This window comes from Streptomyces sp. NPDC088246 (assembly GCF_044741025.1).
GTDB lineage: Bacteria > Actinomycetota > Actinomycetes > Streptomycetales > Streptomycetaceae > Streptomyces.
Map to the genome: position 1 here is coordinate 470,063 of NZ_JBIURV010000001.1, position 46,696 is coordinate 516,758.

The 46,696-nt window shown below is 69.6% G+C and carries 37 protein-coding genes, 2 tRNA genes and 3 pseudogenes (1 of these 42 only partly in view); 29 read left to right on the forward strand and 13 right to left on the reverse strand.

Going from position 1 to position 46,696, the window contains the following annotated elements; all coding sequences use genetic code 11:
• The 4 genes in view from ACIPEK_RS02120 to ACIPEK_RS02135 are tightly spaced (at most 3 nt apart) and all read right to left on the reverse strand, a layout consistent with a single transcriptional unit that may run on beyond the window.
• Positions 1-224: the 5' end (the start) of an ABC transporter ATP-binding protein gene (locus tag ACIPEK_RS02120; protein ID WP_401989684.1), read on the reverse strand. Its footprint begins 919 nt before the window's first position; 224 of the gene's 1,143 nt are visible here — the first part of the coding sequence; it begins with the start codon at positions 222-224; its stop codon lies off the left edge, out of view.
• The gene (locus tag ACIPEK_RS02125) at positions 221-1,051 is read right to left on the reverse strand and encodes a carbohydrate ABC transporter permease (RefSeq protein WP_401989685.1); all 831 of its coding nucleotides are present in this window, start codon (positions 1,049-1,051) and stop codon (positions 221-223) included. The genes ACIPEK_RS02120 and ACIPEK_RS02125 overlap by 4 nt, the downstream gene beginning before the upstream one ends.
• Positions 1,048-2,019, reverse strand: coding sequence for a carbohydrate ABC transporter permease (locus ACIPEK_RS02130; RefSeq protein ID WP_401989686.1), 972 nt, complete (start codon positions 2,017-2,019; stop codon positions 1,048-1,050). Before ACIPEK_RS02130 ends, ACIPEK_RS02125 begins: the two co-directional genes overlap by 4 nt.
• Before the next feature lie 3 nt (positions 2,020-2,022).
• Positions 2,023-3,450 carry an ABC transporter substrate-binding protein gene (locus ACIPEK_RS02135; protein WP_401989687.1) on the reverse strand — a complete coding sequence of 476 codons (1,428 nt, stop codon included), beginning with the start codon at positions 3,448-3,450 and terminating at the stop codon, positions 2,023-2,025.
• Positions 3,451-3,610: 160 nt separating this feature from the next.
• Here ACIPEK_RS02135 and ACIPEK_RS02140 point away from each other — a divergent pair, with 160 nt between their 5' ends.
• Together ACIPEK_RS02140 and ACIPEK_RS02145 are read left to right on the forward strand one after the other, a co-directional pair.
• A complete protein-coding gene (locus ACIPEK_RS02140) occupies positions 3,611-5,038 on the forward strand; it encodes an FGGY-family carbohydrate kinase (protein WP_401989801.1) in 1,428 nt (475 codons plus the stop codon).
• Positions 5,035-5,670, forward strand: a complete 636-nt coding sequence (locus tag ACIPEK_RS02145) for a histidine phosphatase family protein (protein ID WP_383072746.1) — start codon at positions 5,035-5,037, stop codon at positions 5,668-5,670. The genes ACIPEK_RS02140 and ACIPEK_RS02145 overlap by 4 nt, the downstream gene beginning before the upstream one ends.
• On the opposite strand, the gene ACIPEK_RS02150 is transcribed toward ACIPEK_RS02145, so the two are convergent.
• Positions 5,660-7,078, reverse strand: coding sequence for an amino acid permease (locus tag ACIPEK_RS02150; protein WP_401989688.1), 1,419 nt, complete (start codon positions 7,076-7,078; stop codon positions 5,660-5,662). The genes ACIPEK_RS02145 and ACIPEK_RS02150 overlap by 11 nt on opposite strands.
• A 416-nt stretch (positions 7,079-7,494) precedes the next feature.
• Between ACIPEK_RS02150 and ACIPEK_RS02155 the strand changes: the two genes are divergently transcribed.
• Positions 7,495-8,091 (forward strand): biotin transporter BioY, encoded by a 597-nt coding sequence (locus ACIPEK_RS02155; RefSeq protein ID WP_401989689.1) that lies wholly within the window; start codon positions 7,495-7,497, stop codon positions 8,089-8,091.
• Here the strand turns inward: ACIPEK_RS02155 and ACIPEK_RS02160 are convergent.
• The 3 genes and pseudogenes from ACIPEK_RS02160 to ACIPEK_RS02170 all read right to left on the reverse strand — a co-directional run.
• Positions 8,072-8,442 (reverse strand): annotated as a pseudogene (locus ACIPEK_RS02160) (FAD-binding protein); the annotation flags it as partial. The gene ACIPEK_RS02155 and the pseudogene ACIPEK_RS02160 sit on opposite strands and share 20 nt — an antisense overlap.
• Before the next feature lie 54 nt (positions 8,443-8,496).
• Positions 8,497-8,775 (reverse strand): annotated as a pseudogene (locus tag ACIPEK_RS02165) (FAD-binding protein); the annotation flags it as partial.
• A gap of 6 nt (positions 8,776-8,781) precedes the next feature.
• Positions 8,782-10,254 (reverse strand): amino acid permease, encoded by a 1,473-nt coding sequence (locus ACIPEK_RS02170; protein ID WP_401989690.1) that lies wholly within the window; start codon positions 10,252-10,254, stop codon positions 8,782-8,784.
• A gap of 291 nt (positions 10,255-10,545) precedes the next feature.
• Between ACIPEK_RS02170 and ACIPEK_RS02175 the strand changes: the two genes are divergently transcribed.
• Both ACIPEK_RS02175 and ACIPEK_RS02180 read left to right on the forward strand, forming a co-directional pair.
• Positions 10,546-11,034, forward strand: coding sequence for a ribose-5-phosphate isomerase (locus ACIPEK_RS02175; RefSeq protein WP_114244495.1), 489 nt, complete (start codon positions 10,546-10,548; stop codon positions 11,032-11,034).
• A gap of 121 nt (positions 11,035-11,155) precedes the next feature.
• Entirely contained in the window at positions 11,156-11,965 is an 810-nt protein-coding gene (locus tag ACIPEK_RS02180; RefSeq protein ID WP_401989691.1) for an Fpg/Nei family DNA glycosylase, read from the forward strand.
• A gap of 81 nt (positions 11,966-12,046) precedes the next feature.
• Here the strand turns inward: ACIPEK_RS02180 and ACIPEK_RS02185 are convergent, their stop codons facing one another.
• On the reverse strand, positions 12,047-13,279 hold the full coding sequence (locus ACIPEK_RS02185; protein ID WP_401989692.1) for a GNAT family N-acetyltransferase: 1,233 nt from the start codon (positions 13,277-13,279) through the stop codon (positions 12,047-12,049).
• 104 nt (positions 13,280-13,383) lie between these two features.
• Between ACIPEK_RS02185 and ACIPEK_RS02190 the strand changes: the two genes are divergently transcribed.
• A complete protein-coding gene (locus ACIPEK_RS02190) occupies positions 13,384-14,529 on the forward strand; it encodes a PP2C family protein-serine/threonine phosphatase (protein ID WP_401989693.1) in 1,146 nt (381 codons plus the stop codon).
• Between the two features lie 316 nt (positions 14,530-14,845).
• Here the strand turns inward: ACIPEK_RS02190 and ACIPEK_RS02195 are convergent, their stop codons facing one another.
• On the reverse strand, positions 14,846-16,042 hold the full coding sequence (locus ACIPEK_RS02195; protein WP_383966501.1) for a cation:proton antiporter: 1,197 nt from the start codon (positions 16,040-16,042) through the stop codon (positions 14,846-14,848).
• A gap of 296 nt (positions 16,043-16,338) precedes the next feature.
• On the opposite strand from ACIPEK_RS02195, the gene ACIPEK_RS02200 reads away from it, so the two are divergent.
• From ACIPEK_RS02200 to ACIPEK_RS02210, 3 genes are read left to right on the forward strand one after another with little or no spacing between them, the layout of a single operon-like run.
• Positions 16,339-17,184 (forward strand): ABC transporter ATP-binding protein, encoded by an 846-nt coding sequence (locus ACIPEK_RS02200; RefSeq protein WP_401989803.1) that lies wholly within the window; start codon positions 16,339-16,341, stop codon positions 17,182-17,184.
• Positions 17,184-19,664: an FtsX-like permease family protein gene (locus tag ACIPEK_RS02205; protein ID WP_401989694.1), complete on the forward strand. Its 2,481-nt coding sequence runs from the start codon at positions 17,184-17,186 to the stop codon at positions 19,662-19,664. The genes ACIPEK_RS02200 and ACIPEK_RS02205 overlap by 1 nt, the downstream gene beginning before the upstream one ends.
• A gap of 9 nt (positions 19,665-19,673) precedes the next feature.
• Positions 19,674-20,180 carry an HD domain-containing protein gene (locus ACIPEK_RS02210; protein WP_401989695.1) on the forward strand — a complete coding sequence of 169 codons (507 nt, stop codon included), beginning with the start codon at positions 19,674-19,676 and terminating at the stop codon, positions 20,178-20,180.
• Between the two features lie 10 nt (positions 20,181-20,190).
• On the opposite strand, the gene ACIPEK_RS02215 is transcribed toward ACIPEK_RS02210, so the two are convergent.
• Positions 20,191-21,345, reverse strand: a complete 1,155-nt coding sequence (locus ACIPEK_RS02215; protein ID WP_401989696.1) for an acyltransferase family protein — start codon at positions 21,343-21,345, stop codon at positions 20,191-20,193.
• Between the two features lie 500 nt (positions 21,346-21,845).
• Here ACIPEK_RS02215 and ACIPEK_RS02220 point away from each other — a divergent pair, with 500 nt between their 5' ends.
• Positions 21,846-22,040 carry a hypothetical protein gene (locus tag ACIPEK_RS02220; protein ID WP_005317603.1) on the forward strand — a complete coding sequence of 65 codons (195 nt, stop codon included), beginning with the start codon at positions 21,846-21,848 and terminating at the stop codon, positions 22,038-22,040.
• 117 nt (positions 22,041-22,157) lie between these two features.
• On the opposite strand, the gene ACIPEK_RS02225 is transcribed toward ACIPEK_RS02220, so the two are convergent.
• Positions 22,158-22,231 (reverse strand) — tRNA-Gly (locus ACIPEK_RS02225).
• A 167-nt stretch (positions 22,232-22,398) separates the two neighbouring features.
• Between ACIPEK_RS02225 and ACIPEK_RS02230 the strand changes: the two genes are divergently transcribed.
• From ACIPEK_RS02230 to clpX, 5 genes are all read left to right on the forward strand, one after another.
• Positions 22,399-22,475 (forward strand) — tRNA-Pro (locus tag ACIPEK_RS02230).
• A gap of 168 nt (positions 22,476-22,643) precedes the next feature.
• On the forward strand, positions 22,644-24,041 hold the full coding sequence (gene tig, locus ACIPEK_RS02235; protein ID WP_327275257.1) for a trigger factor: 1,398 nt from the start codon (positions 22,644-22,646) through the stop codon (positions 24,039-24,041).
• 264 nt (positions 24,042-24,305) lie between these two features.
• Positions 24,306-24,911, forward strand: coding sequence for an ATP-dependent Clp protease proteolytic subunit (locus ACIPEK_RS02240; RefSeq protein WP_176729207.1), 606 nt, complete (start codon positions 24,306-24,308; stop codon positions 24,909-24,911).
• An 80-nt stretch (positions 24,912-24,991) separates the two neighbouring features.
• A complete protein-coding gene (locus ACIPEK_RS02245) occupies positions 24,992-25,672 on the forward strand; it encodes an ATP-dependent Clp protease proteolytic subunit (protein ID WP_093898221.1) in 681 nt (226 codons plus the stop codon).
• Between the two features lie 157 nt (positions 25,673-25,829).
• Complete coding sequence (gene clpX / locus ACIPEK_RS02250; protein WP_401989697.1) at positions 25,830-27,128, forward strand: ATP-dependent Clp protease ATP-binding subunit ClpX; 1,299 nt, start codon at positions 25,830-25,832, stop codon at positions 27,126-27,128.
• A 73-nt stretch (positions 27,129-27,201) separates the two neighbouring features.
• Here clpX and ACIPEK_RS02255 read toward each other — a convergent pair whose 3' ends face one another.
• The gene (locus tag ACIPEK_RS02255; RefSeq protein ID WP_401989805.1) at positions 27,202-28,200 is read right to left on the reverse strand and encodes a hypothetical protein; all 999 of its coding nucleotides are present in this window, start codon (positions 28,198-28,200) and stop codon (positions 27,202-27,204) included.
• A 153-nt stretch (positions 28,201-28,353) separates the two neighbouring features.
• On the opposite strand from ACIPEK_RS02255, the gene ACIPEK_RS02260 reads away from it, so the two are divergent.
• From ACIPEK_RS02260 to ACIPEK_RS02325, 14 genes and pseudogenes are all read left to right on the forward strand, one after another.
• Positions 28,354-30,975, forward strand: a complete 2,622-nt coding sequence (locus ACIPEK_RS02260; RefSeq protein WP_401989698.1) for a valine--tRNA ligase — start codon at positions 28,354-28,356, stop codon at positions 30,973-30,975.
• A 137-nt stretch (positions 30,976-31,112) separates the two neighbouring features.
• Positions 31,113-32,636, forward strand: coding sequence for a bifunctional folylpolyglutamate synthase/dihydrofolate synthase (locus ACIPEK_RS02265; RefSeq protein WP_401989699.1), 1,524 nt, complete (start codon positions 31,113-31,115; stop codon positions 32,634-32,636).
• Between the two features lie 3 nt (positions 32,637-32,639).
• A complete protein-coding gene (locus ACIPEK_RS02270; protein ID WP_393702004.1) occupies positions 32,640-32,999 on the forward strand; it encodes a DUF4233 domain-containing protein in 360 nt (119 codons plus the stop codon).
• Between the two features lie 96 nt (positions 33,000-33,095).
• A complete protein-coding gene (gene ndk, locus ACIPEK_RS02275) occupies positions 33,096-33,509 on the forward strand; it encodes a nucleoside-diphosphate kinase (protein ID WP_093898216.1) in 414 nt (137 codons plus the stop codon).
• A gap of 290 nt (positions 33,510-33,799) precedes the next feature.
• Positions 33,800-34,819 carry a rod shape-determining protein gene (locus ACIPEK_RS02280; RefSeq protein WP_114244480.1) on the forward strand — a complete coding sequence of 340 codons (1,020 nt, stop codon included), beginning with the start codon at positions 33,800-33,802 and terminating at the stop codon, positions 34,817-34,819.
• Between the two features lie 125 nt (positions 34,820-34,944).
• The gene (mreC, locus tag ACIPEK_RS02285; protein WP_401989700.1) at positions 34,945-35,979 is read left to right on the forward strand and encodes a rod shape-determining protein MreC; all 1,035 of its coding nucleotides are present in this window, start codon (positions 34,945-34,947) and stop codon (positions 35,977-35,979) included.
• A gap of 11 nt (positions 35,980-35,990) precedes the next feature.
• Positions 35,991-36,653, forward strand: coding sequence for a rod shape-determining protein MreD (mreD, locus tag ACIPEK_RS02290; RefSeq protein WP_401989701.1), 663 nt, complete (start codon positions 35,991-35,993; stop codon positions 36,651-36,653).
• A gap of 61 nt (positions 36,654-36,714) precedes the next feature.
• Positions 36,715-38,880, forward strand: coding sequence for a penicillin-binding protein 2 (gene mrdA, locus ACIPEK_RS02295; RefSeq protein WP_401989702.1), 2,166 nt, complete (start codon positions 36,715-36,717; stop codon positions 38,878-38,880).
• On the forward strand, positions 38,880-40,070 hold the full coding sequence (gene rodA / locus ACIPEK_RS02300; RefSeq protein WP_401989704.1) for a rod shape-determining protein RodA: 1,191 nt from the start codon (positions 38,880-38,882) through the stop codon (positions 40,068-40,070). The genes mrdA and rodA overlap by 1 nt, the downstream gene beginning before the upstream one ends.
• A 51-nt stretch (positions 40,071-40,121) precedes the next feature.
• Positions 40,122-41,654, forward strand: coding sequence for a CHAD domain-containing protein (locus ACIPEK_RS02305; protein WP_401989706.1), 1,533 nt, complete (start codon positions 40,122-40,124; stop codon positions 41,652-41,654).
• A gap of 50 nt (positions 41,655-41,704) precedes the next feature.
• On the forward strand, positions 41,705-43,630 hold the full coding sequence (locus ACIPEK_RS02310; protein ID WP_401989707.1) for a TIGR03960 family B12-binding radical SAM protein: 1,926 nt from the start codon (positions 41,705-41,707) through the stop codon (positions 43,628-43,630).
• 82 nt (positions 43,631-43,712) lie between these two features.
• A complete protein-coding gene (locus tag ACIPEK_RS02315) occupies positions 43,713-45,053 on the forward strand; it encodes a hypothetical protein (protein ID WP_401989709.1) in 1,341 nt (446 codons plus the stop codon).
• Between the two features lie 122 nt (positions 45,054-45,175).
• Complete coding sequence (locus ACIPEK_RS02320) at positions 45,176-45,958, forward strand: TIGR03936 family radical SAM-associated protein (protein WP_383072724.1); 783 nt, start codon at positions 45,176-45,178, stop codon at positions 45,956-45,958.
• Between the two features lie 232 nt (positions 45,959-46,190).
• Positions 46,191-46,696: pseudogene (locus ACIPEK_RS02325) on the forward strand (ribonuclease E/G); the annotation flags it as partial.

The following is a 46,696-nucleotide window of genomic DNA, read 5'->3' on the forward strand; positions in this document are numbered from 1 at the left end:
GGCTCCACGCCCGCCATGTCCGCCCCGCCCAGCTCGACCGCACCGGAGTCCGGCGCCTCCAGGCCCGCGATCGTCTTGAGCGTGGTCGTCTTCCCGGCACCGGACGGGCCGAGCAGACAGAAGAACTCACCCTCGGCCACCTCCAGGTCCAGGCCGTCGAGCGCGGTGTTCTTCCCGTACCTCTTGTGCAGGGAACGCAGCGCGATGGCTGCGGGGCCGGTCACGACTTCACCGCCCCGAACGACAGGCCGCGCACCAGGTAGCGCTGGATGGTGAGCGCCAGCAGCAGCGGCGGGATCACCGAGACCAGGGCCGCCGCGGCCGTCAGGTTGTACTTGGGCCGGTCGCCGCCGAGGAAGGACAGCGCGCCGACCGTCACCGTCTGCGCGTTCGACGAGGTGAGGATCAGCGGGAAGACGAAGTTGTTCCACGCGAAGATGAACGCCAGCAGCGAGACGGCCGCGATCCCCGGCTTCACCAGCGGCAGCGCGACCTTGAAGAACGCCTGCTTGCGGGTGTAGCCGTCCAGCAGCGCCGCCTGCTCCAGCTCGGGGGAGAGGTCCAAGAAGTACGACCGCATGATCCAGACGATCAGCGGGAGGGTCACCAGCTGCAGCACCCACACCATGCCGACATACGTATCGAAGATTCCGAGCTTCTGGTAAAGCACGAACAGCGGGATGATGACGGTGAGTTCGGGAGCGAAGCGGAACGAGAGCAGGGTGAACATCAGGTTCTCCGAGCCGCGGAACCGCCACCGCGCAGCGGCGTACGCGGCGGGCAGCCCGATCACCAGCGACAGCGCGACCGCGCCCACCGACACGACCAGGCTGTTCACGAAGAACCGCACGAACGGCACGCCCTGGTCGTCCCCGGCGCCGAGGACCGTGCGGTAGGAGTCGAAGGTCGGGGTGAACGAGAAGTACGTACTGAACAGCTCGTTCGTCGGCTTCAGCGACAGGATCACCATCCAGGCGACCGGGAACAGTGCGAAGACGAAGTAGAGGATCAGCGCCAGGTCGGCGGCGACGGCGAGCACCCTGCGCTTCATCCCGGCACCTCCGCCGCCCGGTTCTGGATCCGGCCGAGATAGCGCACCAGCACCATCGTGACCAGGTAGACCACGGCCCAGAGCACCACCATGTAGCTGATCCCGAACGAGTAGCGCTGGAAGCGGATCGCCTCCAGATAGGCCCGGATCTGGAGCACCATCGTCGAGTCACCGGGGCCGCCCTCGGTCAGCGCGTAGATGATGTCGAAGACCTTCAGCGAGTCCATGAACCGGAAGATCACGGCGACCAGGACGTACGGCCACAGCATCGGCAGGGTGAGGCGCCGGAAAGTGAACCACCAGCCCGCCCCGTCAACGGCCGCCGCCTCGAAGGGCGAGGCGGGCAGCGAGCGCAGACCGGCCAGCGCGAGGATCGCGACGAACGGTGTGTAGACCCACACATCCACGGCGATCGACGACAGCAGGGCGCCCGTCGGGGTGTCCGTCCACTGCACACCGCCGAGGCCGAACGGTTCCAGGAGGTGGTTGATGACGCCGACCGACGGCTGGAGCATCAGCTTCCATATGATCGCGGCGATCACCGGCGCGATCATCAGGGGCAGGATCAGGACCTTCTCCAGCACCCGTCCCACGAAGCTCGCCCGGTGCAGCAGCAGGGCCACGGCCACCCCGAGCGCCGTCTCGACGGCCGCCGCGCCGACCGCGTACGCCACCGTCACCCGTGCCGAGTCCCAGAACGAGGACTGGGTGAAGATCCGCCGGTAGTTCTCGATGCCCACCAGGTCCGGCTGCGGTTTGCTCGCCGCGAAGTCGAACACCGTGTAATAGAGGCCGAGTCCGAACGGATAGAGGATGCCGCCGGTCAGCAGCAGCGCGGGCACGATCAGAAGGTACGGCCGCAGCGAGCGGCGCCATGCCGGTACCGCCCGCACCGCACGCTTCCCGGCCCCCGTGCCTAAGGCCGCCCCGTGGTCGGCCTCCAGCACGGGCGACGCGCGTCCTGACATCGGTCAGCCGACCTTCGACGCCAGATCGCCGGCCAGAGAGTTCAGCACGGACGAGGCGTTCTTCCCGCCGTAGATCTCCTGGAGCGCGGCGGCCCAGCTGGTCGTCGCGTCGAAGAACTGCTCCTGCGGGGTGAACTGGATCTTCGTCTGGTCGACGACCGTCTCGAACGTCTCGATGAAGCCGGGGATGGCCCGCATCCTGGCCTTGTACGCGGGGTCCTGACTGACCGACTTCCGTACCGGATCGATGTGGTTGTACTCGATCGCGCCCTTGCGCAGATGCTCCTTGCCGGTCGCCCACTGGAGGAAGAGCCAGGCCGCGGACTTGTTGCGGCTCTTGGCGTTCATGCCGAGCGACCAGATCCACATGTTCGTGGCGAGCGAGCCGTCGGGGCCCTTGGGGCCGGGGTGGAAGGCGATCTTCCCGGAGGCGGGGGACGCCCCCTTCACCGCCTGGAAATAGGCAGCGGTGTCCGCGTCGAAGAGCATCCCCGCCTTCTTCGCGCCGAGGTCGCTGGAGCACTGGTACCAGGTGTACGAGGTCCAGGACGGCGGCCCGCCCTTCTTGACCATCTCCGCCCAGTCCCGGGTGAACGCGATCGCCTCCCGGGAATTCATCGCGGGCTTCACCCTGCCGTCCTCGACGGTGAAGTCCTTCAGCCCGTTACGCGCGAACATCGTCATGAAGCCCGGATGGATCGTCGCCCAGCTGCGCGAGCCGCGCACCGCGACCCCGTACATCCCGTCGAAGCCCGCACCCGGCGCCCGGCGGGTGATGGCCCCGGCCACCTCGCGCAGCTCGTCGAAGGTCTCGGCGGGCTTCAGGCCGAGCTTCTCGAACACCTCGGTGTTGTACGCGACGACATTGGTCTCCCAGCCCCACGGCAGCGCGTACTGCCCGCCCTGCCCGAGCGGGGCGCCCGCCTTCAGCGACCACTGGTCGGATGCGAGAAGGCTGGGGAAGAAGTCCGCCTGGTCCCATTCGGCCCCGGTCGCGGAGGAGTTGCGCATCCACGGGCCGAGATCCTCCAGCCAGCCCGGCGGGCCGTACTGCCACACCATGTATGCGCCGAGCATGAACACGTCGTAGGAGGCGCGTCCGCTGGAGAGGTCGACGGTGAGCTTGTCGAAGTAGTTGTCCTCGGGGAAGACGTCGTACTCGACCTTGATGCCCGTCTTCTCGGTGAACGCCTTCAGGTCGGCGATCAGGGCATCGGTGTACGGATGTTTGTTGAGCAGCGCCTTGACCGTCCTGCCCTTCGCCCGCTTCCAGTCGAAGGAGCCGGTGACATCGTCGGCCGCGGAGCCGTCGCCCTTGCCGCTGTCGCCGCCGAAGCCCGCGCCGCAGGCGGTGAGCAGCGGGGCGGCGGACGCGGCCGCCGCCGCGCCGAGGGCGAGGAACCGTCGCCGGTCGTGCGCGTGCATGTCCATCCGTGACCTCCACGGTCCGGCCGGAGACGAGTTGGGGCGGTGCCCATTCACACGTTGAGTCGACTGGTTAACAGAGCTTGGAACAACGGAAGTTGGCCGTCAATCCCTCGCGCAACGGAAATTCTCGGTGCAGAGTGAGAAGTTCACAGAGAGGGCCGATATGTGGATGGGTATCGATCTCGGCACGCAGAGCGTCCGTGCGGTGGTGGCAGGAGACCGCGGCGAGATACTCGGCAGCGGCTCCGCCCCGCTCGCGGGCAGACGCGACGGTGTACGGCATGAGCAGCGGCCCCTCGACTGGTGGACGGCCGTGTGCGCGGCCAGCCGCCAGGCGCTGCGCGACTGCCCCGCACCGCGTGCGCTGGCCGTCTGCGCCACCTCCGGCACCGTTCTGCTCGGCGACCGGGCCGGCCGGCCGCTGACCCCGGGGCTGATGTACGACGACGGGCGCGCCGTGGCCGAGGCGGCGAGGGCCCGGACCCCGCCGAGCTGGGCGCTGCCCAAGGTGATGTGGCTGCTGCGGGAGTACGGGGGACGAGCGGGCGACTCCGTACGGGTGATGCATCAGGCCGATCTGGTCCTGGCGCTGCTCGCCGGAACCCCTCTGCCCACCGACTCCAGCCACGCCCTGAAGACCGGCTACGACCTGGAGCGGGACGCCTGGCCGCACCGGAGGTTCGGAAAGCTGGGCCTGCCGGACGGGCTGTTTCCGGATGTGGTGCGGCCCGGCCGCCGGATCGGCGAGGTGGGGCGGGCGGCGGCGGCGGAGACCGGGATTCCGGCGGGCACGCTCCTGGTGGCCGGGATGACGGACGGGTGCGCGGCGCAGATCGCCTCCGGTGCGCTCACCGTGGGCTCCTGGAATTCGGTGCTCGGCACGACGCTGGTCCTCAAGGGGGTCACCTCGTCGCCGGTCGTGGACCGGGCCGGGGTGGTCTACAGCCACCGTGCTCCGGACGGGAGCTGGCTGCCGGGCGGGGCCTCGGGGGCCGGCGGCGGGGCGCTGGCCGCCGCCTTCCCGGACGCGGACCCGGCTCGCATGGACGCGCTGGCCCGCGAGCACGAGCCGGCGCGTGTGGTGGCGTATCCGCTGGTGGCCACGGGCGAACGCTTCCCCTTCGTCGCGCCGGAGGCCACCGGGTTCCTGCTCGGCCAGCCCGCCACCGACGCCGAGCACTGGGCGGCCCTGCTGACCGGCGTGGGCCTGGTCGAACGGCTCTGCCTCGACTACCTCGACCTGCTCGGCGCCCCGCTGTACGGCCCGCTCACCTTCACCGGCGGCGCGGTCCGCAGCGGCTACTGGAGCCGGCTGCGCGCCGACATCCTGGGCCGGTCCGTGTACATCCCGCGGTACAGCGAACCGGCGCTCGGCATGGCCGTCCTCGCCGCGTACGGGGCGCGGGCCACGACCACGCTGCAGGAGGCGGCGGGCCGGATGGTGCGACTGCGGCACGTACTGCGCCCCGACCCGGCGCGTACCGCGCGATACACCGGGCCGTACCTCACGCTGGTGGACGAACTGGAGCGACGCGGCTGGCTCCCCGGCCCGGTCGCCGCCCACGCCCGTACCCGAACGGAGAAACCATGACCGCCCGACCGAGCGCCACCCTGCTGCTCGCCCGCCACGGTCAGACCGTCTGGCACGCGGAGAACCGCTACGCCGGGGTCAGCGACATCGCCCTCACCGACGAAGGACGCCGCCAGGCCGGGCAGCTGGGCGAGTGGGCGGCCCGGCACCCGGTCGACGCGATCTGGACGTCGACGCTCACACGCGCGATCGAGACCGCACAGCCCGCGTGCTGGGCGCTCGGTCTCGTCCCCCGGCGCGAACACGACCTGCGCGAATGCGATTTCGGTGAGGTGGAGGGGCGCACCCTGGCGGAGTTCGCGGCCGAGCACCCGGAGCGGGCCCGGGAGTACCGCGCCGACCCGGTGACCCACCCCTTCCCCGGCGCCGAGGACCCCCGGTCTGCGGCGGCCCGGGGGGCGATGGCGCTGCGCCGGATCGCGGACGGGCACCCGGGGCAGCGGGTGCTCGTCGTCGCGCACAACACACTGCTGCGGCTCGTGCTGTGCGAACTGCTGTCGATTCCGCTGGGCGCCTACCGCCGGGTCTTCCCCCGGTTGCGGAACACGGCCCTGAGCGAGGTGCGGATCGGGGAGGAGGGCGGTGCGCTGCTCTCCCTCAATGTGCCGTGCGCACCGGACGTCAGCCCTTGACGGCCACGGACCGCCGCTGCCGTACGACACCGATGGCCGCCAGTACGACGGTCAGGGCGCCGGACGCCATCAGCTGGTCACGGGTGTCCGGCTCGCGCAGCATCAGGACGAAGATGCCGAGCATGGCCAGGAGCGCCACCACCGTCAGGACCGGGAAGAGCCACATCCGTACGACGAGCTTCTCCGGGGCCTCGCGCTCCAGCCGGTCGCGAAGGATCACCTGGGAGAGGGCGATGAAGATCCAGACGACGAGGATCACCGCGCCGATCATGTTGAGCAGCCACGGGAAGACGTCGTCGGGGCGCCAGTAGCTGAGCAGCACGCACAGGAAGCCGAACACGGACGAGACCAGGACGGCCGGGCGCGGGACGCCCGAGGAGATCCTGCCGAGCCGCTTCGGGCCCTGGCCACGGGAGACCAGCGAACAGGCCATGCGCGAGGCGCCGTAGATGTTGGCGTTCATCGCGGAGAGCAGGGCGACCAGGATGACCACGTTCATGATCTCCGCGGCGCCGCTGATGCCGAGGTGGTCCAGGGCCGCGTAGAACGGGCCGACCTCCACGACCTTCGGGTCGTCCCACGGGACCAGTGTGACGACGACCGCCATCGAGCCGACGTAGAAGAGCGCGATCCGCCACATCGCCGTCCGCACGGCCTTGGCGACACCTTGCACCGGGTTCTCGGACTCGGCCGCTGCGATGGTGACGGTCTCCAGACCGCCGTACGCGAAGACGGAGGCGAGCAGTCCGATCACCAGGCCCTCGGAGCCGTTCGGCATGAAGCCGCCCTCGCCCTTGAGGTTGGTGGTGCCGGGGGCGTCCGTACCGGGCAGTACACCGAGGATCGCCAGCACACCCAGGACCAGGAAGAGCGTGATCGCCACGACCTTGAGGGCGGCGAACCAGAACTCGAATTCGCCGAACTTCTTCACCGAGGCCAGGTTCGTGCCCAGGAAGACCACCATGAACAGCGCGACCCAGGCCCACTCCGGCGTACCGGGCAGCCAGCCGGTGACGATCTTCGCCGCGCCGATGCCTTCGAGGCCGACGGCCACGCAGAGCAGCACCCAGAACGCCCAGCCCACGGTGAACCCCGCCCACGGCCCTATCGCCCGCTCCGCATGGACGGAGAAGGAACCGGAGGCCGGGTTCGCGGCCGACATCTCGCCGAGCATCCGCATCACGAGCATGACCAGCAGCCCGGAGACGGCGTACGCGATGATGATCGACGGGCCCGCCGCGGCGATACCCGCGCCCGAGCCGACGAAGAGTCCGGCGCCGATGACACCGCCGAGGGCGATCATCGAAAGATGGCGCTGCTTGAGCCCGTGGGTGAGCGCCGAATCGGTCTTGGCGTCGGAGACGGCGACCGGGGAGCCGGTGGGGGGAGACGCGGAATTCCGAGACATGGACAAGCTCTGTTCGGTAGTGAGACGTGGGGGGACGTGCGCGCACAGTCTGAGCACGCACCCCGTTCACAGGGAACCGCTGTCCGCTATACGGGCGCGATGCTCACACAAGGTGCACACCCGGGCACGGGACGACGGCCGGTGCGGTCGCCCGGCGGACCCTGGGCGGTTCCTGGACGGTTTTGGCAGGAACCTACAGTCTCTCCCGACGGCCTCTCCCGGCAAAATACGAGCCGATCCGCACCCACCTCAGTGACGAGCATCACGCCATCACGTGATTGTGTAAGCCCCTTTGTGTGAACCCCACCAATGCCTCAACCACCGCTTTGTGGGCCACTGATGGTGATCGAGCGTTAACCCTTGGGCTAACGTCAGCCTCAGTCTGTCCCCACCTGCCCTCACCCCGCGGAGTCCCGATGAGCACTGCTGCCGCCGCCCCTGCCCGTACCGGAGCGGTCCTCGCCGACCTGCTGCCCGCCGCCAGGCACCGTTACGCCGTCGACACGGCCCTGGTCCTCGGTGGCGCCGCGCTCACCGGCATCGCCGCCCAGATCGCCGTCCCGGTCCCCGGCTCCCCGGTCCCGGTCACCGGCCAGACGTTCGCCGCGCTCCTCGTCGGCACCGCGCTGGGCGCCCGTCGCGGCTTCCTCTCCCTCGCCGTCTACGCGCTCGTCGGCATGGCGGGCGTGCCGTGGTTCGCGGGCGGCAGCTCCGGCGCGGGCGGCGCCTCGTTCGGCTATGTCCTGGGCATGCTGCTGGCCGCCACCGTGGTCGGCGGCCTCGCCCGCCGCGGCGGCGACCGCTCCGTGCTGCGCACGGCGGGCACGATGGTGCTGGGCTCCGCGATCATCTACGCGGTCGGCGTCCCGTACCTGGCACTGGCCACCGGCATGTCGGCGAGCGCCGCGATCGCGGCCGGCCTGGTGCCGTTCCTGCTCGGTGACGCGCTGAAGGCGGCGCTGGCGATGGGCGCGCTGCCCGCGGCCTGGAAGCTCATCGGCCGTCGCGGCTGATGCCGTAGCTCCCTCCGAAGAGGCTCGCCGGGTCGTGACGCGACACCAGACCGGCGAGCCTCTTCTGTGTCCGCGCGTCGTGGAAGCCGTCGGTGCGGTCCCCGCCGCCGAAGGAGAAGTTCAGCGAACGGCCCAGGGCGAGCGGGGCGAGCAGGGCGGCCAACGCCGCGTAAAGGGCCCGTACCGATTCACATCCGTGCCGTCGAGCGGCGACAGTAGCCGCAGCAGGAATCCGGCCTCACGGTAGGGCACCGCGTTGTCGACGGCGGGCCGTACGGCCAGCGCGCCGCCCAGGTGGTTGAGCTGGACCACGGTCATCATCGGCGCCTTCGGCCCGGTCGGCTCCCGGGCGGTGCGGTGCACCGGGTGGACCTCGACGGAGTCCATCCGGCGGGTGCTGATCACAACCCCGCCCTCGACGGCCCCGGGCAGCCCGTGGCCGGTGGCGTGGACGTGGACCGGGAGGCCGCGCCCGACGGCGTCGGCCACGGTGGTCCGCACGTCATAGGCGTGGGCGGCCTCGACGACGAGGCCGGGACGGATGGGGAAACCGGTCTGAAAGCCGGTCTCGAAGTCGGCCGGGACATCGGCCGGGACCTGGGCAGGGGCGGAAGACATGAGAAGGCTCCCCGTTCGCCCGCTCGGTGGCGTTGCGACGGAGAGCCTTCCCGGTAAACCTGACATCGGCCGTCAGGTATTGCTGGGGGTTTCCACGGCGGTGCGGTTCTTGCGGTTCTGGACCTCACGGACCAGCGAGATCGCCACCACAATGGCCGCGACGAGCAGCGAGAGCAGCACCTGCTGGCGTCCGCTGTCGTCGGTCAGCATGTAGACGAGGACGAACGAGATCATCGCGATGGTCGCCCAGGTGAGGTACGGGAAGAGCCACATCCGTACGACCAGCTTCTCCGGCTGCTCGCGCAGGATGATGCCCCGCATCCGCAGTTGGGTGAAGCAGATGACCAGCCAGACGAAGAGGGCGACCGCACCGGAGGAGTTCAGCAGGAACTGGAAGACGGTGTCGGGCCACTGGTAGTTGAAGAACACGGCGACGAAGCCGAAGACGACGGAGGACAGGATGGCCGCCTGCGGCACGCCCCGCTTGTTCGTCCGGGCGAACGCCTTCGGCGCGTCTCCGCGGCCGCCGAGCGAGAAGGCCATCCGCGAGGCGGTGTAGAGGCCGGAGTTGAGGCAGGACAGCACGGCCGTCAGCACGATGACGTCCATCACCTGACCGGCGTGCGGAATGCCGATGGAGTTGAGGGCGGCCACATAGCTGCCCTCCTTCAGGATCGAGGCGTCGTTCCACGGCAGCAGGGTGAGCACGATGAAGATCGAGCCCAGGTAGAAGACGGCGATCCGCCAGATCACGCTGTTGGTGGCCTTCTGGACGGCGCGCTGCGGGTTCTCGGACTCGCCGGCGGCGAGGGTGACGATCTCGCTGCCCATGAAGGAGAAGACGACCATCAGTACACCGGTGAGGACGGCGCCGGGTCCCTTGGGGAAGAACCCGCCGGTGTCGGTGAGATGCGCGAGCCCCGAGCCGGGGTTGTCCGAGCCGGGCAGCAGCCCGAAGACGGCGAGCAGCCCGACGACCACGAACGCACCGATCGCCACGACCTTGATCCCGGCGAACCAGAACTCGAACTCGCCGTACGACCCGACCGAGACCAGGTTCGTCGCGGTCAGTACGACCATCACGATCAGCGCCCACGCCCACTGAGGGACGCCCGGCACCCAGCCCTCCAGGATCTTGGCACCCGCCGTGGCTTCGACGGCGAGCACCACGACCCAGAAGAACCAGTACAGCCAGCCGATCGAGAAGCCGGCCCAGCGGCCCAGCGCCTGGTCGGCGTAGGCGGAGAAGGAGCCCGAGCTGGGGCGGGCGGCCGCCATCTCGCCGAGCATCCGCATCACGAAGACGACCATCAGGCCGACCAGCGCGTACGACAGCAGGATGGCCGGTCCCGCGGCGGCGATGCCTGCGCCGGAGCCGACGAAGAGGCCCGCGCCGATGACGCCGCCGATGGCGATCATCGAGAGGTGGCGGTTCTTGAGGCCTGCCTGGAGACCGTCGGAGGAGCCCAGTGCGTCCGGTCCGTTCGACCGGTCCGGCTTGCCGGGCTGGTGGCCCGGCCCGGCCAGAGTCGTCTGCGACGTCATGGATCGAATCCTTACGTTTTCGGATCACGCGGTGCGTGCCCAGCTGCCGAAGTGGGGTGCGGCAGCGAGTGATGCATTGAAGCCCGCCGAGCCGTGGAAGCGGAACCCCTTATTCCGAATCGTTGACCAGATCGTTGCCCGAGTGGCGTTGCACACACGAGGCCCGCACACGGAGCCCACACGCAGCTTCCGCCGCCGGGTCCGCCCGGTCGGGCCGGTCCGGGCGGACCCGGCCGGAGGGTCCCGACCCCGATGGCGCTTACCCGGCGACGCTCATGCCACACTCGGAACATGCGCGTGTACCTCGGCTCGGACCATGCCGGCTATGAACTCAAGAACCACCTCGTCGAGTGGCTCACGGCCCAGGGCCACGAGGCCGTCGACTGTGGCCCCCACATCTACGACGCCCAGGACGACTACCCGCCGTTCTGCCTGCGTGCCGCCGAGAAGACGGCCGCGGACCCGGACAGCCTCGGCATCGTGATCGGCGGCTCCGGCAACGGCGAGCAGATCGCCGCCAACAAGGTCAAGGGCGTGCGCGCCGCACTCGCCTGGAGCGAGCAGACCGCCGCGCTCGGCCGTGAGCACAACAACGCCAACGTGGTCGCCATCGGTGGCCGGATGCACTCGGTGGAGGAGTCCACCAAGTTCGTCGAGATCTTCCTCGCCACTCCGTACTCGGGTGAGGAGCGTCACACCCGCCGCATCGAGATGCTGACGGCGTACGAGACGACCGGCGAGCTCCCCCCGATCCCGGCCCACCACCCGCAGCAGGGCTGACCGGCCCCCACCCCTGTGCCGCCGGTGTCCCCGGCGGCACAGTCATTTCCCCGCGTCACCCGTCACCCGTCACCCGTCGCCGCGTCCCCACGTCCCTACGTCACCGAGGAGAGTCGCCGTCGTGCCCGAGGGACACACGATCCACCGCCTCGCGGCGGACCACCGGGACAGGTTCGCCGGGCGGCCGGTGCGGGTGAGCAGCCCGCAGGGCAAGTTCTCCGACAGCGCCGCGCTGCTGGACGGTCGCACGTTCACCGGCGTCGACGCCCACGGCAAGCACCTCTTCCTCGGTTTCGAGGACGCCGGCTGGGTCCACATCCACCTGGGCCTCTTCGGCAAGCTCGACTTCGGTACGACCCCGGCCCCGCCGCCCACCGACACCGTCCGGCTGCGCCTGGTGACCGACGGCCACCACGCGGATCTGCGCGGCCCCACCACGTGCGCGCTGATCACCGACCCCGAGAAGCGCGCGATACACGACCGCCTCGGCCCGGACCCGCTGCGGACCGACGAGGACGGCGAGCGGGCCTGGCGGCGGATCTCCCGCAGCCGTATCACCGTCGCGGCCCTGCTGATGGACCAGAAGGTCATTGCGGGGGTCGGCAACGTGTACCGCGCGGAGGTGCTGTTCCGGCACGGGATCGACCCGTACCGCCTGGGCAGGGACCTCACGCGGGCGGAGTGGGACGCGGTCTGGGCCGACCTGGTGGTGCTGATGCGCGAGGGTGTGCGGAACAACCGGATCGACACGGTCCGCCCCGAGCACATGCCGGAGGCGATGGGGCGTCCGCCGCGCGTCGACGACCACGGCGGCGAGGTGTACGTGTACCGAAGGGCCCGGCAGGCCTGCCACATCTGCGGCGACGAGATCCGCACCGCCGACCTCGCCGCCCGCAACCTCTTCTGGTGCCCGGGCTGCCAGCGCGCTTAGCGCGGCAGATCCCAGCCTGTCCGGCGTTTGAGGACGAAGCGGCCGGGCGGGGGTCGGGGTGCCAGAAGGCCTGGAGAGCCCCTAGAACCCCCGGGGCAGCCACGGGGCCGTGTCCGACAAGAACGCCGACGACGCCTCCGCCAGCGCGCCCGCCCGCAGCTCCCGTACCCGCCCGGCCAGAGCCAGCGAGCTCAGCGACTCGCCGCCCAGATACGCGGAGCCCAACTCCCTTACCGAGAGCGCGAGATCGGCCGGGTCGTCGGTGCGCCGGCACGACGCGGCGCCCTTCGCGTCGGCCGTGAGCCGCCAACGCCCCGCGTTCCAGGGGCAGAACGCGTCCTCCACCTCGAACACCACGTCCAGCGGGCCCCGGTACGTCCGGGCCTCCAGCGCCGCCCCCAGCTCCACCAGACGCACATGGAGTGAATCGCGGACCCGGATGTTGCACCGCCGCACGTCCGACACCAGGTGCAGCACCGCGTCGTCGACCGGCCGGTTCCGGGCCACGATCGTCGTGATCAGGTCGATCTCGAAGACGAACCGCCACAGCGCCGCGTACGCCGCCGGGTCCAGTGCGGCCAGGTCGTTGACCACGACGGTGCCCTTGGGGCCGGCCGGCTCCCACTCCGGCTTGATGTGATACGTCACATTGCCGACGATCTGCCCGTCCCGCTCCGCCAGTACGCACTGCTGCGCCGAGGAGCCCTGCCGGTGGGCGACCGGGTCGACCATGGGCTTGCGCTCCCAGCCGGGCGCGTGCGCCGGGACGCCGGGACGGCCGGAGACCAGCTGCTCGTACACGCTCTCGCACGCGGCCATCGCCTCGTCCGGCTTCGCGTGGCGCAGCCGCACCTCGTCCGTGCCCGGCGGCACGTCCAGCCGGATCCGGTCCTTCTCGATCGTCAGGGACATCTGTCGCGAGGCGGCGCCGTAGCCGAACCGGCCGTAGATCACCGGTTCCGAGGCCGTCAGTACGGCGAACGGCTCGCCCAGCGCGCGGATGTCGTCCAGCTGGCGGCGCATCATCGAGGTCAGCAGCCCGCGCCTGCGGTGCGTGGAGGCGACACTCACCATCGTGATCCCGGCGGCGGGCACCAGCGCCCCGCCCGGCACCGCGACCCGGAAGCTGAACGCCCCCGCCGTGCCGACCACGTCGTCACCGTCCCAGATGCCGAGCGACCGCTCGGGCTCGGTCAGCTGCTCGAACAGCTCGCGTTCCTCGGGAGGCTCCGGAGCCCCGCCGAACGCCAGCTCCAGACACTCGAACCATTCGTTCCATTCGGACGGTTGCAACACGCGAAGCTCAGTAGTCATGGGCCATCCCTATCAGGGGTGCGGCGGCCGGTCGACCCGATTTCGAACGCATTGTCACGGGGTCCCCCTGCACCGGAGGCGGTCGGGTAGATAAGGTCCCCGCAATGGCCCGTCGCGCAGGAGCAGACTCGTACCCGGCCCGATTTCGGAAATCGGCGCACCGGGCACGCATCGCGCTGCGCAAATCCGGTGTCGACTACTTCCGCGGCGACGGGTCGGACTGGATCGCACTGGCCGGTCTGCTGCTCACCATTCCGGCCATCACCTGCGCCACCCTGATGAATCCGGTGTGGTGCTCACCGGCCGCGCTCGTTCTGCCGATCGTCGCGGGCGGTCTGCTGCTGCGGCCCGCGAGCCTGCTGGGTCTGTACGCGACCGCCGCCACCGCCCTGATCGTGGAGTCGCTCGCACTGGGCCCGTACGAGGACGGCCCGGCCCGGGTGACACCCGGCATCGTCCTGGTGGTCGCGGCCTGCGGCTTCTTCGGGCTGGTCCTCGCCCAGTTCCGGGCCAGGGTCGGTGTGCCGTGGCGACGCGGTGGCACCATGCTCTTCGACCTGCGCGAACGCATCAGGGTGCAGAGCGCCCTGCCCCGGCTGCCGCAGGGCTGGCACCGCGAGATGGCGCTGCGCCCGGCGGGCGGTCAGTCCTTCTCCGGTGACTTCGTCGTCGCCGCCCGTACCAACGGCGGACGGACCCTGGAGGCCGTACTCACCGATGTCTCCGGCAAGGGCATGGACGCGGGCTCCCGCGCCCTGCTGCTGTCCGGCGCCTTCGGCGGCCTCCTCGGTTCGCTGCCCCCGCACGGCTTCCTCCCGGCGGCCAACGGCTATCTGCTGCGCCAGGACTGGGACGAGGGTTTCGCCACCTCGATCCATCTGGTCCTGGACCTCGAATCGGGCGACTACGAACTCCTCTCGGCGGGTCACCCGCCGGCCCTGCAGCTCCACTCGGGCAGCGGCCAATGGGAGGAGAAGGCCGCGGAGGGCCCGTTGCTCGGGGTGTACGACGGGGCGCAGTTCGACGCGGTGAAGGGCTCGTTGGCCCCCGGCGACGTGCTGATGCTGTTCACGGACGGCCTGGTGGAGGCGTCCGACCGCGATATCGCGGAGGGCATCGACCGGCTGACCGGTGAGGCCGACCGCTATGTCGCCACCGGTTTCGAGGGCTCGGCCTGGCATCTGATCGAGGCATGCGCCAAGGACGTCAACGACGACCGGGCGCTGCTGCTGTTGTCGCGCAGATCCTGAAACGTACGCAAACGGAACGAATCGGGTTTACGTCAACGGAAATAGGCCCGTCACCGGATCGTGGGTGTCGGCATGTCCGGGTACGAGGCGGGCCCTCGTGCCCGGACACGCCGGCCGTCGTCTCAGAGCCTGTCGGGTGACCTCCGACCGGGCGGCCACGCCCTGGCACGCACGCTTCCCGCGTTGTCGTCAGTCACCAACTCCCCCATAGCTGAAGGCATGGGGGGACCCCCTTCGCGTCGACTCCCTCCTCCGCCTTGGAATCGCACGCACCAGACCGCGTCCGCCACCCGATCGGAGGTCACCCGACAGGCTCTCAGGCCGGGACCGAGACCTGCCCGGCGCCGCTGCCGCTGTCACTGTCCTCACCCCGGCCCCGCCCGCCCGGGAGGATGCGGGCCAGCCAGTGCGACCTTCCGGCGGCCAGCGGTGCGAGGACCGCGAGAACGAGTACGTATCCGGCGATGAACGGGGAGAGCCGTTCGTCCAGCCCCGCGGCCGCCGCCATCGTGGCGAGGATCAGGGCGAACTCGCCGCGGGCCACCAGTGTGGTGGAGATGTTCGCCGTGGCCTGCGGGCCGAACGCGTACACCTTGGCGGCGGCAAGTCCGGCGAGGACGTTCATGGCCAGGGTCACCGCGACGGCGGCCAGCACCGGCCACAGGACGGTCGGCAGATCGCCCGGGTTGATGGAGAGGCCGAAGGCGAAGAAGAAGATCGCACCGAAGGCGTCACGCAGCGGGTGCACCAGCTTGAGGATACGCGTGCCGGAGGACGTACTGCCGAGCATCAGGCCGACCATGAAGGCGCCGATCGCGTCCGCGACCCCGAACCACTCCGAGACACCCGCCACGAAGACCGCGGCGCCGAGGAAGGAGATGACGAGGAGTTCGTCGTCACGGGTGTTGATCAGCTTGCCGATGACCTTGGTGCCGAACCGGGCGGCCAGGGCGAGCAGCAGCAGGAAGCCGAAGGCCTTGCCGCCGTCGACCGCCGCGGCGGAGAGGCTGTCGGCACCCGACAGGATCGGCTGGAGGGCGGCCAGATAGAGGGCGAGGAACACGTCCTCGACGACGATGATGCCGAGGATCGGTTTGGTCTCCGGATTGCCGATACGGCCCAGGTCGACCAGGACCTTGGTGACGATGGCCGACGACGAGATGCCGAGCACACCGGCGAGGACCAGCGCTTCGGATGTGCCCCAGCCCAGCGCGAAACCGAAGCCGAGCCCGGCGCCGACGTTCAGGGCGAGATAGGTGCCACCGGCGAGCGCCATCTTGCGGCCGCCGGCCTTGAGGTCGTCGAGATGGAATTCGAGGCCGAGGTAGAAGAGCAGCAGCACCAGACCGAGTGCCGAGAGCATCTCCAGGTCGTGCGGGTCGGCGACGAGCACGATGCCGGGCGTGTGCGGGCCGAGCAGGATTCCGGCCAGGATGAACAAGGGGATGGTCGGCAGTCCGATGCGGCTGCCGACGCGGGCGAGAACGGCGGCGGCGAGGAAGGCGCCGCCCATGGCGATGAGCGTGTCTGCGTGTCCGATGAGCCTGTCCTTCGATAGGTCAAGAGAGCGTCAAGGAATCGTCAGTAATTAGTTTACCGAATGATTGACGTTGCAAGTATGGCCACCCCCGCCAGCACCTGAGGTCTGCCACCCCGCCAGCACCTGAGGTCTGCCCACCCCCGGTAGCACCCTGGGGTTTGCCCCACCCCCGATCCGCCAGCAGCCGCCATGGTCGGGACCCGCTCGTGATCCGTACGTTCGAGGTATCGGCCGGACGACCGGCCGGCGAACAACGGAAGGCGGACACCATGGGGCTGCGACGCACCAAGCAGGGCGCGCAGGACAGGCAGCACACGGCGGACATCCACCAGGGGCCCGGCCCCTCGGACCTTGCCGTGGAACTGCGAGGCGTCCGCAGGCAGTACGGCCGCGGCGGCTCCGCCGTCCACGCCCTGAGGGGCATCGACCTCGCCCTCCCGCGCGCCAGTTTCACCGCCGTCATGGGCCCCTCCGGCTCCGGAAAATCGACCTTCCTGCAGTGCGCGGCCGGACTGGACCGCCCCACCGAGGGCTCCGTACGCCTCGGCGGCACCGAGATCACCGGCATGAGCGAGAACCGGCTCACCGAGCTGCGCCGCACCCGCCTCGGCTTCGTCTTCCAGGCCTTCAACCTGCTTCCGTCCCTCACGGTCGAGCAGAACGTCGTCCTGCCCATGCGCCTGGCCGGACAGCGCGCCGGCTCCGCTCGCAGCCGCCACGCAGCCGCCGAGATGCTCACCCGGGTCGGCCTCGGCGACAAGGGCGCGCGCCGCCCCGGCCAGCTCTCCGGCGGCCAGCAGCAGCGCGTCGCCGTCGCCCGCGCCCTGGTCACCCGCCCCGATGTGGTCTTCGCCGACGAACCGACCGGCGCCCTCGACACCACCACCGCCGCCGAGATCCTCGCCCTGCTCCGGCACGCGGTGGACAGCCTCGGCGCCACCGTCGTCATGGTCACCCACGACCCGGCGGCCGCCGCCTACGCCGACCGGGTCCTCTTTCTCGCCGACGGCGCGATCGCGGACAGCCTGCCGCGGGCCGGCGCCGCACAGATCGCCGCCCGGATGACCGCACTGACCGCACGGACGGCCCCCGCCTATGCAGGAGCAGCAGCCTGATGTTCACCCCGCACGTCCCGAACGGCCTCGCCCGCGCGGCCGTCCGCTTCAAGCCCTCGTCGTTCGTCGGGACCTTCGTCGCGCTCCTGCTGGCCGCGGCGATCGTCTCCGCCTGCGGGATCCTGCTGGAGACCGGCCTGCGCGCCTCGGTACCCGCGGACCGCTACGCGAAGGCACCCGTGGTGGTCGCCGCCGATCAGCAGGTCCACATGACGGTCGGCAGTGGCGACGGCGCGTACGACGCCGCCACCCCCGTACCGGACACCGCGCGGCTCCCCGAATCCCTGGTGGGCAAGGCCGCCTCGGCCCCCGGTGCGGCCGCCGCGATCGGGGACGTCAGCTACTCCGTACGGCAGGACGACACCCCCCTCACCGCTCACGGCTGGGGCGCCACCGCGCTCACGGGCACGCGACTGCTCACCGGCGAGGCGCCCGGGACCGGCGAAGTCGTCGTCCCCACCGGCACCGAGGCCCGGGTCGGCCAGAAGATCACCCTCGACACCCCCGCGGGCGTACGGGAGTTCCGCGTCGCGGGCACCACCGCCACCGAAGCCACCGTCTGGTTCGCCGACCGGCAGGCCGTACAGCTCTCCGGCCACCCCGGCCGGGTCGACGCCATCGCCGTGCTCGCCGCCCGCTCCACCCCCACCGGCACCCTCGCCGACCAGGTACGCGAGGCCGTCGGCCACACCGCCGGGGCCAAGGTCCACACCGGTGACGGCCGGGGCGGCGTCGAGGACGCGGGTCTCGCGGGCGCCCAGGAAGTCCTCGCGGGCCTCGGCGGCTCCTTCGGCGGCGTCGCGACCATGGTCGCCGTCTTCACCGCTGCCGGTACGGTCGCCCTCTCCGTCGGCCAGCGCAGCCGCGAGTTCGCCCTGCTGCGCGCCATCGGCGCCACTCCGCGCCAGCTGCGCCGCACCATCGCCACCGAGTCCCTGCTCGTCGCCCCGCTCGCCGGAGCGCTCGGCTGTCTGCCCGGGATCGCCCTGGCCCGCTGGTGGTTCGGGCAGCTCCAGGACAAGGGAGCCATCCCTGAAGCCGTCGCTTTGCGGGTGTCCTGGCTGCCACTGACCATCGCCGCGGCCGCCACGATGCTCACCGCACTGAGCGCCGGATACTTCGCCGCCCGCCGGCCGTCGAAGACCAAGCCGGGGCTGGCTCTCGCCCAGTCCGCGGTGGAACGCCCCCCGTTCGGCTGGATCCGCACCCCGCTCGGCATCGCCGCCCTCGTCGGCGGCGTAGCTTTCGCGGGGGTCGCCGCGTCCACGAGCGGCGAGGACGCGGCGAACGCCGCACTCGGCGTCGTCATGTTCTTCATGCTCGCGGTCGGCCTGCTCGGCCCGCTGATCGCGCGGATCTGCGCCGCCGTCATCGGCTTCCCGCTGCGCGCCGCCGGCGCGTCGGGCTCGCTGGCCGCCGCCAACTCCCGGACGAACTCGCGCCGCCTGGCCTCCGCGATCACCCCGATCGTGCTCGCCATGGCCTTTTCCTCCACGCTCGTCTTCATGCACACCAGCGAGAGCCGGGTGATCGCACACCAGCAGCGCGACGCCATCACCGCCGACCACATCGTCTCCGCCCCGGCCGGACTCGCCTCCGACGCGACCGAACGGGCCGCCGCCACACCCGGCGTCACGACCGCCGTCGGGCTGCTCCGCAGTTCCGTCCTGGTGCCCACCGGATCGGGCGGGGACCGGCGGCTCCAGACCACCTCCGCCCAGGGGATCACCGGCTCCGGCCACGACCTCGCCAAGGTCCAGGACCTCGACGTCCGGTCCGGATCGCTGACCGGCCTGCGCCCCGGCACCGTCGCCATCGACACCACCCTCGCCGTATCCACGAAGCTCGGCACGGGCGACCGGCTGGCCCTGCGCCTCCCGGACGGCACCAAGGCGACTCCGAAGATCGTCGCCGTCTACGGCCGTGGCCTGGGCACCGGTCTGGTCACACTGCCCGCCGCAGACCTCAGCACCCATGTCACCTCGCCGTACGTCTCCGAACTGCTGGTACGGGCCACACCCGCCGCCGCACAGAAGCTCGCCGCGCTCGGCACCGTCACCGACCGGACCGGCTACGCCGCCGCTCAGGACCAGAGCCGTGAAATCAACGCCTGGGCCAACACCACCATGGCCGCGGTCCTCGGCGGATTCGCCGCCGTCGCCGCGGTCAACACCCTGGTGATGACCGTCCTGGACCGCCGCCGCGAACTGACCATGCTCCGCCTCGTCGGTTCCACCCGGCGCCAGGTCATGGGCATGATCCGCTGGGAGGCGCTGCTCGTCACGGTCGCCGGCGCCGCGATCGGTACCGGCATCGCACTGGCCACACTGGTCCCGATGGTGAAGGGACTCACGGGCGAATCGCCTTACATCCCGCCGACGTTGTACGGGTCCTTCCTCGCCGCGACCATCGGACTCGGCCTGGCCGCCGTGACGGTCCCGGCCCGGGCCGCCCTGCGTGGGACGGCCGAGCGTCCGTAGAGTCGGGCCATGCCCACCCCACGCGCACAGCTGACCCTGGCCGAAGTCGAGGCGATCGCCCGCGAGGCCCACGCCGACCAGCGGGACAAAGCGGGACGCCCGTACACCGAGCATCTCGCCGCGGTCGCCGAGGGCGTACGGATCAGAGGCGGCAGCGACGGACAGATCGCCGCGGCCTGGCTGCACGACGCCGTCGAGGACGACGCGCTGTCGGAGGAATGGCTGGCCGCCGCCGCGCTGCCGCAGGAGGTCAAGGACATGGTCCTCGCCGTCACCAAACGTGACGGCGAGGACCTCGGTTCGTACACCCGGCGCATCCTCGACACCCCGGGCGCCCTGCTGATCAAGGAGTCCGACCTGGCACACAACGCCGACCCGGCCCGCCTCGCCGTGCTGGAACCGGCGACCCGTACCCGACTGGCCGAGAAGTATGCGCAGGTACGGGGGCTGCTCGGGCTCACCCCGGGCGAATCGCCCGTCGAGCAATCGGTTCAAGCCAACACGGCGAAGGACTGATCCACTCGGATCAGAGTCTGGACGTGGGGCGCCGGAACGCCCAGTTCATGTCCGGCTCGGTCACCGGGCGCAGCACCCGCCGCACCGGCGGCGTACACATCAGCGTCACCGCACCGGCCGCGACCAGTGAGACGAGGACCAGGCCGCCGGGCGTCGAGAGCCATGCGTAGGTGTCGAACAGCCCGGCGTATCCGGCGCCCTTGATCAGGAACCCGTGCAGCAGATAGCCGCAGATCGTCCCGGCGCCGAGCACGGTGAACCACATGGGGCGGCGCGGCACCCAGGACAGGAACCCGATGGTGAGCAGCAGCGCACAGCCGAACATCGCCAGTGTCATCACGGCTCCGGACCACCACGGGGCGCCCATCCCCTGCGCGCTGTTGCTGCGGTAGAACCAGCCCAGCTGCATCCGCGGCGCCGCCCAGTACGCGAACAGCAGGGCCGCGGCGAACAGCGGGAGCGCGAGCATCCGCACCTCACGCCGGCGGACCAGTTGGAAATGCTCGGGCTTCAGCCGGAGTCCCAGCACGAAGAACGGCAGGAACTGCAGAACACGCTGGAGATCGAGGTCGTCGCCGATCGCCGGGGAGAAAGAGGCGAGCACGGCGATGACGAGCGCCACGGGCAGTGGATGGCGCAGCGCCTGCCACAGCGGTGTGGTGATCCGCCAGATGAACAGCGCGACCAGGAACCAGGTGAGATACCAGGGGTCGGTCAGGCTGATCGGTTGATCGGGCGAGTCGTCCGCGTACCGCTTGAAGAGCGAATAAGCCGTCTCGAACACCACATAGGGCACGGCAACGCCGGTGACCAGGCGTTTTACCTTGGCGGCGGACATGTCGAACGAGCGGGAGAAATAGCCGGAGATGATGACGAACGCCGGCATGTGAAAGGTGTACGCCACCATGTACAGCGCACGGACGGTCCGGCTGCCGTCCATCACCGGTTCCCACGAGTGCGCCACCGCGACGAGCACGATGGCCAGATATTTGACGTTGTCGAAGTAGGCGTCACGCTTCTTCGCCGGCGCGGCGGCCGGAGGCTTGTTCGCCACCGGTGCGGGGGGTGCCGCGGTGGCAGTCATCGTCCCTCGGCGTCTGGGCTCCGACTCCCGGGTCGCCGGTGGGAGCGGGGCCCTCTGAAATACGTTCGGAGCGCGGAACATCTAAAGCACCTTAGACGCCGCGATTGCAATTCGTAAAACCGCCCACGGATATTGCATGTCCGCGTCCAATCAAAAACGAAACCGCCAAAAACCGCCCGCTTTGCCCGGCTTCACCCCTCTTAAATGGTGCATATCGCCAGAAGGTTGCGGGGGGTGAATTTCGTCGCACTCGAGCCTTGGAATTGCGTGTGAATAAAGTGTGTGGATATGGAAACCGTCACAGTCGCGAGTCGTTGTGATTATTCGATTCACAGTTCACTCACAGGTGCGGGGGGCCTTGGCGGGGCCCTGTGTCACACCTTGTACGGCCGTGCGCCCCTGGTTGTGCGGCCGTGCGCCCCGGGCGCACGCGGGGCGCAAGGATGGCGCGATCCCGTCCGTTCGATCCGTCACCTGGCAGCGACCACAGGGAAGTTGGTGGCACGATGGAAGGAACGGAGGAGTGCTCGGCCGCACACCTCCGGGCCGGCAAGGCGGACCGACCAAGGGTGTGATCAGTCGTGGCCATTTCACTGTCTGTGGTGCTTCTGTTGGCGATCGTCCTGGTGGTCCTGATCCGAGGCGGCTCCATCAAGGCCGGACCCGCGATCGTCGCGGTGCTCTTCGGCTTCTTCCTGGCATCGACCGGCATGGCTCCGTCGATAAACAGGTTCATGAACTCGATAGCGGAGACCATCAACCAGATCAGCTTCTGATCCGGCCGCGCCGGCGCCCGCACTCCGGTGCGAGAGGTCCGGCAGGACTCGGGCGGAACGCAGCCGGAACGCAAAGGGCCCGGTCCGACGAGGAATTCGTCGGACCGGGCCCAAGCGTGGAGCGGGCGACGGGAATCGAACCCGCGTAGCTAGTTTGGAAGACTAGGGCTCTACCATTGAGCTACGCCCGCAAGCATCGCACCGCAGGTCCGGGGACCGGCGGCAACGAGAAGCATCGTAGCGGGTCGCGGGCGCTGCCCGCACACCCGATTGCGGTCACCCGGTGTCGCGTTCGGTGCCACCCGCGCAAAGCTGCTGATGCACTGCCTTTCTGCATGTACCCTACGTGTCGCACCGACGGGGTGTGGCGCAGCTTGGTAGCGCGTCCGCTTTGGGAGCGGAAGGTCGTCGGTTCGAATCCGGCCACCCCGACCATCGGCAAGATCGCAGACCACCGGCAAGATCGCATTGTGGGAGTCCGTCTCCTTGCCGTTACTATGCAAAATGCGTGCCCGTGTGTCTGATGTACCGGGCTCGGTCCGCGAAGCCGCCTCCGTGCGGCGGAGCAGAACCCCAAGAAGTCAGCCACAAGGAGACCGAACCGTGAAGAGCGCCGTGGAGACCCTGAACCCGACCCGGGTTCGGCTCACTGTCGAGGTGCCCTTCGAGGAGCTCAAGGACAGCCTCGACGCGGCGTACAAGAAGATCAACCAGCAGGTCACGGTGAAGGGCTTCCGCAAGGGCAAGATCCCCGCCCGGGTCATCGACCAGCGGTTCGGCCGTGGTGCGGTGCTGGAGGAGGCCGTCAACGACGCCCTCCCGAAGTTCTACACCGAGGCTGTCAACGAGGGTGAGCTCAACGTCCTCGGTCAGCCCGAGGTCGACATCACCGAACTGAAGGACGGCGAGCTGCTGGCCTTCACCGCCGAGGTTGACGTACGCCCCGAGATCGAGATTCCGGACTACTCCGGCATCGAGGTCACCGTTGACGCCCTCGAGGTCAGCGACGAGGACGTCGAGAAGGCCGTGGAGCAGCTCCGCGAGCGCTTCGCCTCCACCAACCCGGTCGAGCGCGCCGCCGCCGAGGGTGACGTCGTGACGATCGACCTGCAGGCCAAGGTCGACGGCGAGGTCCTGGAGGACGGCGTGGCCGAGGGTGTCTCGTACACCATCGGTTCCGGCGAGCTCCTCGACGGCATCGACGCCGCCGTCACCGGCCTGGAGGCGGGTGGCGAGGCCACCTTCACCTCCGAGCTGAAGGGCGGCTCGGCCGAGGGCAAGGAGGCCGAGGTCACCGTCAAGGTCACCGCCGTCGCCGCCCGTGAGCTCCCCGAGCTGGACGACGAGTTCGCCCAGATGGCGAGCGAGTTCGACACCCTCGACGAGCTGAAGGCGGACAGCCGCAAGCGCCTCGAGAACACCAAGCAGTTCGACCAGGCCACCCAGGCCCAGGAGCGCGTCCTCGACGAGCTGCTGAAGCTGGCCGAGGTCCCGATCCCGGAGAAGCTGCTCGCGGACGAGGTCCAGACCCGCAAGCACAACCTGGAGCACCACCAGCTCGGTCAGATGGGTCTGACCCTCGACAAGTACCTGGAGATCCAGGGCAAGACGGTCGAGGAGTTCGAGGCCGAGACCTCCGAGCAGGCGATCAAGGGCATCAAGACCCAGTTCATCCTGGACGAGATCGTCAACAAGGAGAAGCTGAACGTCAACCAGGAGGAGCTCACCGAGCACCTCATGCGGCGCGCTGCTTCCTCCGGCATGAGCCCCGACCAGTTCGCCCAGGCCGTCGTCGAGGGCGGCCAGGTGCCGATGCTCGTCGGCGAGGTCGCCCGCGGCAAGGCGCTGGCCGTGGTCGTCGAGGCCGCCAAGGTCGTCGACACCAACGGTGAGGTCGTCGAGCTGGAGGACGACGAGGAGGAGGCCATCGAGACGGTCGAGGCCGCCGATGGTGCCGCCGAGGCCGTTGCCGAGGTCACCGAGGAGAAGAACGAGGCCTGAGCCTCGCGCTGAACCCGTACGACGGGCTCCGGACGCTGTGCGTTCGGAGCCCGTCGTCGTATGGCGTACGGTGCCCCACAACCCGTGTGCGGACTGCGGAGCTTGCGCTCCCAGCGAACAGTTGCGGAAGCGGGATGGCGTTGTCCTACCTGCGCGTTAGGGTCCATGAATAGGAAGGGCAGGGGAGTCCCCGCCCACCCGGTACGAAGACGCTGAGACGGCCGGAGCCGTCAGAGACGAGCAGGTGGATACGTGACGAATCTGATGCCCTACGCCGCCGGAGAGCCGTCCCTCGGTGGAGGCCTCGGTGACCAGGTCTACAGCCGACTGCTCGGCGAGCGCATCATCTTCCTCGGTCAGCAGGTCGACGATGAGATCGCCAACAAGATCACGGCGCAGCTGCTTCTCCTTGCCGCCGAGCCGGACAAGGACATCTACCTCTACATCAACAGCCCCGGCGGTTCGGTGACGGCCGGTATGGCGGTCTACGACACCATGCAGTACATCCCGAACGACGTGGTCACCATCGGTATGGGCATGGCGGCCTCGATGGGCCAGTTCCTGCTCACCGGCGGCACCGCGGGCAAGCGCTTCGCGCTCCCGAACACCGACATCCTCATGCACCAGGGTTCGGCCGGCATCGGCGGTACGGCCTCGGACATCAAGATCCAGGCCCAGTACCTGCTGCGCACCAAGCAGCGGATGGCGGAGATCACCGCCCGCCACTCCGGCCAGACGGTCGAGACGATCATCCGCGACGGCGACCGCGACCGCTGGTACACCGCGGAGGAGGCCAAGGAGTACGGCCTCATCGACGAGATCATCACGATCGCATCGGGCGTTCCGGGCGGCGGCGGCACCGGCGCCTGATCCGGTACCCACCGGATCCGGCTCCACCGCCCCGCGCACCTCTCGTACGCCGAGACACCCAGCCACAGAACGCCACCAGGATGGTGAACACCCACATGAACAACTTCCCCGGCGCCTCCGCGAGCGGCCTCTACACCGGCCCGCAGGTGGACAACCGCTACATCGTGCCGCGCTTCGTGGAGCGCACCTCGCAGGGCGTGCGTGAGTACGACCCCTACGCGAAGCTCTTCGAGGAGCGCGTGATCTTCCTCGGCGTGCAGATCGACGACGCCTCCGCCAACGACGTCATGGCGCAGCTGCTGTGCCTGGAGTCGATGGACCCGGACCGGGACATCTCGATCTACATCAACAGCCCCGGCGGCTCGTTCACCGCGCTCACCGCGATCTACGACACGATGCAGTTCGTGAAGCCGGACATCCAGACGGTCTGCATGGGCCAGGCGGCCTCTGCCGCGGCCGTGCTGCTCGCCGCGGGTACGCCCGGCAAGCGGATGGCGCTGCCCAACGCCCGTGTGCTGATCCACCAGCCGTCCTCGCAGACCGGCCGGGAGCAGCTCTCCGACCTGGAGATCGCGGCCAACGAGATCCTGCGAATGCGCACCCAGTTGGAGGAGATGCTGGCCAAGCACTCCACCACGCCGATCGACAAGATCCGCGACGACATCGAGCGCGACAAGATCCTGACCGCCGAGGATGCCCTCGCCTACGGTCTCGTCGACCAGATCGTGTCGACCCGCAAGCAGGCGGCCACGGCCGTCTGACGTCGGCCTTCACCCCTTGGCATGGCGAGTTCACACCGCATCGGCGGTGTGAACCGTGCCAAGGGGGGCCCGAACGGGGGGCAAGGCAAGGTACCGTCGGATAGAGGCACCAGGAGCCGCTGAACCAAGCTGCTCCCAGGCGAAGGGGAAGCACCTCGTGGCACGCATCGGTGATGGCGGCGACCTGCTCAAGTGCTCGTTCTGCGGAAAGAGCCAGAAGCAGGTGAAGAAGCTCATCGCGGGACCCGGTGTGTACATCTGCGACGAGTGCATCGATCTCTGCAACGAGATCATCGAGGAGGAGCTCGCGGAGACCTCCGAGGTGCGGTGGGAGGAACTCCCCAAGCCGCGCGAGATCTACGAGTTCCTCGAGGGGTACGTCGTCGGGCAGGAGCCCGCGAAGAAGGCCCTCTCGGTCGCTGTGTACAACCACTACAAGCGGGTCCAGGCCGGCGAGAACGGCGGCGCGCAGGGCCGGGACGACGCCATCGAGCTGGCCAAGTCCAACATCCTGCTGCTGGGCCCCACGGGCTCCGGCAAGACGCTTCTCGCGCAGACCCTGGCCCGTATGCTCAACGTCCCGTTCGCCATCGCCGACGCGACGGCGCTGACGGAGGCCGGCTATGTCGGCGAGGACGTCGAGAACATCCTGCTGAAGCTGATCCAGGCCGCGGACTACGACGTCAAGAAGGCCGAGACCGGGATCATCTACATCGACGAGATCGACAAGGTCGCCCGCAAGAGCGAGAACCCGTCGATCACCCGCGATGTCTCCGGCGAGGGCGTCCAGCAGGCCCTGTTGAAGATCCTGGAGGGCACCACCGCCTCCGTACCGCCGCAGGGCGGCCGGAAGCACCCGCACCAGGAGTTCATCCAGATCGACACGACGAACGTGCTGTTCATCGTGGGCGGTGCCTTCTCCGGTCTGGAGAGGATCATCGAGTCGCGGGCGGGTGCCAAGGGCATCGGCTTCGGCGCGACAATCCGCTCCAAGCGGGAGATCGAGGCCAGCGACCAGTTCCAGGAGGTCATGCCGGAGGACCTGGTGAAGTTCGGGATGATCCCGGAGTTCATCGGTCGGCTGCCCGTCCTCACCTCGGTCCACAACCTGGACCGTGAGGCGCTGCTGCAGATCCTCGTCGAGCCGCGCAACGCGCTGGTGAAGCAGTACCAACGACTGTTCGAACTCGACGGTGTCGAGCTGGACTTCGACCGCCCGGCCCTGGAGGCCATCGCCGACCAGGCGATCCTGCGCGGCACCGGCGCGCGTGGCCTGCGGGCCATCATGGAAGAGGTCCTCCAGTCCGTGATGTACGAGGTGCCGTCCCGCAAGGACGTCGCCCGCGTCGTCATCACGGCGGACGTCGTCCGCAACAACGTGAACCCGACGCTGGTCCCGCGCGAGCCGCGGACCATCGGCAAGGGCGATGAGGGGCGGCACGAGAAGTCCGCGTAGCGGCAGCCGAACACGCAGAGGGGCGCCCGGCCGGTTCAACCGGCCGGGCGCCCCTTCTGCCGTTCCCGGTGCGTTACTTGACCTCGACGCGGACGTCGTTGCGGAGCTTGGCCGCGGTGTTGGCGGCGTCCTCCAGCGAGACGCTCTTGCCGGTCATCATTGCCGCCATGTCCATGTTCATGACGTAGACCAGGGTGCTGTGGTCGCCCCAGATGCAGACGGGAAGACTGAGCGGCTTGGTGCTACCGGTAGTGCCCGAATCGACCTTGGCCTCCTGGCACTTCAGAACCCCGTTCTCGAACCCCGACGGAGTGAAGGCCTGAGGGCTGCCGACAAAATCGCCCCCGCTTTCCTTGTCCTTGCTCGCCTCGGCCTTGATGTTGGCGAACATGGCATCCACGACCTTCTCGGGGTCTTTGATATCCCCGTAGACGCCGCTGAACTGCAACATCTTCTGGGCGGCCGCCTCGCCGGCCGTGTAACTGCCATTGACGTTCTTGGGGTTCTTGACTCCCCACTTCCCGGCCTCCTTGATCTCGCTGGACGACATCTCGGGCTCGTCGCCAGTCTGGGAGGAAGCCTTCTTGTACGTCCCGTCGATCACCGTCTCCGGCGTCGTCAGCTTGTACGTCTTGCCGTCGTCGGCGACCGAGCTGCCACCCCCGCCCGACGTCAGGAGGTACACCCCACCCGCGATGACCGCCATCGCCACGACCACGCCGCCGATGATCAGGCCGGTCTTCTTCTTCGGCTGGGCCGGGGGGAACGGGGGCTGGCCGCCGTAGGCCGGCTGGCCGCCGTAAGGGGGCGTGGGCGGCTGCTGGCCGTACGGGCCCGGCTGCTGGGCCTGCGGGTAGCCGTAGCCCGGCTGGGTCTGCTGCTGCGGCGGGACACCCTGGGGGGCCTGCTGGGGGTACCCGTAGCCGGGCTGGCCCTGCGGCGGCTGCTGGCCGTACGGGCCCGGCTGCTGGCCGTACGGGCCGGGCTGGCCCTGCGGAGGCTGGCCGCCGTACGGTCCGGGCTGGCCCTGCGGAGGCTGGCCGCCGTACGGGCCCGGCTGGTTGTAGCTCATCTGCGGTGTCCCCTGTTCGGAAATGCTCATCGGAATGCTTATGCGTTCCGAACATCCTGTCGGAAGGTCCACCGCCGCGGAGCACCGGGAGTGACACCGTTACCGAACAAACCGGTTTCAGTGCACGACTGTGACGGCCCTAAACTGTCCCCCGTGACCGAGAACACTCAGCAGACGCCAGCCAGCAACCCCGAACTGCCGACCCAGTACGCACCGGCCGAGGTAGAGGGGAAGCTGTATGAGCGCTGGGTAGAACGTGGTTACTTCGAAGCCGACGAGCACAGCGAGAAGCCTCCGTACTCCATCGTCATCCCGCCGCCGAACGTCACGGGCAGCCTGCACCTGGGGCACGCCTTCGAGCACACGCTGATCGACGCCCTCGTCCGCCGCAAGCGCATGCAGGGCTTCGAGGCGCTGTACCAGCCCGGAATGGACCACGCCGGCATCGCCACCCAGAACGTCGTCGAGCGTGAGCTCGGCAAGGAGGGCAAGTCCCGCCACGACCTGGGCCGTGAGGCGTTCGTCGAGCGCGTCTGGAAGTGGAAGAACGAGTCCGGCGGCCAGATCTCCGGCCAGATGCGCCGGCTCGGTGAGGGCGTCGCCTGGTCCCGTGAGCGCTTCACCATGGACGAGGGCCTGTCCACCGCCGTCCAGACCGTCTTCAAGAAGATGTACGACGACGGGCTGATCTACCGCGCCGAGCGCATCATCAACTGGTGCCCGCGCTGTCTGACCGCGATCTCGGACATCGAGGTCGAGTACCAGGACGACGACGGCGAGCTCGTCTCCATGACGTACGGGGAGGGCGACGACACCATCGTCGTCGCCACGACCCGCGCCGAGACGATGCTCGGTGACACCGCGGTCGCCGTCCACCCCGACGACGAGCGCTACAAGCACCTGATCGGCAGGCAGATCAAGCTGCCGCTGACCGACCGCACGATCCCCGTCGTCGCCGACCACCACGTCGACCCGGAGTTCGGCACCGGTGCCGTGAAGGTCACGCCCGCCCACGACCCGAACGACTTCGAGATCGGCAAGCGCCACGACCTGCCGTTCCTCACGGTCATGGACGAGCGCGCGGTCATCACCGTCCCCGGCCCGTTCGAGGGACTCGACCGCCTGGAGGCCCGGTCCGCCATCGTCGGCGCGCTGCGCGCCGAGGGCCGGATCGTCACCGAGAAGCGTCCGTACCTCCACTCCGTCGGCCACTGCTCGCGCTGCAAGACCACCATCGAGCCGCGCCTGTCCCTCCAGTGGTGGGTCAAGGTCGCCCCGCTCGCCAAGGCGGCCGGTGACGCCGTCCGCGACGGCAGCGTCGAGATCCACCCGCAGGAGATGGAGAAGCGGTACTTCGACTGGGTCGACAACCTCCACGACTGGACGATCTCGCGCCAGCTCTGGTGGGGCCACCGCATCCCTGTCTGGTACGGCCCGAACGGCGAGGTCGTCTGCGTCGGACCGGACGACGAGGTCCCCACGGGCGAGGGCTGGACGCAGGACAGCGATGTCCTGGACACCTGGTTCTCCTCCGGCCTGTGGCCGTTCTCCACGCTCGGCTGGCCGGAGCGGACCGACAGCCTCGCGAAGTTCTATCCGAACTCCGTCCTGGTCACCGGCTACGACATCCTCTTCTTCTGGGTCGCCCGGATGATGATGTTCGGTCTGTACGTCAACGACGGTGTCCCGCCCTTCAAGACCATCGTCCTGCACGGCATGGTCCGTGACGAGTTCGGCAAGAAGATGTCGAAGTCGTTCGGAAACGTCGTCAACCCGCTGGACTGGATGGACAAGTACGGCTCCGACGCGCTGCGCTTCACCCTGGCGCGCGGTGCCAACCCGGGCACCGACGTCCCGATCGGCGAGGAGTGGGTCCAGGGTTCCGCCAAGTTCGCCAACAAGATCTGGAACGCCACCCGCTTCGCCCTGATGAACGGCGCCACGATCGAGGGCGAACTGCCGTCGGCCGACGAGATGTCCGTGACCGAGCGCTGGATCCTGTCCCGGCTCAACAAGACCGTCGCCGAAGTCGACGCGTACTACGACGACTTCCAGTTCTCCAAACTCAGCGAGGCACTGCGGCACTTCGCCTGGGACGAGGTCTTCGACTGGTACGTCGAGCTGTCCAAGACCACGTTCTTCGCGGGCGGCAAGCCGGCCGAGGTCTCGGGCCGGGTCCTCGGTGAGGTCCTCGACGTGATGCTGCGGCTGCTGCACCCGGTCGTCCCGTTCGTCACGGAGACACTCTGGACCGCGCTCACGGGCCGGGAGTCCGTCGTCATCGCCGACTGGCCGACCGACTCCGGCTTCCGCGACGACGCGGCCGAGAAGGAGATCGAGCTCGTCCAGCAGGTCGTCACCGAGGTCCGCCGGTTCCGCTCCGACCAGGGCCTGCAGCCCGGCCAGAAGGTTCCGGCCGAGCTCACCCTGACCGGCACGGCGCTCGCCCCGCACGAGGCGGCCATCCGCCAGCTGCTGCGCCTGCAGCCCGCCGGCGACGGCTTCCACGCCACCGCGTCGCTGCCGGTCGCGGGGGCCACCGTCGCCCTCGACCTGTCCGGCACGATCGATGTCGAGGCCGAGCGCAAGCGCCTGACGAAGGACCTGGGCGCTGCCGAGAAGGAGAAGGCCCAGGCCAACGGCAAGCTCTCCAACGAGGCGTTCCTCGGCAAGGCCCCGGACAACGTGGTCGACAAGATCCGTGGCCGGCTCGCCAAGGCCGAGGCGGACATCGAGCGGATCACCAACCAGCTGGCGAACCTGCCGCAGGGCTGACTCACCCGCTGAGGCCGAAGCCCCCGCACTCCCGCCGCCGCCGGGAGCACGGGGGCTTCGACCGTCCCGGCGCACGATCAGGACTCCGGCGACCGGGCGCTGCGCGCGATGTCCGTGTCCATCCGTAGACTGGCCCCGTGAGTGAGCCCCGCCCTTCCGACCGGCACGACGCCTCCGATCCCGACGAGACCTTCGCGGAGATCGTCGACGAAGCGACCCAGCGCGACCCCGACCTGGCGGTGATCGAGGCCGGGAGCCGTACCCTGCGCACCAGCTCGGGACCGCCGCAGGGTCAGGACGTCCCCGTCCGCCCCGCCGACCCCGAGGTGGACAAGGCGCTTCGCGCGGTGGAGCAGGAGCTCGCCGGACGCTGGGGCGAGACCAAGCTGGAGCCTTCCGTCGCGCGCATCGCCGCGCTGATGGATGTGCTCGGCGAACCCCAGCGCGCGTACCCCTCGATCCACATCACCGGGACCAACGGCAAGACGAGCACGGCCCGCATGATCGAGGCGCTGCTCGGCGCCTTCGACCTGCGCACCGGCCGCTACACCTCGCCGCACGTCCAGTCGATCACCGAGCGGATCAGCCTGGACGGCTCCCCGATGGACCGCGAGCGGTTCATCGAGGCGTACCAGGACATCAAGCCGTACGTGGAGATGGTCGACGCCCAGCAGCCGTACCGGCTCTCCTTCTTCGAGGTGCTGACAGGCATGGCGTACGCGGCCTTCGCCGACGCGCCGGTCGATGTCGCCGTCGTGGAAGTCGGCATGGGCGGCAGCTGGGACGCGACGAACGTCATCGACGCCTCGGTCGCCGTCGTCACCCCCATCTCGCTGGACCACACCGACCGGCTCGGCAACACGCCCGCCGAGATCGCCGGTGAGAAGGCCGGGATCATCAAGCAGGGCGCCACGGTCATCCTGGCCCAGCAGCCGGTGGACGCCGCGCAGGTCATGCTGAAGAAGGCCGTCGAGGTCGATGCCACGGTCGCCCGCGAGGGCATGGAATTCGGTGTCGTCTCCCGCGAGATCGCCGTCGGCGGACAGCTGCTGACGCTGCGCGGTCTCGGCGGCGAGTACACAGAGGTCTTCCTCCCGCTGTACGGCGCCCACCAGGCGCACAACGCGGCGGTGGCGCTTGCCGCAGCGGAGGCGTTCTTCGGGATCGGCGCCGAGCAGCCCGGCGCACTCGACATCGACACGGTCCGCCGGGCCTTCGCCTCGGTGATCTCGCCGGGCCGCCTCGAAGTGGTCCGCAGCAGCCCGACCGTCGTCCTGGACGCGGCCCACAACCCGGCGGGCGCCCGCGCCACCGCCGACGGGCTCTCCGAGGCGTTCGGCTTCTCCCGGCTGATCGGTGTGGTCGGCGCCAGCGGCGACAAGGACGTCAAGGGGCTGCTCGAAGCCTTCGAACCGATCTTCGCCGAGGTCGTCATCACCCAGAACTCCAGCGGCCGCGCGATGGACGCCGACGAACTGGCCGCCGTCGCGGTCGAGGTCTTCGGCAACGACCGCGTCCAGGTCGAACCACGCCTGGACGACGCGCTGGAGGCGGCGATCACCCTCGCCGAGGAGGAGGACGAGTATGCGGGCGCCGGCGTCCTGGTGACCGGTTCCGTGATCACGGTCGGCGAGGCCCGGCTGCTCCTGGGAAGGCACTGACCCGTGCGTACGCTCTGTGCATCGACGCTGATCGGCGAATTCTTCGTGATCGGCTTCGCCGGACTCGTCGCGATGAAGTCCGACGACCTGACGAACACCACGGTCTGGACGGTCTGCGGTATCGGCATGCTGCTGTCCGTGCTGCTCTGCGGGATGATCACCCGCCCCGGCGGGATACAGCTCGGCTGGGCGCTGCAGATCGCCCTGGTGCTGAGCGGTTTCGTCGTCCCGATGATGTTCATCCTCGGCCTGGTCTTCGGCGGCCTGTGGTGGGCCTCGGTGCACTACGGCCGCAAGATCGACGAGGTGAAGGCCCGTTGGGCGGCCGCGCAGGAGGCGGCCGAGGCCCCGGCCGGTGGCTGATCCGGTACCCCTTGGCCAAACCCGGCCGCAGGCCCGTCGCCGTACCCCTGTAGCCTCGCTTCACCGCACCCGCATGCCTGCAAGGAGCCGCACACCATGACCCAGCGCACCCTCGTTCTCCTCAAGCCCGACGCCGTCCGGCGCGGACTCGTCGGCGAGATCGTCGGGCGGATCGAGCGCAAGGCCGGCTGGCGGATCACCGCGCTGGAGCTGCGCACCCTCGACCGCGCCACGCTGGAGCAGCACTACGCCGAGCACGTCGGCCGCCCGTTCTACGAGCCGCTCGTCGAGTTCATGCAGTCCGGCCCGATCGTGGCGCTGGTCGCCGAGGGCGAGCGGGTCATCGAGGGCATCCGTACACTGGCCGGCCCCACCGACCCGATCGCCGCCGCGCCCGGCTCCATCCGTGGTGACTTCGGCACGATCACGCGGGAGAACCTCATCCACGCCTCGGACTCCGAGGAGTCCGCAGAGCGAGAACTGAAGCTTTTCTTCCCGGGACTTTCCTGACCCCGGATCAGCCGTTCAGCGCTCATGACCTGGGGCGACCGAATTAATTCGGTCGCCCTTCGGCATAGGGTCCCGGATCGCGGGAACGCATCACTCCGACGTAACGTCACCATGGGTGGAACGGCCACCCGTTCCGCCCACAAAGGCGAAGGACCCTCGCGCGGTGTCCGTGCACACGGCACTACGATGGAATCTTCCACGCCCGCAGCGCTCACCTCGCCGACCAGAACAAGCCATCATCGCTTTCTTGGAAGGCCCGACGCATCCTCATGGGGAACAAGGGGAACTCAATGTCGTTCATCGGCCGTGACATGGCTATCGACCTCGGGACTGCCAACACGCTGGTGTACGTCAGGGGGCGCGGCATCGTTCTGAACGAGCCGTCCGTCGTGGCCATCAACACCAACACCGGCGGCATCCTGGCGGTCGGCTCCGAGGCCAAGAAGATGATCGGGCGTACACCGGGCAACATCGTTGCCGTACGCCCCCTGAAGGACGGCGTGATCGCCGACTTCGAGATCACCGAGCGGATGCTCCGCTACTTCATCCTGAAAATCCACAAGCGCCGCTACCTGGCCCGCCCGCGGGTCGTCGTCTGCGTGCCCTCCGGCATCACCGGGGTCGAGCGACGCGCCGTCATCGAGGCGTCGACGCAGGCCGGCGCGCGCCAGGTGCACATCATCGAGGAGCCCATGGCGGCGGCCATCGGATCGGGGCTGCCGGTCCACGAGGCCACCGGCAACATGGTGGTGGACATCGGCGGCGGCACCACCGAGGTCGCGGTCATCTCGCTCGGCGGAATCGTCACTGCCCAGTCGATCCGGGTCGCCGGTGACGAGCTGGACAACGCGATCATCCAGCACATCAAGAAGGAGTACTCGCTCCTCCTCGGTGAGCGCAGCGCCGAACAGATCAAGATCACGATCGGTTCGGCGTACGACATGGACAAGGACGAGCACACCGAGATCCGCGGCCGCGACCTGGTCTCCGGGCTGCCCAAGACCGTGGTCGTCTCGGCCGCCGAGGTCCGCAAGGCCATCGAGGAGCCGGTCAACGCGATCGTGGACGCGGTGAAGACCACGCTCGACAAGTGCCCGCCGGAGCTCTCCGGTGACGTCATGGACCGCGGCATCGTCCTCACCGGCGGCGGCGCGCTGCTGCGCGGACTGGACGAGCGGCTGCGGCGCGAGACCGGCATGCCGATCCACATCGCCGAGGACCCGCTGGACTCGGTGGCGCTCGGGTCCGGCAAGTGCGTCGAGGAGTTCGAGGCGCTCCAGCAGGTGCTGGACGCCCAGCCCCGCAGGTAGTCGGCACAGCCCGGCCCGCAGTTAAACAACACATCAGTCTGCTGTGCGGACCACTGCAGCTCCGTACGGCCGATCGTTGATATACAGGCACGAACATTCCGACGAGGAAGGCACGGCCGCCGCACGTGAGGGACACACGAGAGAGCCGGCTGCTCCTGGTGCTGCTGATCGCCATCGCATTCGCATTGATCACGGTGGACATCCGCGGCGGCGAGGAGTCACCGGTGGACGGCGCCCGGCGGGCCGCCGCCACGGTCTTCGGACCGGTTGAGAAGGGCGTCGCGGCAGCCGTCGACCCGGTGGGCAACGCCATAGGGGCGGTACGCGACTCCGGTGCACGGCACAACCGGATCGCCGAGCTGGAGCAGCAGAACGCCGCGCTCAAGACGAAGCTCGGCAGCGACGACCAGAACCGCAACCGGGTCCGCGAGCTGGACCGGATGCTGAAGAAATCGGCCGCCGGACAGTACGGCATCAAGGCCGCCGAGGTCATCGCCATAGGAGCGGCCCAGGGCTTCTCCTGGACGGTCACGATCGACGCCGGCTCCAACGACGGCATCAAGCGCGACATGACCGTCATCAACGGCGACGGTCTCGTCGGCCGGGTCACCACCGTCGGCCCGGACACCGCCACGGTGCTCCTGGCCAACGACCCCGACTTCACCGTCGGCACCCGTATGGAGAAGACCGACGAACTGGGCTTCGCCACCGGCCGGGGTTCCCAGCCGCTGTCCGTCCAGTTCCTCAACGGCAAGGCCAAGGTGAAGAAGGGCGACCGTCTTGTCACCTTCGGCTCCAGCGGGAACAAGCCGTTCGTGCCCGGCGTCCCGGTCGGCGAGGTCGTCCGCGTCGACCCGTCCGGCGGAGGCCTGACCCGTACCGTCTATGTCCGCCCGTACGTCGGGTTCACCAAGCTCGACATCGTCGGCATCGTCGTCCAGGCCCCGCGCGAGGACCCCCGCGACATGGTCCTCCCGAAGGCGCCCGCCAAGCCCGCCAAACCCAAGCCCACCCCGACCGTCACCGTCACGATCTCGCCCAACGGCGACATCGTCGACACCAACGGCAACGTCGTCGGGAACGTCAACGAGAGCCCGGACCCGAGCGGCAGTCCGAATACCACACCGAGCGCCGGCAACGCGGTAGACGAGCAGAGGTAGAGCTGATCCCCATGCGCTTGAACCGGACTCTGCTCTCCATCGTCCTGGTCGTGGTCGCCCTCGTCGTCCAGGTCTCCGTGCTCGCCCGCCTCCAGCTTCCCGGCGCCGTGCCCGACCTGCTGCTCCTCGTCGTCCTCGCACTCGCCTTCGTGTACGGGCATGTCAGCGGCGCCCTCATCGGCTTCGGCGCGGGACTCCTCGCCGACCTGGCACCACCCGCCGACCACGCAGCCGGACGCTACGCACTGGTCCTGTGCGTCATCGGCTACTTCGCCGGACTGGTCAAGCCGGAGAACGGGCAGCTCAAGTCGGCCTTCGTACCGATGGTCGCGGTGGTCGCCGCGGCGATCGGCTCGACGCTGCTGTACGCGCTCGTCGGCGCGCTCGTCGGGGACACGGCGGCCCGTCATGTGGGCCTCGGCAGCCTGCTGTTCACCGCCGCCGTCTACGATCTGCTCCTTGCGCCGTTCGTCGTGCCCTTGATCATGGCGATCGCCAGACGCACGGTGAACGATCCGCTCGCCGACTCCTCCGGCGGCGGCGACGTCGCCGCGGGCTGGCTGGCCTCCGGCACCGGACTGCGGATCGGCAGCCAGCACGGCGGACTGCGCGTCAAGGCCGCCCGCAACCGAGCGGCACGCGCCGGACGGATCAAGGGAGTCAAGCGACTGTGAGGCCGCATCACAGCGGGGACACCCCCCGTATCTCCGGCCCGACCACCACCGGGGGCGCCCCGTGAGCAATATCCCCGAGACCGGCCGGACCCAGCGGGTCCAGATCCGTCTCGTCGTCATCCAGGTCCTCGTCTTCTCCCTGTTGCTCACCCTCGGCGGGCGCCTCTGGTACCTCCAGATCCGCAACGGCCAGGAGTACAGCGACGAGGCGAGGAACAACCACGTCCAGCAGGTCGTCCAGCCCGCCGCACGCGGCTCCATCCTCGATGCGCGCGGCGTGCCCCTCGCCGACAACGAGACCCGCCTGGTCGTCTCCGCCAGCCGCACCGAGCTGCTGAAGATGGCGGACGACGGCAAGGACGTCCTGACCCGGCTCGCCGATGTCCTCGGCATGACGCCCAAGGAAATCTTCGACAAGGTCCGGCTCTGCGACGCGAAGACCCCGCAGCCCTGCTGGAACGGTTCGCCGTACCAGCCGATCCCGGTCACGGACGAGGCCACCACCCAGCAGGCCCTCCAAATCCGCGAGCGCGCCGAGGACTTCCCCGGAATCACCGCCGAGCCGACCGCCGTACGCCGCTACCCCGCGCCCGGCAAGGCCAACACCGCCCAGGTCCTCGGCTATCTCTCGCCCGTCACCGACGAAGAGATCACCAAGGCCCAGGACACCGAATCGCCGTACCTGCGCTCCGACCAGGTCGGCCGCTCCGGCCTGGAGCGCACGTACGACAAGGAACTGCGCGGCAAGGCCGGTGTCACCCGCTACGAGGTCGACAACCTCGGCCGGGTCATCGGCCAGGCGAAGAACGACGAGGCGGAGCCCGGCTCCAGCGTCGTCACCTCCATCGACGCCCGGGTCCAGGCCGTCGCCGAGTACGAGCTCAACGAGGCCATGAAGGTCGCCCGTCAGTCGTTCGACAAGAACACAGGCGAGAACTACAAGGCCGACTCCGGTGCTGTCGTCGTCATGGAGGCCAAGACCGGCCGGGTCGTCGCGATGGCCTCTCTGCCCAACTACGACCCCAACGCCTGGGTCGGCGGCATCTCCGCCAAGGACTACGCCAAGCTCACCGGCAAGAAGTCCAACTTCCCGCTGCTGAACCGGGCCATCCAGGGCCAGGCCGCCCCCGGCTCGATCTTCAAGGTCATCTCCTCGACCGCCGCGGTCAACGCCGGTTACCCCTTCGACGGCCACTACCCCTGCCCCAGCTCGTACAACGTCGGCGGCCAGACCTTCAAGAACTACGAGTCCCAGGGCTACGGGGACATCACCATCGGCCGCGCCCTCGAAGTCTCCTGCGACACCGTGTACTACGGCATCGCGCACAAGGAGTGGTTGAAGGACGGCGGCATCAACCCGAAGAAGCATCCCAAGGACTGGTTCTACAAGACCGCCCACCAGTTCGGCCTCGGCAAGGAGACCGGCATCGACCTCCCCAACGAGGTCACCGGCCGCGTCCCCGACCGCAAGTGGAAGCAGGACTTCTACAAGGCGAACAAGGACGCCTGGTGCAAGCAGGGCAAGAAGGACGGCTCGTACGTCGAGAAGATCGCGTACGAGAACTGCCTCGAAGGCAACAAGATGCGCGCCGGTGACTCCGTCAACTACTCGATCGGCCAGGGCGACACCCTCGTCACCCCGATACAGATGGCCACCATCTACGCAGCCATCTCCAACGGCGGCACGCTCTACAACCCCACCGTAGGCAAGGCGATCGTCAGCGGCGACGGCAGGACCGTCGAGGAGATCAAGCCCAAGTCGCACGGCAAGCTGCCCTTCACGCGCAAGACCCGCAACGAGATCGACAGCGCCCTCGCGGGAGTCGCGACCCGTGGTTCGGCAGCCTGGCGATTCGGCGGCTGGCCGCAGGACAAGATCCCGATGCACGCCAAGACGGGTACGGCCGAGGTCTACGGCAAGCAGACGACCTCGTGGTTCGCCACGTACACCAAGGACTACTCGATCGTCATGACGATCTCCCAGGGTGGTACGGGCTCCGGCGCCTCCGGGCCCGCCGTGCGCAACATCTACGACGCGCTCTACGGACTCGACGACTCCGGCAAGCAGGACCTCAAGAAGGCGCTGCTGCCCACCCCGCAGAAGTCCCTGCCGAAGATCCAGCACGACGGCTCGATCGACTCCCCGGAGATCAAGCCCTACGACCCGAACTCGCAGAAGACCCCGGAGGAGCAGACCCTCGCGGCAATGCTCGGGAGGCGCGACTGATGGCCGGCTTCTCCGTCTCGCGGTACGCCCCCGAGCGCTCCGCCTGGGGCAAACTCATCGCCCGCGACTCCCTCGTACGCAAACTCGACTGGCCGCTGCTCGGGTCCGCGATCGCGCTCTCCTTCATCGGCTCGCTGCTGGTCTACTCGGCGACCCGGGGCCGTGACTCGCTCACGCACGGCGACCCGTACTACTTCCTCCTCCGGCACGCCCTCAACACCGGAATCGGCTTCGCCCTGATGGTGGGCACGATCTGGCTCGGCCACCGCACCCTGCGCGGCGCCGTCCCGATCCTCTACGGCCTTTCGGTGATCCTCGTCCTGGCGGTCCTCACCCCGCTCGGCGCCACCGTCAACGGCGCGCACGCCTGGATCATCATCGGCGGCGGCTTCTCGCTCCAGCCGTCCGAGTTCACCAAGATCACCATCATCCTGATCATGGCGATGCTGCTCGCCGAGCGCGTCGACGCGGGCGACCAGCTCCACCCCGACCACCGGACCGTCGCCAAGGCCCTCGGCCTCGCGGCCGTTCCGATGGCCGTCGTCATGGGGATGCCGGACCTCGGCTCCGTGATGGTCATGGTCGTCATCGTGCTCGGCGTGCTCCTCGCCTCCGGCGCTTCGAACCGCTGGATCTTCGGCCTGCTCGGCGCGGGCGTGGCCGGCGCGATCGCGATCTGGCAGCTCGGCCTGCTCGACGAGTACCAGATCGCCCGCTTCGCCGCCTTCGCCAACCCCGCGCTCGACCCGGCGGGCGTCGGCTACAACACCAACCAGGCCCGCATCGCGATCGGCTCCGGCGGCCTCACCGGAACCGGCCTCTTCCAGGGCACCCAGACCACCGGCCAGTTCGTACCCGAGCAGCAGACCGACTTCGTCTTCACCGTCGCGGGCGAGGAGCTCGGCTTCCTCGGCGCCGGGCTGATCCTCGTCCTGCTCGGCGTCGTCCTGTGGCGCGCCTGCCGGATCGCCCGCGAGACGACCGAGCTGTACGGCACGATCGTCGCCGCCGGAATCATCGCCTGGTTCGCCTTCCAGGCGTTCGAGAACATCGGAATGACGCTCGGCATCATGCCGGTCGCAGGGCTTCCGCTGCCGTTCGTCTCGTACGGAGGGTCCTCGATGTTCGCCGTCTGGGTGGCCGTCGGACTGCTCCAGTCGATCAGGGTGCAGCGGCCGATAAGCGCTTGAGCCGGGACGGGAGCACTGCCCATCCGCGTGCAACACGTCTAGATTCGGGTCATGGCGGACTCGAAGCGTGAGATCGAGCGGAAGTACGAAGCCACCGCGGAAACCCGGCTCCCCGACCTGAGCCGGGTGGCCGGGGTCTCGGCCGTCGCTCACCGGGGCGTCAGCGAACTGGACGCCGTGTACTACGACACCGAGGACCTCCGGCTCGTGGCCGGCTCCCTCACCCTGCGCCGCCGCACCGGCGGGAGCGACGCCGGCTGGCACCTCAAATTCCCGGTCGCCTCCGGTATCCGGGACGAGTTCCAGGAACCACTCTCCGACACCCTGCCGCCCTCCCTCGCCGGCCTGCTCCGTTCCCGGGTCCGGATGAGCGAACTGGTCCCCGTCGTACGGCTGCGCACCGCCCGTGACGTCCATCACCTGCTCGATGCCGAGGGCGCGCTGCTCGCCGAGGTCAGCATCGACACGGCGCGGGCCGAACGGCTGACCGGCGGCAGCGGCACGGCCGCCTGGACCGAGATCGAGGTCGAACTCGCCGACGACGGCGATCCCGCCCTCCTCGACGCCGTCGAACGCCGGCTGCGCAAGGCCGGTGTCCACCCGTCCGCATCGCCGTCCAAGCTGGCCAGGGCGCTCGCCGAGACCGCGCCGGAGCGGAAGCGGAAGCGGGACAAGGGCGCGCGGGGGAAGGCCGGGCAACCCACCGCGGGCGACCACGTCCTCGCGTACATCCGCCACCAGACCGAGGCGATCGTCGCCCTCGACCCCGCCGTACGGCGCGACCTCCCCGACTCCGTGCACCAGATGCGGGTCGCCACCCGCAGACTGCGCAGCGCGCTGCGGACGTACCGGAAGATCCTCGACCGGAGCGTCACCGACCCGGTCGGCGACGAGCTGAAGTGGCTGGCCGCCGAGCTCGGCATCGACCGCGACCAGGAGGTTCTCGACGCCCGTCTGCGCTCCGGCCTCGCCGGCCTGCCCCGCACCCTGATCCTCGGCCCAGTCCGCAGCCGGCTGCGGATCTGGTCGGTGGCCCGCCGGGGCGGCTCCCGTCACCGGACCGTCGCCGTACTCGACGGGAAGCGGTACCTGGTACTCCTGGAGAGCCTCGACGCACTGCTCGCCGCCCCGCCGCTGCTGCCCGCCGCGTCCCACGCCCCCGAGCAGGCGCTGCCCCGCGCCGTACTGAAGGAGTACGAGCGCCTCGCGGCCCGCGTAGGCCACGCCCTGGAGCTCCGGCCCGGCCACGACCGGGACCTCGCCATGCACGACGCCCGCAAGGCCGCCAAGCGCGCCCGTTACGCGGCGGAGGCGGCCCGGCCCGCGCTCGGGAAGCCGGCCAAGCGGATCGCCAAGCGGATGAAGGCCGTGCAGACCCTCCTCGGCGACCACCAGGACAGTGTGGTGGCCCGCGACGCCCTGCGCACCCTGGCCGTCCAGGCGCACGCGGCGGGGGAGCCGGCATTCACCTGGGGACTGCTGTACGGGCGGGAGGAAGCGGCTGCCGCCGCCCGGGAGCGGGAGCTGCCGCAGGTGTGGGAGCGGGCGTCGCAGCCGCGTGTGCGGGCGGCTCTGGAAGGCTGAGCATCGGGTTACGCTTGATGGCCACCCTTGCCGGCTCTCGAAAGTTCGCGATGTCTGTCGATTCGGTCTTCCCACAGCTCGAAGCTCTGCTCCCGCATGTGCAGAAGCCCATCCAGTACGTCGGCGGTGAGCTGAACTCCACCGTCAAGCCGTGGGACGAATGCGACGTCCGCTGGGCACTGATGTACCCGGACGCATACGAGGTCGGACTCCCCAACCAGGGCGTCATGATCCTTTACGAGGTGCTCAACGAGCGCCAGGGTGTCCTCGCCGAGCGCACCTACAGCGTGTGGCCGGACCTCGAAGAGCTGATGCGCGAGCACAAGGTCCCGCAGTTCACCGTGGACAGCCACCGCCCGGTCAAGGCGTTCGACGTCTTCGGGCTGAGCTTCTCCACCGAACTCGGCTACACCAACATGCTCACCGCCCTGGATCTCGCGGGCATCCCGCTGGACGCCAAGGACCGCACCGTCGACGACCCGATCGTGCTGGCCGGCGGCCACGCCGCGTTCAACCCCGAGCCGATCGCGGAGTTCATCGACTGCGCGGTCATCGGCGACGGCGAGCAGGCCGTCCTGGAGATCACCGAGATCATCCGCGCCTGGAAGGCCGAGGGCCGCCCCGGCGGTCGTGAAGAGGTGCTGTTCCGCCTCGCCAAGACCGGTGGCGTCTACGTCCCGGGCTTCTACGACGTGGAGTACCTCCCGGACGGGCGCATCGGCCGTGTCGTGCCCAACAAGTCGGGCGTGCCGTGGCGGGTGTCCAAGCACACCGTGATGGACCTCGACGAGTGGCCGTACCCGAAGCAGCCCCTCGTTCCCCTCGCCGAGACCGTCCACGAGCGGATGTCCGTCGAGATCTTCCGCGGCTGCACCCGCGGCTGCCGTTTCTGCCAGGCCGGCATGATCACGCGCCCCGTGCGGGAGCGAAGCATCACCGGCATCGGCGAAATGGTCGAGAAGGGCCTCAAGGCGACCGGCTTCGAAGAGGTCGGCCTGCTCTCGCTCTCCTCCGCGGACCACACCGAGATCGGCGAGATCGCCAAGGGCCTCGCCGACCGGTACACCGAGGACAAGATCGGCCTCTCGCTGCCCTCCACCCGGGTCGACGCGTTCAACGTGGACCTGGCCAACGAGCTGACCCGTAACGGCCGTCGCTCCGGACTCACCTTCGCCCCCGAGGGCGGCTCCGAGCGGATGCGCAAGGTCATCAACAAGATGGTCTCGGAAGAGGACCTCATCCGTACCGTCGCCACCGCGTACGGCAACGGCTGGCGCCAGGTGAAGCTGTACTTCATGTGCGGTCTGCCCACCGAGACCGACGAGGACGTCCTCCAGATCGGCGACATGGCGGTCAATGTGATCGCCAAGGGCCGCGAGGTCTCCGGCCAGAACGACATCCGCTGCACCGTCTCCATCGGCGGCTTCGTGCCCAAGCCGCACACGCCGTTCCAGTGGGCCCCGCAGCTCGGCGCCGAGGAGACCGACGCCCGGCTGGCCAAGCTCCGCGACAAGATCCGCGGCGACAAGAAGTACGGCCGCTCCATCGGCTTCCGCTACCACGACGGCAAGCCCGGCATCGTCGAGGGCCTGCTCTCGCGCGGCGACCGCCGCGTCGGCTCCGTCATCCGCGCGGTCTACGAGTCCGGCGGCCGTTTCGACGGCTGGCGCGAGCACTTCAGCTACGACCGCTGGATGACCGCCGCCGAGAAGACGCTGCCCGAGTACGGCGTGGACGTCGACTGGTACACCACCCGTGAGCGGACCTACGAGGAGGTCCTGCCCTGGGACCACCTGGACTCCGGTCTCGACAAGGACTGGCTCTGGGAGGACTGGCAGGACTCGCTCGACGAGACCGAGGTCGAGGACTGCCGCTGGACCCCGTGCTTCGACTGTGGCGTCTGCCCGCAGATGGACACGAGTATCCAGATCGGCCCGACCGGCAAGAAGCTGCTGCCGCTGTCGGTCGTGAAGTAGGCCGAGGCCCTTCCAGGTGACGGCTCGGTGACGAAGGTCCGGTCCGGGAAACTCCGGACCGGGCCTTCGCGTCATGTACGGCATGGACTACGGCAAGCACCAGGCCCCCGCGCACTACGAAGCCGGCGAGGGCTGTCTGACCACCCTGATCAGGATTCCGGTGCGGATCGTGGTGCTGGTGATCGTCCTGCCCGTACGCATGATCTGGGACGTCCTGGTGGTCGCCGCCCGTGCCGCCGACCGCGTCCTGCTGCGCCCCCTGGGCCGGGCCCTGTCCTGGCTGTTCGCGACGCTGGTGGTGGCCCCTGCGGTCTGGCTGTACGCGTGGGTGCTCACCCCGCTGGGCCACACGCTGCGGTGGCTGGCCGCGGCGGTCTTCGTGTGGCCGTGGGTCGCGCTCTGGCGGTACGCGCTGGTGCCGGCGGTGCGCTACGGGCTCGTGGCCCCTGCGGTCTGGCTGTACGCGTGGGTGCTCACCCCGCTGGGCCACGCGCTGCGGTGGCTGGCCGCGGCGGTCTTCGTGTGGCCGTGGGTCGCGCTCTGGCGGTACGCGCTGGTGCCGGCGGTGCGCTACGGGCTCGTGGTGCCGGTGGTGTGGCTGTACGAGGCGGTGCTCACTCCGATCGGGCACGGGCTGGGCTGGGTGTATCGCGCGCTGCTCGCCCCTGCCGGGCGGGGGATCGCCGCCGCGGTCGGCTGGGTGCTCACCGCCTTGTTCGTCCGGCCGGTGGTCGCCCTGTGGCGGTACGTCCTGGTGCCCCTCGCGCACGCCGCCTCATGGCTGGTGGAGTACCTGGTCGTACGGCCGCTGGCCTGGGCGTACCGCGAACTGCTCACCCCGCTCGGCCACGGCAGCACCTGGCTGCTCGACCTGCTGGCGCGCGGGATCGCGGCCGCCGGGAGCGGGCTCTGGGCAGCGGTGGAGTGGCTGGTCCTGACGCTGCTCGTCGCGCCGCTCGGCCTGCTGTACCGGCGGGTCCTCACCCCGGTCGGCCGGGAGATCGCCGCCGCGTTCGGTGTCGCCTGGCGCATCGCGGGTTACATCTCGCGGGCCGTCGGCCGGGCCATCGCCTGGCTGGCGTGGCATCTGATCGGGGCGCCGGTGACCTGGGTCTACCGCGCGGTGTGCACGCCGGTGGGACATTTCGTACGTGACGCCGTCTGGGCCCCCGCCAAGCGGGCCGCCGTCGAGACCGGACGCGCGGCCCGGTCGGCGCTGCGCGCGGCACGCGAGACTGTGGCCCGGGCCCGCCGAGACGCCTGGCGGGCACTGGTCGGCGGGCCGGGGGCGCCCGAGCCCCGGGAACCGGGGAGCCCCCTTGCGCGTAGGCTGGGTGTTACACAACAAGCAACGACTGTGCCCAGCGCGGCGCCCGAACCAGAGATCTCCCTGCTCGGAGAGAAAAACGCCGAGCGGGGGTGAGCCGGACCGGACACCCCGGGCCACCCGCATTTCGAGGGCGGCGTGCCACCGCGTCCGTCCCGCACCGAGGAGAAGAACCACTGGGCAAGCGACAGCCCGAAGGCCCGCCGCCCGCACCGGCAGTGCAGCGCATCCGACTGCGCTACACCAAGCGCGGCCGCCTCCGGTTCACCAGCCACCGCGACTTCCAGCGTGCCTTCGAGCGAGCACTGCGCCGCTCCGAGGTGCCCATGGCCTACTCGGCGGGCTTCACCCCGCACCCGAAGGTCTCGTACGCCAATGCCGCACCCACCGGCACGGGCAGTGAGGCCGAGTTCCTGGAGATCGCCCTCACCGAGGCCCGGGATCCCGCCGTCCTGCGCGAGCTCCTCAACGCCTCGCTGCCGGACGGTCTCGACGTCACCGACGCCGTGGAGGCCCGCACCTCGGGTCTCGCCGACCGGCTGACCGCCTCCATCTGGGAACTGCGTCTCGACGGAGTCCCCGTCGAGGAGGCCGCGAAGGCCGTGGCCGCCTTCAACGAGGCGGAGATTGTCGAGGTCCAGCGCCGGGCGAAGAACGGCATGCGGACCTTCGACGCCCGCGCCGCCGTGGTCGACCTGCAGGCCCTTGATCCACAGCCTGATAGGCCCGAGGACAAGCCCTGTGCGATACTGCGGCTGGTTGTTCGGCACGTGACACCTGCCGTGCGACCTGACGACGTCCTGTCCGGTCTCCGCGTTGTGGCCGACCTGGCGCCGCCGGTCCCCGCAGCGGTGACCAGGCTGGCGCAGGGGCTCTTCGACGAGGAGTCCGGCACGGTGACCGACCCGCTCGCGCCCGACCGCGAGGCAGCCCCGGCCGCTCCACCCATGGCCACCGGGACCGCCGTCGCGACGGCGCCGGAAGGTGCAGGTTCCGCGTAAGGCGGTCGTTGCAGCGCAGTCCTCCGACTCGGGAGCCACCTGGGTCGGGCCGCGCGATGACCCATAAGACTTTCGCCAGGCCGTACGCACATCGCTTACGGAACCGGCGAGCCAGACATTGAGTTCCCGTGCGGCGCCCGCGCCCCGGACGGCGGTCTCGCGTACATCACGCGGGCCGCGCCGGACCGGAATCAGACGCGGCGCCCGGGAGCCTGACGGGAGAACCGCCCGCATGCCCCAGTCCAACGAACCCGGCACGACCGGGAACGCCGAAGAGAACAACGCACCCGGAGACAAGCTGCCCCCGCGCCGCAGGCGCCGCGCCGCGTCCCGCCCGGCCGGCCCGCCGGTGGCGGACGCACAGGATGCCGCCGCTCCGGCCATACCGGCCGATGACGCCGCAGTGTCCGACACCACCAGCACCGACGCCGAGAGCGCTCCGGTGACAGAAGCCGCGCCGCCCGCGCGTGCCCGTCGTCGTGCCGTGCGCAAGGCGACCGCTCCGGCGGGTGCGCCGCAGGCCGCCGAGGCCGTCGAGGTCGTGGAGCCCGTCGCGAGTGCCGAGGCCACCGAGCCCGTGGCCGAGGTCGTGGAGGCGCCGCCCGCGCGTGCCCGTCGTCGTGCCGTGCGCAAGGCGACCGCTCCGGCGGGTGCACCGCAGGCCGCAGAGGCCACCGAGACCGCTGCCGAGCCCGTGGCCGAGCCTGAGGCCGAGGTCGTGGAGGCGCCGCCCGCGCG

What these genes read in the sequence shown, in the direction of transcription:
- ACIPEK_RS02245 (WP_093898221.1), top strand. Translation starts at nt 24,992, where the DNA reads ATGGTGAACACCCACATGAACAACTTCCCCGGCGCCTCCGCGAGCGGC.
- ACIPEK_RS02195 (WP_383966501.1), bottom strand. Translation starts at nt 16,042, where the DNA reads ATGGGCGGCGCCTTCCTCGCCGCCGCCGTTCTCGCCCGCGTCGGCAGC.
- ACIPEK_RS02310 (WP_401989707.1), top strand. Translation starts at nt 41,705, where the DNA reads ATGTCTGTCGATTCGGTCTTCCCACAGCTCGAAGCTCTGCTCCCGCAT.
- ACIPEK_RS02315 (WP_401989709.1), top strand. Translation starts at nt 43,713, where the DNA reads ATGGACTACGGCAAGCACCAGGCCCCCGCGCACTACGAAGCCGGCGAG.
- ACIPEK_RS02125 (WP_401989685.1), bottom strand. Translation starts at nt 1,051, where the DNA reads ATGAAGCGCAGGGTGCTCGCCGTCGCCGCCGACCTGGCGCTGATCCTC.
- ACIPEK_RS02135 (WP_401989687.1), bottom strand. Translation starts at nt 3,450, where the DNA reads ATGGACATGCACGCGCACGACCGGCGACGGTTCCTCGCCCTCGGCGCG.
- ACIPEK_RS02145 (WP_383072746.1), top strand. Translation starts at nt 5,035, where the DNA reads ATGACCGCCCGACCGAGCGCCACCCTGCTGCTCGCCCGCCACGGTCAG.
- rodA (WP_401989704.1), top strand. Translation starts at nt 38,880, where the DNA reads ATGGCCGGCTTCTCCGTCTCGCGGTACGCCCCCGAGCGCTCCGCCTGG.
- ndk (WP_093898216.1), top strand. Translation starts at nt 33,096, where the DNA reads ATGACCCAGCGCACCCTCGTTCTCCTCAAGCCCGACGCCGTCCGGCGC.
- mreD (WP_401989701.1), top strand. Translation starts at nt 35,991, where the DNA reads ATGCGCTTGAACCGGACTCTGCTCTCCATCGTCCTGGTCGTGGTCGCC.
- ACIPEK_RS02305 (WP_401989706.1), top strand. Translation starts at nt 40,122, where the DNA reads ATGGCGGACTCGAAGCGTGAGATCGAGCGGAAGTACGAAGCCACCGCG.
- ACIPEK_RS02210 (WP_401989695.1), top strand. Translation starts at nt 19,674, where the DNA reads ATGCCCACCCCACGCGCACAGCTGACCCTGGCCGAAGTCGAGGCGATC.
- ACIPEK_RS02155 (WP_401989689.1), top strand. Translation starts at nt 7,495, where the DNA reads ATGAGCACTGCTGCCGCCGCCCCTGCCCGTACCGGAGCGGTCCTCGCC.
- ACIPEK_RS02200 (WP_401989803.1), top strand. Translation starts at nt 16,339, where the DNA reads ATGGGGCTGCGACGCACCAAGCAGGGCGCGCAGGACAGGCAGCACACG.
- ACIPEK_RS02190 (WP_401989693.1), top strand. Translation starts at nt 13,384, where the DNA reads ATGGCCCGTCGCGCAGGAGCAGACTCGTACCCGGCCCGATTTCGGAAA.
- ACIPEK_RS02205 (WP_401989694.1), top strand. Translation starts at nt 17,184, where the DNA reads ATGTTCACCCCGCACGTCCCGAACGGCCTCGCCCGCGCGGCCGTCCGC.
- ACIPEK_RS02175 (WP_114244495.1), top strand. Translation starts at nt 10,546, where the DNA reads ATGCGCGTGTACCTCGGCTCGGACCATGCCGGCTATGAACTCAAGAAC.
- ACIPEK_RS02130 (WP_401989686.1), bottom strand. Translation starts at nt 2,019, where the DNA reads ATGTCAGGACGCGCGTCGCCCGTGCTGGAGGCCGACCACGGGGCGGCC.
- ACIPEK_RS02240 (WP_176729207.1), top strand. Translation starts at nt 24,306, where the DNA reads ATGCCCTACGCCGCCGGAGAGCCGTCCCTCGGTGGAGGCCTCGGTGAC.
- ACIPEK_RS02170 (WP_401989690.1), bottom strand. Translation starts at nt 10,254, where the DNA reads ATGACGTCGCAGACGACTCTGGCCGGGCCGGGCCACCAGCCCGGCAAG.
- ACIPEK_RS02215 (WP_401989696.1), bottom strand. Translation starts at nt 21,345, where the DNA reads ATGTTCCGCGCTCCGAACGTATTTCAGAGGGCCCCGCTCCCACCGGCG.
- ACIPEK_RS02150 (WP_401989688.1), bottom strand. Translation starts at nt 7,078, where the DNA reads ATGTCTCGGAATTCCGCGTCTCCCCCCACCGGCTCCCCGGTCGCCGTC.
- ACIPEK_RS02280 (WP_114244480.1), top strand. Translation starts at nt 33,800, where the DNA reads ATGTCGTTCATCGGCCGTGACATGGCTATCGACCTCGGGACTGCCAAC.
- ACIPEK_RS02255 (WP_401989805.1), bottom strand. Translation starts at nt 28,200, where the DNA reads ATGAGCTACAACCAGCCGGGCCCGTACGGCGGCCAGCCTCCGCAGGGC.
- ACIPEK_RS02185 (WP_401989692.1), bottom strand. Translation starts at nt 13,279, where the DNA reads ATGACTACTGAGCTTCGCGTGTTGCAACCGTCCGAATGGAACGAATGG.
- ACIPEK_RS02140 (WP_401989801.1), top strand. Translation starts at nt 3,611, where the DNA reads ATGTGGATGGGTATCGATCTCGGCACGCAGAGCGTCCGTGCGGTGGTG.